We start from the raw sequence: 55,517 nt of genomic DNA, 5'->3' as shown, positions 1-55,517 counted from the left end.
GGTCGACCCGATGCTCGGGGAGAACAGCCGGATGCCGAGCAGGATCACGACGGCGAGCAGCACCAGGCCGGGGCCGGTGAGGCTCCGGGTGCGCTGCGGCGGCCGCGTGGTCGTCGTCACCGGGACAGGATAGGTGACGCGTCCTGCCCGCGGCTGCGCGCCAGGCCTCGCACGGTGCGAGGGGGGGCCGCGCGATCAGCCCGCAGTGACGCCGTCCAGGTGTCGGTCGAGCACGTCGATCGCCCAGTCGCCGGACTCCCCCGGAGCCAGCCGGACGACCTGCATCGCGAGCCCGTCCAGGAGCGCGTGCAGGCGGCAGGCCTCGTACTCCCGGTCGTCCGCCGGCACGCCGAGCAGCCGGAGGATCTCCTCGCACCACGTCCGCATCGCCGCGACGGTCCGGTCGAGCGTCGGCCGGAGCGCGACGTCGGTGAGCGCGGCGTTGCCGAGTGCCAGGTACACCTCGAGCTCGATGACCCGCTCCTCGTCGAGGGGCAGCAGCTCGAGCACGATCCGGCGTGCGCGTCGGGCCGGTGCCAGGTCAGCCGGGATGGCGTCGATGCGCTCCCGCGTCCGGTCGAACACGAGGGCGATGGTGTGCTCGCGGACGCTCGCCTGGGTCGGGAACGTGTAGCGGACCGTGCTCGGCGGCAGTCCGGCCTCGGCGGCGACGTTCCGCACGCTGAGCGCCCCGAGGCCGTCGCGGGCGAGGACCCGGCACGCCGCCTCGGACACGGTGCGGCGCCGTTCGTCGACGTCCATGCTCCTGGCCACGACGCCATACTCGCACAGTCGTACGAACTCGTGCTACCGTCGGTGTCGTTGTCGCACAGTCGTACGACAACGAGAACGAACGACTCCCGCAGGAAAGGACATCGTCATGGCATGGGCAATCCTCGTGCTCAGCGGCGTGCTCGAGGCCGTCTGGGCCACCGCCCTCAGCGCCTCGAACGGCTTCAAGAAGGTTGTCCCCACGATCGTGTTCGTCGCCGGGATGGCCCTGAGCATGGTGGGGCTGGCGTTCGCGATGAAGAGCATCCCGGTCGGCACCGCCTACGCCGTGTGGGTCGGCATCGGGGCGTCCCTGACCGTGGTCGTCGCGATCCTCCGCCGGCAGGAGGCCGCGTCCTTCGCTCGCCTCGCCCTGGTCTTCGGCCTGGTGGCGTGCGTCATCGGCCTCAAGGTGGTGAGCTGACGTGGCGTGGATCGTCCTGTTCGTCAGCGCCGCGCTCGAGACCGTCTGGGCGACCGCCCTCGGCGAGAGCGACGGCTTCACCGAGCCCCGACCGACGATCGTGTTCGCCGTCACGATCGTGATCAGCCTGGTCGCGTTCGGCTACGTCCTCAAGCACATCCCGATCAGCACGGCGTACGCGGTGTGGACCGGCACCGGCGCCGCCCTCACGGTGCTGTGGGGCATGGCCACCGGCGCGGAGCCCGTCACCGTGCTGCGCCTGCTGTTCATCGCCGGCATCGTCGGGTGCGTCGTGGGCCTCAAGCTCGTGCCGGCCCGCCCCGTCGCGGAGCCCGCTGCCGAGCTCACGCGCTGAGCGACAGCTCACGCACCAGCGACCCCGTGAGGTGTCGCTGACCCCGTGACGTCGGCGCAGGCCCGAGAACGCGCGCCGAGACGGACGGGAGGCCCGGTGCCAGCTGGCACCGGGCCTCCCGTCCGCTCGTGGTGACGCTCACGGCACGCGTCAGACGGACGCGCCCGTCCACTCGTCCTCGGCGGCGACGTGGTCGCTGCCGACGGTGCCGGCCGCCATCGCGGCAGCGGCACGTGCCGCGTGCGACGGCGGGTCCGACGGGACGTCGGCGGGGCGACCCTCGTCGTTCAGCTTGCGCAGCTCCGGCACGATGTCCGTCGCGAGGATGTCGATCTGCTCGAGCACCGTCTTGAGCGGCAGGCCGGCGTGGTCGATGAGGAACAGCTGGCGCTGGTAGTAACCGACGTGGTCCTTCATCGCGGCGTACCGGTCGATGACCTGCTGCGGCGAACCGACGGTGAGCGGGGTCTGGGCGGTGAAGTCCTCCATCGAGGGGCCGTGGCCGTAGACCGGAGCGTTGTCGAAGTAGGGCCGGAACTCGTTGATCGCGTCCTGCGAGTTCTTCCGCGCGAAGAACTGCCCACCGAGCCCGACGATCGCCTGGTCGGCGCGGCCGTGCCCGTAGTGCTCGAAGCGCTGGCGGTACAGGCCGACCATCTGCTCGGTGTGCTGGATCGGCCAGAAGATGTTGTTGTGGAAGAAGCCGTCACCGTAGTACGCGGCCTGCTCGGCGATCTCCGGCGTGCGGATCGAGCCGTGCCAGACGAACGGCGGGACACCGTCGAGCGGACGCGGGGTCGAGGTGAAGCCCTGCAGCGGCGTGCGGAACTTGCCCTGCCAGTTGACGACGTCGTTCTCCCACAGCTGGCGGACGAGCGCGTAGTTCTCGATCGCCAGGTTGACGCCCTGGCGGATGTCCTGCCCGAACCACGGGTAGACGGGGCCGGTGTTGCCGCGGCCCATCATCAGGTCCATGCGGCCGTCGGAGACGACCTGGAGCATCGCGTACTCCTCGGCGATCCGCACCGGGTCGTTGGTGGTGATCAGGGTCGTCGACGTGGACAGGGTGATGTCCTTCGTCTTCGCCGCCAGGTAGGCGAGCAGCGTGGTCGGCGACGAGGCCACGAACGGCGGGTTGTGGTGCTCACCGGTCGCGAAGACGTCGAGCCCGGCCTGGTCGGCGTGCTCGGCGATCGTCAGGATGTCGCGGACGCGCTGGGTGTCGTCCGGCGTGGTGCCGGTCGTGGGGTCGGTCGTGACGTCACTGACCGTGAAGATGCCGAACTGCATGATGCGCCGCCTTTCGCGATTTCGATGCGTTTGCATCGACTTGCTGGGTACAACGTAGCGCACGCGTCAGCATTCCCGCCAGGCTCACGCCCGTCGGTCGGGCGGCCTGGAGGCCCGACTCGCCTCCCCGGGTCAGCGGGCGGCCGGCAGCGTGGCCGGGTCGGTGCGCGCGGCGTGGTGCATCCCGTCGAGGAACCACACGATGGTCACGACCGCCAGGACGCTCGCACTGGACGCCAACCGTCCCGCCACCAGGATCGCGGCGTGGTCGTGCGCGCCGTCGCCGGTCAGGCCGACCACGAGCGCCGCGACACCGATCGCCAGCGTGACCCCGGTCGCGACGAGGAGCACGACGCTCACCACCCGCCGCGGCCCCCGCCGGCCGTCTCGGTCGCCCCGGAGCCCGCGGTCGACCCGGGGCCCGACCGCGCGGACGATCCCGAGCCAGAACATCGCGATCGCGCAGGCACCGATGATGTCGCTGACCCGGTGCCACCCGTAGACCACGGTCTGGTTCGCCACGAAGACCGCGTACCCGGCACCGACGATGGTCACCAGCGGGCGGAACCGACGAGGGGTGACCATCAGGACCGCGAACAGCGCCGCCAGCGCGATCGTCGCGTGCCCGGACGGGAACGAGTTCGGCGTCGTCGACTGAGCGATCTCCGGGCGCACGGCGATACGCTTGACGAGCGTCGAGGTGGCCGCCGACGCGAGCACCACGAGCCCCGCGCCGAGCCCCACCGAGAGCCGCCGTCTGGCGAACGCCACGGCGACGATCACGACGACGAGCAACAGGATCACCGGCACCGAGATGACGTTGAGCGCAGTGTCCGAACTGAACAGGTCGGACTCCCGGACCCCGCCGAGCGCGGCGTCCTCCGCTCTCTGACCGACCGGGGTCAGCACCGCGACCCCGTAGACGAGAGGCACGATCACGAACCCCAGAGCCGCCAGCGCAGCCCACCGCACCCGTCGCGAGACCCACGGTCCGCGCGACTCGGATGCACTGCGCTCGGGTGTCAAGGTCACCGGGCTGGTCCTCCTCGGGGTGGTCGTCGTCGGGCTCGTCGCACGACTGGCGGCGGCGCTGCGATTGGGTCGGTCGGGGTCCGACACGATACCGTTGGAGCACCGGCCGGAGGCTGGGAACCGCACCCCCGTCGGCCGTGCACTGCGCGCTGACACGAGGGGATCGGTGATCCCCGCCGGGCCGTCGCACCACGCGGGACCGACGCACGTCGCGTCGGCAGTGTACGAGGAGGAAACCGAAGTGGCCATCAAGGAACCGGGCATCATCGCCTCGCCGAACCGGGGTCTCGCACTCACGGCCGGCAGCGTCCTCGCACTCTGGGGCGTCCTGGGCTTCTTCTTCGCCGCCGACGGCGACCCGGGCTTCTTCAACCGGCAGGGCGGCCTGCTGTGGAACGCGTTCGGCGTGAACCCGGCGCTCTGCCTGGTGTGGGTGCTGCTCGCCGCAGTGCTGCTCATCACCGGCCTCGGCAACACCGTCGGATCGCGCAACGGCAACCTGCTCGTCGGGGCCCTGCTCGTCGTCTTCGCGGTGTACGGCTTCGTCTTCGTCGACACCTCGGCCAACGTCTTCGCCCTGAACACCACGGACAACGTGTTCCACGCGATCGTCGGTGTGCTCCTGCTGCTCACCGCGCTCGGTGCCGACAAGGAGAACCTCCGCGCCCTGCGTGCGGCGCGCGCCTGACACACCCGCTCGACCGCGCTCCCCGACGCCCGTCTGCCGCTCCGGCAGGCGGGCGTCGTCGTGTGTGCGGGGGGTCCGGCGGTGTGTCGTCCGGTCACGACTCCCCGCTCAGGTCCGCCGGCCGGTCACGAACCGTCGGCCGTGGGACCGCGGAGCGACGAAACACGACCGCTCGAGGCGGGGCCGACGGGGAGTCGTGACCGCTCCACCGCGCCGTGGGGGGCGCTCGAACGGCGGCGCGGGCAGCCGCAGGTCGGACGCGTCAGTCGGCGTCGGGCTCGGCGTCGGGCTCGGCGTCGGGCTGCTTCTTCGGGGCCTCGAGCTCGGTGGCGACGATGCGAGGTGCCTCGGACATGAAGCGCCGGACGTCCAGGTCCACGATGATGTCCTGCGGCCGGAGCGGACGGGTGAGGAACAACCCCTCGAGCGAGGTCAGCCGCGACAGCGCCACGTAGGTCTGGCCCGCGCTGAACACCCGGTTGCCGAGGTCGACCACGGCCCGGTCGTAGGTGCTGCCCTGCGACTTGTGGATGGTCACGGCCCAGGCGAGCCGGAGCGGGAACTGCTGGAACTCCCCGACGGTGTCCTTCTTGAGTTCCTTCTTGTCCGCGTCGTACGAGTACTTGAACTTCTCCCACACCGACGGTTGAACCTCGAACGACTCACCGTCGACGTCGACCCACACGGTGTCGCGGATGGCCGTCACGATGCCCAGGGTGCCGTTCACCCAGCGCTGGTCGGCGTCGTTGCGCAGGAACATCACGTGCGCGCCGGGCTTCAGCTCGAGGGCTTCGTCGGCCGGGAAGTTCCGTCCGCCGAAGTCGCCGTTGACGTCGGCCTTGGCGGTCTTCACCTTGCCGGGCAGCCGCTCGAGGGCCGCCTTGTTGATCCGGGCGACCGTGTCGTTGCGGGTCGCCAGGGTGATGGCGTCGTCCGGGGCCGGACGTGCCCCGGCGGTGTTGAGCTGTTCGGCGATGTCCGCGGTGACCCGACCGTGCCGGACGGCGGTGAGCATCGCGGCGAAGGCGTCGTCGCGCTGCCGGTGCACCGTGGCGAGCTCGATGATGTTGAGCTCGGCCTCGAGCCACACCTTGGCGTCGAAGAACCACATCGACCGGTAGTGGTCGGTGAAGTAGGCGCGCTCGTCGGCGTCGCCGGGTACCGGGGGCAGCTGGTACGGGTCGCCGAACATCACGACCTGGACGCCGCCGAACGCCTCGAACTGCCGACCACGGGCCTTGCGGAGCGACCGGTCCATGCCGTCGAGCAGGTCAGCGTTGACCATCGACACCTCGTCGATGACCAGGGTGTCGATCGTGTTGAGGAGCTTGCGGGTGTCCGGGCCCTGCCGCAGCTCGGCGTCGGCGATGAGCCCGATCGGCAGCCGGAACAGGGAGTGGATCGTCTGGCCGCCGACGTTGAGCGCGGCGACCCCCGTCGGGGCGCAGATGACGACCTGCTTCTCGGTGTTCCAGGACAGGTGGTTGAGCAGCGTCGACTTGCCCGTGCCGGCCCGGCCGGTGATGAACACGTGGTCGCGGGTGTGCTCGATGTACTCGAAGACCGCGCGCTGTTCGTCGCTCAGCTCGATGCTCATCGGGCGTCCGCCCCGGGCGAGGGTTCGAGGTCGTCGCTGCCGTCGTCGAAGTCCAGGTCGTCCTGGTCGACACGGGCAGCGGCGCCGGCGGCGACGGTCTCACCGTTGGCAGCCGCGTCAACGGCGTCGACCGGGTCTCCCCCGTCACGCCGCAGCCGCACGAGCGCCACCACGACCACGACCACCAGGAGCAGCACCCCGGTGATGATCAGCACGAGGCCGGCCCGGGCCTGGTCGACGAGCGGATCCGGCCCCCACGTGCGGCCCATCGCGCCGAACCACGAGGCCTGCAGCAGCCCGAGCGGCCCGCGCATGGCGACCCCGAGGGAGACCGTGCCGGCCGCGATCACCACGGCCCCGACGATCCGGACGACCGCGGCAGCCGTGGTCGGACGACGGTGCCCGGCGGGGATCGGTGTGCAGAGCGTCGGGACGGCCAGCAGCCCGACCAGCAGGAACAGGGCGTCGCTGACGGTGCGGCCGGTGGGGTCGCTCACCGACCACCGGACGGCATCGGTGGCGAAGAAGGCCCACCACAGGGCCGCCGCGAGCAGGAACGCGGGGAACGGCTGCGCCAGGTACCGCACGGACGGGTGCTCGACGATGACGTCGGTCCACTCACGCACGCCCGTGCTGTCGTCGCCCCGGGGGTGCACGGCGACGCGGATCAGTGCGACGGGTGCCGCCGCCCACACCAGGGCGGGGACCACCAGGCCGAGCAGCACGTGGGCACCGACGTTCGCCGAGACGAGGAACCGGTCGTACTGGTGCAGCGAGCCCGAGGTCGCGACCACGAGGGACACGACCGCCAGGGCCGCGGCGATCGAGCGACGCGCCGGCCACCGCACGCCGCTCCGCCGCAGTCGCACGACGCCGGCCGCGTAGGTCGCAGCGAGCAGCACGGCGGCCATCAGCCAGAACAGGTCGATGTTCCACTGGGTCAGCCAGCCCCACGCACCGGGCGCGTGCGGCAGCAGGTCGTCGGTCAGGAGCTCCGCCGGGCTCGGGTCGGTGGTCTTGCTCAGGGCGATCTGGCCGACCGGCGTGGCGGTCCGTCCGAGTGCCGCGGCGAACCCCGACGCCACACCCATCACCGCGAGCTCGACGACGATGAGGGTCCAGAAGGGCCGCTGCCGACCGGGCGAGGTGGTCAGCGCACGGATGGCCCGACGGCGCTGCACCGCGCCGAGGACCCCCATGGCGACGATCGCACCGATCTTCACCAGGACGAGCGTGCCGTACGGGGTGAACAGGTTCGACAGCGCCCCGACGCGGATCTGCGCCGACGCGGTGCCCGAGACGGCGACGAGCACGAAGCAGCCGAGGGCGATGCTCGAGTACCGGGCCACCACCGCGGCCAGCCGGTCACCGGGCAGCACACCGCGCAGCAGCACGAGCATGACGAGCCCACCGACCCACAGCGCCGCACCGACCAGGTGCAGCCCCAGTGCCGTCACGGCGGCGTCGTGGCTGGCGGTGCCGGCGGCGTGGCCCTGCTGCGCGAGCGGGACGAGGCCGATCATCGAGACGCCGGCGGTCAGGGCGACCATGCCCCGCGAACGGACGGCGAAGCAGAGCACCGTGACGGCCGCGGCGACGAGGACGGTCACGAGCCAGGCGAGCCCGAGCTCCGTGCCGGTGAGGAAGACCCCCATCGACTGCCCGAACTGCTCGTCGATGCTGATGCGCGAACCGGCGACGCTGAGGAACGTGCAGAACGTGGCGACGGCCGACGCGACCGTCCAGACGCCACTGGCCCCGGCGGCGACGTCGATCGCGCGGTTCCACTCGGGGCCGGAGCGCGACAGGCCGATGGTCGCCAGCACGAGCCCACCGATCGTGGTGGCCGCGGACAGGTCGACGACGAGTCGGGCGATCGGCAGTCCGAAGCGGACGACGGGCCCCGGGTCGGCGATGAGTGCGGGGTTCGCGCCCCCGCCGATGACGAGTGCCGTGAGCAGCGCCACGAACCCGACGAGCAGGAGCACGGCGGGACCGGCGATGCGCGCGATCCGATTCACCCGTCAAGCCTAGGCGGTGCCCACCCGGCCGACGGACGGGGCAGGCCGATCTGTGCAGACCGGCACGGGCCTCCAGGCAGGACGCGCGCACCTGGCGCACGCACGCGGGCTCGCCCGAGCAGACGTCCACGGACGCACCGGGGAACGACGAAAGGGACGGCCGAAGCCGTCCCTCCCGATGCGTGGAACAGTCTTACTTGACCGCAGCCTTGAGCTTCGAGCCGGCGCTGACCTTGACCGAGTCGCTCGCGGCGATCTCGATGGCGTCACCCGTCTGCGGGTTGCGGCCGGTGCGGGCGGCGCGGTGCGTCTTCTCGAAGGCGATCCAACCGGGGATCGTGACCTTCGTGCCGTCCGCGACGGACGACGAGACGACGCTGAAGAGCGCGTCGACGACGCCGTTGACGGTGGCCTGGCTCTGGCCGGACTCAGCGGCGACGGCAGCGACGAGCTCGGTGCGGTTCAGTGACTTGTCAGCCATGGATGTCCTCCTCGGACTTCTTGCAGTATCGGTCGGACGCACGTGTCGTCCGGCGCCCGGAGCGGTTGCCCCGTGCCACGGTGCCAGTGGGCCGAGGGCCCGGCGGAACCGGAGTTGAACCTACCAGCCGCCGGGGGTGAAAACCGCCGACTCGCCCGGATTTCCGGGGTTGTCGGGGCTCCGAGGGGGTGCTGGAGGGGCAGATGTGACGAATGACGGCTCGCATGTACCCCGTACACAGCGAACGCCCCGCCACCAGGAGGTGACGGGGCGTCGTGTACTGCGAGTGCTTACCAGGAGCTCTTCGTGATGCCGGGGAGCTCGCCGCGGTGGGCCATGTCACGGAAGCGGACACGGCTGATGCCGAACTCACCGAGGTGGCCACGGGGGCGGCCGTCGATGGCGTCGCGGTTGCGGTACCGGATGGGCGATGCGTCGCGGGGCAGCTTCTGCAGGCCCACGCGGGCGGCCTCACGCGACTCGTCGGTGCCGTTCGGGTCCACGAGGGCCTTCTTCAGCTCGAGACGACGCTCGGCGTAGCGCGCGATGATGACGGCACGCTGGTTGTTCTTCGCGATCTTGCTCTTCTTCGCCATGCTTAGCGCTCCTCACGGAAGTCGACGTGCTTGCGGATCACCGGGTCGTACTTCTTCAGCACGAGTCGGTCGGGGTTGTTCCGACGGTTCTTCTTGGTCACGTAGGTGAACCCGGTGCCCGCCGTCGAGCGGAGCTTGATGATCGGACGGATGTCCTGACCCTTTTTCGCCATCAGATCTTCTCCCCACGGGCGAGGAGATCCTTGACGACGGACTCGATGCCACGTGCGTCGATCACCTTGATGCCCTTCGCGCTGAGCGTGAGCGTGACGTTACGACGAAGCGAGGGCACGTAGTACGTCTTCTTCTGCACGTTCGGGTCGAAGCGACGCTTCGTCCGGCGGTGCGAGTGCGAGATGTTGTGACCGAAGCCGGGAACGGCGCCGGTCACCTGGCACACTGCTGCCATGGTTTCCTCCTGAGGTACCGTGCGACCGGACGGCCGCACCCAAGTTCACTTGCCTGGTGCACACGCGCACTGCCACCGGGGTGGCCGTGCGAGGGGGTTGTGTGCACCGCCCAGGTCCGCATCACCTGTCGAAGGAGAGCCGGACACCGCGCGACCGCGGCGTTCGCGACGGTCGGAGGGCTTGGAACAACGGGTCCGCCGCGCGGACGCGGAGAACCAGGGGTCCACGTTACGCGAGGACCGGGCGTGTCGCAAGCCGGGCCTCCAGGCCTGGAGGCCCGTGGCGGCCGGACAGGGCCCCTCACGCACCAGCGTGGTCGCCCTCACCGCCCGCACGACGGCGCGGGAGCCCGACCGGTGCCATGAGCAGGTACCGCTCCCGCCGGATCCAGTACAGGCCCGTCTCCCGCCGCTCCGCCCGGGTGGCGAACCGGTAGTGGAACATCCGCGCACGGACCCAGCGCGGCGGTTCCCCGTCGAACGGGTCGTGGGCGAGCAGCCGCAGCGTGGGCCGGTCGGCCTCGAGCAGCCGCACGACGAACACCCGGAACCACCGGTCGTCGGCGCCGAGGGCCAGGAACCACATCAGCCAGTCGAGCCGCAGGTGGTACGGCGCGAACTGGCCGGGCCGACGCCTCGGGTCGCCCGGCTTGCCGCGGAACTCGTACGGTTGCCAGTCCTCGTCGGACGGGTCCTCGGCCAGGGTCCCCTCGACGACGACCTCGTCGCGCTGCTGCGTCACGCTGCCGAAGGCACCGTAGGCGTTCGCCAGGTGCCACCGGTTGAACGAGGCGTTCATCAGCTGCCGCCGAGACACCAGGTTCTTCGCGGCCGGCCAGGACAACCACGCGAGCAGCACCCCGACGGCGACCGTCACCGCGACGAAGGAGACCGGCGTCGCGGTCGGCCCGGCGTCGACGGAGTCGTGCAGCCAGGGCAGCACCGCCGCCACCGACCGGTCGTCGATCGCGGCGAAGGTCAGGACGAGGGTGATCCAGTTCAGCCAGGCGAAGTTGCCGGAGACCACCAGCCAGAGCTGGGTGAGCAGGACGAGGGCGGCGGCGATCGACGCCACGGGCTGCGGCGCGAAGAGGAAGAACGGCACGACCAGCTGCACGAAGTGGCTGCCGAGCGTCTCGAACCGGTGCACGGGGCGGGGCAGCAGGTGGGCCGTCCGCGACATCGGGTTCGGCATCGGCTGCGTCTCGTGGTGGTAGTACAGCGCCGTCAGGTCGCGCCAGGAGCGGTCCCCGCGCATCTTGATCATGCCGGCACCGAACTCGAGCCGGAACACCAGCCAGCGCAGCGCGACGAGCACGACGATCGGCGGCGCGACGTCGTCGGAGCCGAGGAACGCGACGGTGAACAGCGCCTCGACCAGCAGGGACTCCCACCCGAAGGCCCAGAAGGTCTGCCCGACGTCGGAGATCGACAGGTACGCCAGCCAGAGCAGCAGGAAGCACAGCATCGGCACCCACCACGGGGCCCGTTGCGGGACCCCGACGACCAGGGCGAAGGACACCACCGCTCCCCCGCCGGCGAGCAGCCGCAACCGGTTGTCGGTGTAGCGCCACCACCGCCAGACCACCGGCAGTCGGCGGGCGTACGGGCGCTCCATGAACCGGGGCACCGGGAGCAGGCCGTGTTCCCCGACGAGCACCGGGAACTGGGCGAGGGCGGACAGGAAGGCGAGGCAGGCGATCGCCGCGACGCCGCGCTGCACCACGAACCGGGCGACGTCGTAGTCGGACGCGCCCGCCCACTGCGTCCAGGCTGCGAGGTCCACGGGCGGGACGCTACGCCGGGCGGGCTGCGGCTCGTCTCGGCGTCTCGGCGTCTCATCGGACGCGTCGCCTACGGCGCCTGCGTCGGTTTGGGCGCCAGCGCCTGCACCATCAGCTCCCCGAGCTGCTGCGGCGCCGTGAACATCGGCCAGTGGCCGGTCTCGAGCCCGACGATGGAGAGTTCCTCGGTCGCGACGAGCTCGGCCGCCCAGGCCTGGTGGTCCGCCACCATCGCCAGCAGCTCGGCGGCGGGGATCTCGCAGGTGATGATCGTCGCGGGGATCGTGTGCCGTGCCGCGTCGGCGTAGTGGAACCGGTCCGACGGCACCGAGGCCGGCTCGGGGATCGCCCGGTGCTCGACGTCCTGCCGGACCTCGGGCGTCATGCCCCGGACGGTGGCGGGTTCCCAGATGTCCCACGACGGCAGCGGCACGACCCCGTCGACCACGGGCAGCTCGTCGTTGACGCACCCGCCCTCGGGCCCCGGGAACGTGTCGACGTAGAGCAGGTGCGCGACGAGCGACGGGCGCTGGTCGGCGGCCATGTACGCGATCGGCCCCGCACCCGAGTGTCCGGCGAGCACGACGGGTTCGTCCGCGGACGCGACGTCGTCCAGGATCGCGACCAATGCGGCGACCTGCTCGTCGAGCGTGTCGCCGTCGCGCGTCACCGCCTGCACCGAGTGCCCGGCCTCGCGGAGCACCGGGGCGACGTCGTCCCACGCGCTCGCGTCGAGCCAGAACCCGGGGACCAGGATGACGTGCATGCGGGGCAGGTTACTCGTCGGTGGCGGCGGTCGCGCGGGCTGCCGTGCAGACGGCGCACTCGCCGAAGATGTCGACGACGTGGCTGGCGTTGGTGAACCCGTTGGCGGCGGCGACGTCCTGCGCCCACTGCTCCACCGGGTCCGCCTCGATCTCGACGGTCCGGCCGCAGTTCCGGCAGATCAGGTGGTGGTGGTGCGCGTCCGTCGTGCACGCCCGGTACAGCGATTCGCCGTCCTGCTGCAACGAGTCGGCGTCGCCCTCGGTGGCCAGGTCGGCGAGCGCCCGGTAGACCGTGGCCAGACCGATGGTCGAGCCCTCGTCCCGCAGGTGCTGGTGCAGCGCCTGCGCACTGACGAACCCCTCGGTGGAGTCGAGGGCACCGCGCACCGCTTCGCGCTGCCACGTGTTCCGCTTGGTCTTCTGCACGGCGTTCATGCTGACACCTCTTCCTTCCGACCGGCTGTCGACGTCGTCCCTGCCTGGAGGCCCGGCTCGCCCCCGCCACGCTGGTTCCGGCCGGCGACGCGGTTGCGTCCCCGCCTGTCGCGTCGCGACCCGATGATCCGGCAGACCACCCAGATCGCGAACGAGATCGTCGTCACGTACGGGCTGATCGGCAGGCCGCCACCCAGTGCGAGCAGGATGCCACCGACGACCGACGTCACCGCGAACACCGTCGACAGCACCGGCACGACGACCGGGTGCGAGCTGAGGCGCAGGGCGGCCGCCGCCGGGGTGACGAGCAGGGACAGCACGAGCAACGCACCGACGATCTGCACCGACACGGCGGTGGCCAGTCCGAGCACGAGCATGAACACGATCGCGAGGGTGCGCACCGGGATCCCCGCCGCCGCAGCGACGTCGGGGTCGACCGAGGCGAACATCAGCGGGCGCCAGATGACGAGCAGCGTCGCCACGACGATCGCGGCGACCACGATCAGGAAGGTCAGCTGCGGGTTGTCGACCGAGACGATCTGCCCGGTGAGCAACCCGAACTTGTTGGCGGCCCGGCCCTTGTAGAGCGCCAGGCAGAGGATGCCGAGCCCGAGTCCGAACGGCATGAGGACGGCGATGATCGAGTTGCGTTCCCGGGCACGCGACCCGAGGACGCCGATGAGCAGGGCGGCGATCACCGACCCGACGAGTGAGCCGGAGACGACGTTCACCCCGAGCAGCAGCGAGGCACTGGCCCCGGCGAACGAGAGCTCCGAGATGCCGTGCACGGCGAACGGCATGTTCCGGGCGACGACGAACGGGCCGATGAGCCCGCCGACGATGCCGAGCACCGCGCCGGCCCAGATCGAGTTCTGCACCAGCGCGAGGAGCTGGCCGTAGTCCTGGAACGAGAAGACGGTCGACAGCACGTCCATCAGATCCGCCCCTCGTCCGGCTGGTCGGCGTGCGGGTCGACCTCGCCCGGGTGGTGCTCGTGGGCCTCGTTCGCCCCGACGATGACGATGCGCCCCATGGTGCGGACGACGTCGACGGGCGTGCCGTACAGGTCGCTCAGGACGTCGGCTCGCAGGACCTCGTCCGGTGAACCGATCCGGAACCGACCCCCGGCGATGTAGAGCACCCGGTCGACGACGTCGAGGATCGGGTTCACGTCGTGCGTCACGAAGAGCACGGCGGCCTCGCGCTGCCGGCGCTCGCGGTCGATGAGCTCGGTGATCCCGCGCTGGTGCCGCAGGTCGAGCGAGATGAGGGGTTCGTCGCACAGCAGCAGGGCGGGGTCGGCGGCGATGGCCTGCCCGACGCGGGTGCGCTGCTGCTCGCCGCCGGAGAGCTCGGCGACGGGGGCGTCCGCGAAGGCGGTGGCGCCGACCTCGTCGAGGACCCGGTCGATGCGCATCCGGTCCGACTTCGACGCGCGTCGGATGCCCCACCGGTGCCCGGTCACGCCCTGGGCGATCATGTCCCGCGCGCGCAGGGGCGTCCCCGCCTCCATCAGACGCTGCTGCGGGATGTAGCCGATCTTCCGGTGGCCGCGGTGCACCGGCTGCCCGAGGAACGACATCGTGCCGCTCGTCAGCCGCTGCTGCCCGAGGACGGTACGGAGCAGTGAGGTCTTGCCGGCGCCGTTCGGGCCGAGGACCGCGACGAACTCCCCCGGCGCGAGGTCGAGGTCGAGGCCTGCCCAGAGCTTCCGGGCGCCGTAGGACAACCCGGCATCGCGGAGCGCGAGGACGGGACGAGCCGCAGCCCGGTCGTCCACCGTGGTGGTCGCCGGGCCGTGGGTCGCCGCTGCTGCGGTCGAGGTCGTCACTTCTGGAGCGCTGCCTTCACCGCGTCGATGTTCGCCTGCTGCCACGAGACGTAATCCTGCCCCTTGGGGAGCGTCTCCGTGACACCGACGACGGGGACGTCGTTCTGCTCGGCCGCCTTCTGGACCTGTTCGGTCTCGGGGCTCGACGCCTGGTTGTTGTAGGCGAGCAGCTGCACGCGCTTGCCGGTGAACAGCGCGAGGGTGTCGCGGAGGGCCGCCGGCGGGACGTCGTCGCCTTCCTCGATGGCCTCGGAGAAGTCCGGCGGGGTCTCGTTCTCGAGCCCCATCGCGTCGAACAGGTACCCGGGCACCGGCTCGGTGTACGCCACCTTGTCGCCGGAGTCCTGCTTCTTGACGGCGTCGGTCTGGGACTCGAGGTCCTCGAGCTTGGTGGTGAGCGTGGCGGCGTTCTTCTCGAAGGCGTCCTTGCCGCTCTCGTCGAGCGCGCCGAGGTCCTTCGTGACCGCCTCGACCAGCTTCACCATCGTCGGGTAGCTGTAGAAGACGTGCTCGTTGAACTCGGCGTTCCCGCCCTCGTCGAGGCCGGAGAGCTTCACGACGTTGATCGTGTCGGCCTTGGTGTCCGAGGCGTTCGCGAGCGTCGTCATGAAGTCGTCGTACCCGCCACCGTTCTCGATGAGCAGGTCGGCCTTGGAAACGGAGAGCTGCGTGCGGGCGCTCGACTCGAACGAGTGCGGGTCCTGCGACGGGTCGCTCAGGATGCTCGTCACGGTGACGGCGTCGCCACCGATGGTCTTCACGATCGAGCCGTAGACGTTGGTGGAGGCGACGACGTTGATCGTGCCGTCACCGCTGGCCTCCCCCGAGGCGGACGAGGTGGCGCACCCGGTCAGGGCGAGCGCGGCGGCGCCGGCGACGAGCGGGAGGGCGAGGAGGCGGTTGTGCATGGCACGACGCTAACGCCTACTGATAACGATTGTCAAAACCGCTATGAGCGCTCTCAGCGCGACCGGGAGACGGACGGGAGGCCCGGTGCCAGCTGGCACCGGGCCTCCCGTTCGAACGACGCTCGCGTCTACGGCTTGGTGGCCGCGTCGATCGTGTTCTCGGCGATCGTGTCCTCTTCACGCCCGGGGGTGCGGAGGTTCCACTTCTTGATCACGAAACTGAACAGGAAGTAGTAGACGACCGCGTAGCCGAGGCCGATCGGGATGAGCCAGATCGCCCCGTCCGCCTTGCCGAAGTTCAGCACGTAGTCGATCGCACCGGCCGAGAACGAGAATCCGTCGTGGATCCCGAGGGCGTTCACCAGGGCGAGCGAGGTGCCCGTGAGCACCGCGTGGATGACGTACAGCGGGAACGCCACGAACATGAACGAGTACTCGAGCGGCTCGGTGATGCCGGTCACGAATGAGGTGAGGGCGGCGGAGAGCATGATGCCGCCGACGAGCTTGCGGTTCTGCGGCTTCGCGTTGCGCCAGATCGCCAGGGCACCGGCGGGCAGCGCGAACATCATGATCGGGAAGAAGCCGGTCATGAACGTGCCGGCCGTCGGGTCGCCAGCGAGGAACCGGTTCACGTCGCCGTGCACGGCGAGGCCGTCCGCGCCGGTGAAGCTGCCGAGCTGGAACCACGGGAAGAAGTTGAGCAGCTGGTGCAGGCCGACGGGGATGAGCATGCGGTTCGCGAACCCGAAGATGCCACCACCGATGACGGCGTTGTCCGCGACGGCCTGACCGGCTGCGGTGAGCGCGATGTCGAAGTAGCGGTACACGAAGGACATCAGGACCGCGATCACGAGACCGGCGGCTGCGGTCATGATCGGCACCAGACGGCGACCCGAGAAGAACCCGAGGAAGTCGGGCATCTTCGTGCGGTGGAACTTCTCCCACAGCACGGCGGAGACGAGACCCATCACGATGCCGCCGAGGACACCGAAGTTGATGGTGGCAGGGTTGCCGGCGGCGTCCTTCACCCCGTCGAGCACGATCGGCGACATGGCGGCGAACACCTGGTACATGACCATGTAGCCGACGACGGCCGCGAGCGCGGTCGTGCCGTCGGACTTCTTGGCCCAGCCGATCGCGATGCCGACCGCGAAGAGCAGCGGAAGCCATGTGAACACGGCCTGTCCGGCGGCCGCGATGATGGTCGCGCCCTGCTCGAAGCCGGGGATCGCACCGAGCATGTCGGACTGGCCGAGGCGGAGCAGGATGCCCGCGGCAGGCATGACCGCGATCGGCAGGAGCAGGCTCCGTCCGAGTCGCTGGGCGTTCGCGAAGAACCTGGACTGCTTCTTCTTCGGCTTCTTCTCCGGCACATCCGTGGCAGTGGTGGCGCTCATCGGAGGTCCTCTCGTCATTGGGTGGAGCTGTCGGGGTGAGTTGAGTCGTGCAGCCAGCGCAGGTAACCTCGGCGGTGTCGCCAGGTCCGGTCCTGTCCGGTCATGACCAGTTCCGTAGTCTGATCCGCGAGCGGTCCGGTGTCAACCTGCGACGCAAACCCTTAACGAGGAGGAAACGATGGCCGACATCAAGGCAGCCGACATCATCGCCGCACTCGGCGGTGCCGAGAACATCGAAGAGGTCGAGGGCTGCATCACGCGCCTCCGCGTCGAGGTCGAGGACGGGGACCTGGTCGACAAGGCTGCCCTGCAGGCCGCCGGGGCCCAGGCCGTCGTCGGTGGTGGCACCGGCTGGCAGGTCATCGTCGGCACGGTCGCCGACAACCTCGCGCAGGACATCCAGGACGAACTGTGACCGTCGTCCGCACCCCGTTCGGCGGCCCGGTCGTCGCCCTCGCCGACGTGCCCGACCCGGTGTTCGCCGGGCAGCTCGTCGGTGCCGGCGTCGCGGTCGACCCGACGGGCGTCGAGGGCGCGGTCACCGCGGTGGCCCCGGTCGACGGCACCATCGTGAAGCTGCACCCGCACGCGTTCGCGCTGCAGGGCACCGCGGGCACGGACATCTTGGTGCACGTCGGCATCGACACCGTGAAGCTCTCCGGCGAGGGCTTCGAGCTCCTCGCGACCGAGGGCGACACCGTCACCGCCGGTGACCCCGTCGTCCGGTTCACCCCCTCGGTGATCTCGGCAGCCGGGTACTCGCCGATCTGCCCGGTCGTCGTGCTCGGTTCGACGCCGGACAGCGTCGACCAGGGGACGGTGGGCACCACGGTGCTCGACGGCGACACCCTCTTCGAGGTCTGAGGGGTCTTCCTCGCCAGAGCGACTGTGTGCTGCGGAACACCCGCAGCACACAGTCGCTTTCGCGTTGCTGGGCGGACTACGCGACCGCGGGGGTCGCGGTGACCTCCATCTGCACCCGGTAGCGGTCCGAGCGGTACCAGCTCCGGGTGTGCTCCACGGGGCGCTCCCCCGCGTACGACACCCGGTCGAACTCGAGCACCGGCGCTCCGGTCTTCGTCCCGAGCAACGTCGCGACGTCGTCGGCCGCCGGGTTCGCCGCGACGGTCTGCTGCGCGCGGTCGATCGGGGTGCCGTACTCCGTGGCGATGATCGAGTACACCGACCCGGAAAGGTCGTGGTCGAGCAGGCCCGGGAACGCGTCGGCCACGAGCCAGGCGTCGTCGATCGAGACCGGGGCGCCGTCGGCCATCCGCAGGCGCTTCACGTGGAAGGCCGGCACGTCCGGATCGATCCGCAGGGCCGCGGCGGTGTCGGCCGGCGGCACGCGTTCCTCGCGCACGAGCACCACGGTCGTCGGCTCGTGCCCCATCGCCCGCATCTCCTCGGTGAACGAGGCGAGGTGCAGCGTCGACTGCACCGGCCGGTGCGCGACGAAGGTGCCCTTGCCGCGGACGCGCTCGAGGTACCCCTCGTTGACGAGCTGCCCGAGCGCTTCACGCACGGTGATCCGGGAGACGCCGTACTCGGCGATGAGCTGGCGTTCGGACGGGATCGCGGCGCCGGGAGCCAGCCGTGTGGTGACGAGGTCGAGCAGGATGCGCCGCAACTGCTGGTGCTTCGGTTCGGCACCCTCGGTGATGCGGCTCGTCATGCGTCCCTCGTGCTCCGTTGCTGGTCCTGGGCGGTGGTCATGCGCGGACATGACCAGTTCCCATCACAGTAGCGAGTCAGGCCGGGAAGACCAACGTCGGTCGTCGCGGTCGCCATGGCGCATGCATTTCACATTCTTGACATCAGTGGTGCGCCGCTGCCACGATCGGTCGAGCCTCGGGCGGTCTCGAGCGACCGCCCGCTCCCGCTCGCCGCAAGGGGGACCATGAACATCCGATCGGTGACGCTCGCCTACTTCGTGCCGCCCCTCCTGGCCTCCGTTCTGGGCTTCATCGGCCTGGCGCAGGTCAGCGAAGCCGGCATCGTGGGCGCCTCGTCCGTGGTGACCGCTGCCGCCGGCGCTGAGACCAGATCGAACCAGCGGGTCGCGATCGCACTCGAGCAGGTCGCCGAGGCCGAGCACGCGACGATCGCCCGGGTGGTGGCGGACCGTGAAGCTCCGACGACGCGCCGCGTGGCGCTCGTCACCGACGCTCCCTCGAGCCGCGGAGCCGGCTGGCTCCTCGACGGGTACGAGGACTTCACGAGATCGATGGTCACCACCGTCCGTCCGATGTCGGAACTCGACCAGTTCGACCCGACCGGCTCGTACTCGGTCTTCGGGGACGACGATGCGCGGCGAGCCGTCGTGAGCGCACTGGCAGACGCCGGGTACGAGGTCAGCGAGGAGCGCGTGCCGCTCCTGCAACGCATCGGCGTCACCGACGGCTTGGATCAGACCCTGGCCCTGGTCGGAGCACTGGTCTCGGGATGCGTGGCGCTCTGCCTGATGACGACCGTCGGGGCCCCTCGCCGCAGCGCAGTCCGCCGACTGCACGGAGACTCCACAGCCGCCATCGTGATCCAGGAGCTGGCTGAGCTCCGGACCGCCATGCTCGTCACCGTCATCGGGGTACCCGTCGCAGCCACCGGGCTCTGGTTCTACAACGGGCTCACTTCGGCGGCGACCCTCGCCGCCGCGATCTCCGTGTTCTGCGTGGGGCTGCTCGCACCGGTCGTCGTCGCGCACACGATCGGCACGGTGGTCGCGTGTCGACAGCCGTTGGCCGCCGCACTGCGGGGCGCTCGACCAGCGGGCGCGCTCCTGCTCGTCGCACAGATCGCACGGGTGCCCGCGCTCCTGTTGCTCGTCGCGGCCGTCTTCGAACTGACCGGGGCAGTGACCACCGCACGACAGGGAACGGCAGAACGGGATCTTCGGGCGGCCGGTGACACCGTCCAGCTGTGGGTCACCCCGGATCCCCGCCCGGTCGAGGAGCAGGCCTACTGGGACCGCATCGGCGATTTCGCCGGTGGGGCGCTCGCGCGGCGTGATGCGTTCCTCGCCGCCGCGGTCGAGGTGTCGAGCGGCCGAGGGAAGTCGACGGTTCCTGCGCTCGTCGTCGACCAGGGCTACCTCGATCTGCAGGACGTCCGTTCCGCGGACGGGGCCCGCATCACCACCGACGGCGCGGAAATCGCCGTGTGGATGCCTGCCGACAGTGAGCTCTCCCGCGATCGGCTCGTCGAGGGTCTGACCGACTGGCAGTTGCGGGATGCACCCGACGCCCTCCTCGAGCACGTCACCGGTGGCACGCTGGCCCGCCAGCAGGTCTACTCGTACCCGGACGACGCGTCGTCGCGCGCGTGGCTCGACGACGCCGTGATCGTGGTCGTCCCCACGCCGGTCGACGTCTTCTCGGCCGATGAACTCGGATCGTGGTTGTCGACCGGAGACGTCGTCTTCACGTCCCGTGCTGCCGCCGGGCGGTCGATCGGCGCGTCGGGCATCCGCACCGAGTTCAGCGCGGTCGTCGCGGTGGGTCAGTCTGCGGCGGAACAGGCACGGCACGCAGCGACGACCGTGGCGGTCGGGACGGGCACCCTGGTCAGCACCCTCGCAGTCAGCGTCATGCTCGGGATGGTCGCCACGCTCGCGCACCGACGCCGTCACGGCCGTGCGCTGTTCGCGAAGTTCACCAGTGGCGTCTCGCCCGTCCGCACCGATGCTGGCCTGCTGACGATCGAAGCCGGTCTGGTCTCGATCTCCGCCATCGCCGTCGTCAACACCTGGTGGTCGCAACGCCCGGACGGGAGCGGGCTCAGATCGGCGCTCGACCCGGTGGCGCAGTCAGCCGGAGTCGCCGGGGCGATCGCACTCGTGGCGCTCGCGGCGGTGAGCGCCACGAGCCTCGTCGTCATGGCCGTCACGGCGCGGAGCACTGCACGCAACCGAGGGAGCGGATCACGATGATCGAGGTACGGAACGCATCGAAGCGTCGCGGAGGCCGCGCGCTGTGGCACGACCTGTCGTTCGAGGTGGCGGGGGGAGAGATCGTCGGCTTGGTCGGGCCGAGCGGCTGCGGGAAGTCGACGCTGCTCGACTGCATCGGGCACATCGATGCGCTCGACCTCGGCACGATCCGGATCAACGGAGAGTCAGCGGGTTCGAACGGGCGACGGGCTCGACTGATCCGGCGGCGCCACCTCGGGTACCTGTTCCAGGACTTCGGATTGGTGCCGGACATGACGGTCCAGTCGAACCTCGACGTGGTTCGCCTGCCAGACGGACGGCGGAGACACCGAGGCCTCCGGACGGGCGAGGCCCTGGACCGTGTCGGTCTGGCCGGACGCGGAACCGACCGGGTCCACGAACTCAGCGGCGGCGAGCAGCAACGGGTCGCGATGGCGCGACTCCTGGTGAAGCGTCCGTCGGTCATCCTCGCCGATGAACCGACGAGTGCCCTCGACGAGGACAACGCGGCGATGGTGCTCGACCTGCTGGGCGAGCTGGCGGCTGACGGAGCGGCCGTCCTGATCGCGACACATTCGTCGTCGGTCGAAGCGCGCGCCGCACGGAGCATCAGGCTCAGCGGACCCGCTGGCTGACGGGTCAGGCGTTGGCGACGAGCCAGGCGAACTGCTCGTCGGAGAGCAGCCGATCGGTCCAGACCTGCCCCTCGACCCCGGCGGCCGCTCGGTTCTGCGGGGCGGGAGCCCCCTGCCACACCAGCGACAGCCCGGCACGACGCAGCACGGCTGCAGAAGCGGGGTTGTTCGTGAGCACGCGGCCGGTCACCGGGACGTCCGGAGCGGTGTCGGCGGCGGCACGGGCGGCAGCGAGGGCGATCTCGGACGCGAAGCCCTGCCCCCAGACGGTCGGCGACAGGCGGTACCCGAGGTTCCAGACCCCACCGGCGGTCATGTCGACCCCGCCCACACCGACGAAGGCGTGGTCGGAGGCGCTGCGGACCGCCCAGGACCCGAGGCCGTGGCGTGCACGACCGCCGATCTTGCGCTGCACCATGTCCACGCTCGAGCTCCGCGCCACGTGCCGGCCGGTGGGCAGGTGCTGCCACGTGCGGGCGTCCGAGAAGAGCGCGTGCACGTCGTCGATGTCGGCAGGGGTCAGCGGGGTGAGCAGGAGGCGATCCGTTCGGATCTCCTGCGAGGGGGTCAGGAGCTGGTGGACCATGCACCGATCATGCCGCCGACCCCCGACATCCGTGTGAACACCACGCGACGTTTGCGGAAGCCCGCAGGAGACCGGCAGCAGGCCGGACGGCGCTAGTCGAGCAGGAGCGCGGGCTCCTCGAGCACTGAGGCGACGTCGTGCACGAAGCGGGACGCCACGTCACCGTCGACGACCCGGTGGTCGAACGACGCACCGATGGTCGTCACCATGCGTGAGCGGACCTCGCCGTCGACGACCCACGGCTTCGGCTTGATCGTGCCCATCGCGACGATCGCGACCTCGCCCGGGTTGAGGATCGGGGTCCCGGTGTCCATGCCGAACACACCGATGTTCGTGATCGACACCGTCCCGTTCGCCATCTGCTTCGGCGTGGTCTTGCCGTCGCGGGCGGTCAGGGTGAGCTCCTCGAGCGCCTGTGCCAGCTCGAGCAGCGACATGTCCTGCGCGTCCTTGATGTTCGGCACGATGAGCCCACGCGGGGTCGCCGCGGCGATGCCGAGGTTCACGAAGTGGTGGACGATGATCTCGCGGTCGGTCCAGGTCGAGTTCACCGAACGGTTCCGGCGGACGGCCCAGATGACGGCCTTCGCGACGATGAGCAGCGGCGAGACCTTGACGCCGGCGAACGTCGGCGAGGCCTTGAGCCGCTTGACGAACTCCATCGTGTGGGTCGCGTCGACGTCGACGAACAGCGACACGTGGGGTGCCGTGAACGCGGATGTCGTCATCGCGGTGGCGATGGCCTTGCGGACGCCCTTGACCGGGATCGTCTCGCTGCGGACCTCGCCCCACTCGGGCGTCTCGATGTTCCGGAAGACGCTGGCTTGCTTCGCGTGCCGGATGACGTCGTCACGGGTGACCTCGCCGGCCAGACCGGTCGCGACGATCTCGGTCAGTTCGACGCCGAGGTCCTTCGCGAGCTTCCGGATCGGCGGCTTCGCCAGCACGTTGGTCGCGGTGCTCTGTTTGTGCGCGGAGCCCGTGCCGAGGGCGCTGATCGCCTCGGCGGTGCTCTCCTCGCCCGGGTCGACGGAGGCTTCAGCAGCCGCGGCGGTGTCCAGACTGGAGGCGCGGCTCGCCTCGGCCGCGAGCGCTGCGGCCCGGCGGGCGCCCGGCTTGCGACGGGAGGGCGACGAGGTCGCCGAGCCGTAGCCGACGAGGACGGCGCCGGAGGACTCGTCCGTGCCCTGGACGGAGGCGTCGACCGCGACCGGCTGGACCGGCGCCGCCGGCGCGGCGGCAGCAGCCGGAGCAGGCGCAACCGGTGCGGGGGCAGCGGCACGTGCAGGCACCGCCGCGGGAGCGGGAGGGGTCTGCGCGACCGGGGCCGACGGTGCTGCGGGTGCCGGCGGGGTGGACGCGACCACGGGCGAGACCGGGGCGGTCTCGGCGACGGGCACCGCGCCTCCCGACTGTTCCGCAGGGGGCGTGAGGGCCGCTCCGGACGCGACCGTGGCGTCCGAGTCGACGCGGATGATCGGCTTGCCGACCTCGACCGTGTCACCCTCGGACACGAGCAGGCCGGTGACGGTGCCGGCGAACGGCGACGGCAGCTCGACGAGCGACTTCGCGGTCTCGATCTCGACGAGCACCTGGTCGACGGCGATCTCGTCCCCGATCGCGACGCGCCACTGCACGATCTCGGCCTCGGTGAGACCTTCACCCACGTCGGGCAGGGGGAATTCGGCGGCGGCCACTACGGCTCCTTCGCGGATCTGGTCGAGCTCGGTCGGACGGGTCAGTAGGCGAGGGCGCGGTCGACGGCCTCGAGGATGCGGTCGGCATCCGGCAGGTGCAGGTGCTCGAGCTTCGAGACCGGGAACGGCACGTCGAAGCCGGACACCCGCAGCGGCGGTGCCTGCATCGTGTAGAACGCCCGCTCGGCGACGGTCGCGGCGATCTCGCTGCCGACACTGACGAAGCCGGATGCCTCTTGTGCGATGACCAGGCGACCGGTCTTGCGGACGGAGGCGAGCAGCGGCTCCCAGTCGATCGGCGAGATCGAGCGGAGGTCGATGACCTCGCAGCTGGTGCCCTCGGCCTCGGCGATGTCCGCCGCCTGCATCAGGGTGGCGACCATGGCACCGTGCCCGACGAGCGTGACCTCGGTGCCGGTGCGGGCGACGCGGGTGGTGTGCATCGGGACGTGGCCGTCGACGAGGTCCACCTGGCCCTTGGGCCAGTAGCGGGACTTCGGCTCGAGGAAGATCACCGGGTCCTTCGACGCGATGGCTTCCTGGATCATCCAGTAGGCGTCGTTCGGCGTGCTCGGGCTGACGACCCGCAGGCCCGGGGTGTGCGCGAAGTACGTCTCCGGGGACTCCTGGTGGTGCTCCACGGCGCCGATGTGGCCGCCGTAGGGGATGCGGATGACGACGGGCAGCGACATGTGTGCCGGCAGGCGGTTCGCCATCTTCGCGAGCTGCGAGGTGATCTGGTCGAAGCCGGGCCACACGAAGCCGTCGAACTGGATCTCGACGACCGGGCGGTAGCCGCGCAGGGCGAGGCCGATCGCGGTGCCGATGATGCCGGCCTCGGCGAGCGGGGTGTCCCGCACGCGCTCGGCGCCGAAGCGGTCCTGCAGGCCCTCGGTGATGCGGAAGACGCCGCCCAGCTGGCCGATGTCCTCGCCCATCAGCAGGACCTTGTCGTCCGCTTCCATGGCCGCGGCGAGCCCGGCGTTGAGGGCCTTGGCCATCGGCAGGGTCGGGGTGGGGTCGCTCGGGACCTCGCCGGCGCCCGGGTGGGAGCGCAGCGTGTAGTCGAAGAGCTGCTCGGTGGTGCTCATGCGTGGGCGCCCCCTTCGAAGCCGGCCTCGTACTGGGCGAGCCAGGCCTTCTGCTCGGCGATCCGCGGGTGCGGTTCGCGGTACACGTTGTCGAACATGACGTCGACGGACGGTGCGGTCAGGGCGACGGTGCGGCGTCGGACGTCGGCGGCGATGTCCTCGCCCTCTTCGTCGAACGCGGCGAACTGCTCGTCCGTCGCACCCTTCGAGCGCAGGTACGCCTCGGACCGGACGATCGGGTCGCGGAGGACCCATTCCTCGAGCTCGCCGTCGGCGCGGTACCGGCTCGGGTCGTCCGAGCTGGTGTGTGCACCGATGCGGTAGGTGTCGGCCTCGATGAAGGCCGGGCCCTGTCCGCTGCGGGCGTGCTCGGTCGCGACGACCGACGCCGTGTAGGACGCGAGGATGTCGTTGCCGTCGATCAGGACACTCGGGATCCCGAAGCCGCGCGGGCGGTCGACGAGCGGCGTCGGGGACTGCACCGACACCGGCACCGAGATGGCCCAGTGGTTGTTCTGCAGGAAGAAGACGACCGGGGCCTTGGTCGACGCGGAGAACACGAAGGCCTCGTTCACGTCGCCCTGGCTGGTGGCGCCGTCGCCGAAGTAGACGATCGAGCAGGCGTCGCGGTCCGGGTCGCCCGTGCCGATGTCGCCGTCGAGCTTCTGTCCGAGCGCGTACCCGGTGGCGTGCAGGGTCTGCGAGCCGATCACCAGGGTGGAGATGTGGGTGTTGCCGCGCTGGTCCGGGTCCCACCCGCCGTGGGTCTGCCCGCGGTACATCGCGATGATCTCCATCGGCTCGACGCCGCGGTGCATGGTGACGGCGTGCTCGCGGTAGGACGGGAACACGTGGTCCTGGGCGCGGAGGGCGAAGGCCGAGCCGGTCTGCGCGGCCTCTTGCCCGTGGCTGGGCACCCACAGGCCGAGCTGGCCGGTGCGCTGGAGGTTGTGGCCGGCGTGGTCGAACCGACGGGTCAGCACCATGCGGCGGTGCATCGCCAGCAGGGTCTCGTCGGGGATCGCCCGCGCGGCGGCGGCGAACTCGGCGTTCTCGTCGGTCTCCACGAACCGACCCTCGGGGTCGAGGAGCCGGACGGTGGTCGTCGCGGGAGCCGCGGCGCGGAATGACATGCGGGCCAGCGTAGCGCCAGGCACTAGTCGGCCACCTGGAGGTCCCCCACAAGTGAGCGGGCTGTTTGGAGGAGCGTTTCCACAGCTTCGTGCTCGCCGATCGAGATGCGGATGCCCTCTGGCGGGAAGGCCCGGACGATGATGCCGGCGTCCTCGAACGCGGCCGCCGCGGTGGCCGTCCGCTCGCCCGTCGGCAGCCAGAGGAAGTTGCCCTGGGCGTCGGGGACGTCCCAGCCCTGTGCCCGGAGCTCGACGACGATCCGGTCGCGCAGGGTCGCGATCTCGGTCACACGTTCGAGCAGCTCGGCCTCGCGTTCCAGGCTGGCGAGCGCAGCCGCCTGGCCCTGAGCGGTCACGGACAGTGGGATGGCGCAGGCCCGGACGGCGTCGAGCACGTAGTCCGGACCGAGCGCGTAGCCCACCCGGAGCCCGGCGAGCCCGTACGCCTTCGAGAAGGTGCGGAGGACCACGAGGTTGGGGTGCGCGGCGAGCAACGGGTGGCCGTGCACGGCGGCCTCGTCGGTCACGAACTCGGCGTATGCCTCGTCGAGCACGACCAGCACCGACTGCGGCACCGCGGCCATGAACGCGTCGAACTCCGCGGCGGTCACGATCGGCCCCGTCGGGTTGTTCGGCGAGCAGACGAGCACCATGCGGGTGCGCTCGGTGACGGCCGCGGCCATCGCGTCGAGGTCGTGCCCGCCGTCGGGTCGGTTCGGCACCTGCACGCTGGTGGCACCGGCGACCGTGACGACCCCGGGGTACGCCTCGAACGAGCGCCACGCGTAGACGATCTCGTCGCCGGGGCCGGAGGTCGCGCGGGCGAGCTCGTGCAGGATCGCGACACTGCCCGGGGCGACGTGCACCTGCTCGGCGGTCAGCCCGAAGCGGTTGGCCAGCACGGCGCGCAGGGCGAGGGCGGTGGCGTCGGGGTAGCGGTTGTACGAGGTCTGGGCCTGCACGGCCTCGACGACCCCGGGGAGCGGCGGGAACGGGTTCTCGTTGCTCGACAGCTTGAAGGCGGAGTCGGACGCCTGTCGCCCCTGCTTGTACGCGGGGAGGACGGCCACCTCGGGCCGGATGTGCACACGCTGCTCGCTCACGGGTTCAGGCTACCGGCAGGCCCACGGCACCCACGAGGGGAAGCGAGGGCATCATGGGCGCATGCGATTCCTCGTCCGCCTCGTCGTCAACGCCCTCGCGCTCTGGCTCACCACGCTCATCGTCAGCGGCGTCTCCGTCACGCCGTTCGGTGACGGCGGTACCACGGCGACCGTCCTCACCTTCCTGCTCGTGGCGTTCGTCTTCGGTCTCGTGAACGCGGTGATCGGCACGGTCATCCGGATCGTGGCGTTCCCGATCTACATCCTCACGCTCGGGCTCATCTCGTTCGTCGTGAACGCGATCCTGCTGCTCATCGTCGCGGGCATCTCGGAGGCGTTCGGCTTCGGGCTCGAGGTCGACTCCTTCGGCTGGGGCATCGTCGGCGCCTTCGTGCTCGCGGTCTTCGCGTGGCTCATCGGGCTCTTCGCCCGCCCGGTGCTCAACCGCCAGCGGGCGTGACCCCGGCGGACCTCGCGGAGGACCCCGCCCTGCGTCATGATGTGGTCATGACCCAGGACGTCGACGCCCCGTTCCGCGTCTCGTTCGTCTGCAGCGGCAACATCTGCCGCTCCCCCATGGCCGGTGTCGTGTTCGCGCAGATCGCCGCGGACGCCGGTCTGGCCGACCGGTTCCAGGTGGAGTCGGCCGGCACCGGTGACTGGCACGTCGGCGAACCCGCCGACGAGCGCACGATCGCAGCGCTGGCGGCGCGCGGATACGATGGCAGCAGGCATCGCGCCCGTCAGTTCGACCCGGACCGGTTCCCGGACCTCGACCTGGTGGTCGCACTCGACCGCTCCCACGAGCGCATCCTGCGTTCGTGGGCCCCGACCATGGACGACTCCGCCAAGGTGACGCTCCTGTTGCGGTACGACGCCGCCTGGCCCCAGCAGGCCGACGTGCCGGACCCGTACTACGCGGACCGGCACGAGTTCGACCGAGTGCTCTCGACCGTCGAACGGGCCTGCCGGGCGCTCTTCCACCAGCTCGAGCCGGCAGTCCGTCAGGGAGCCCCATGACCCCCCTTCCCCCGCAGCCGATCAGCCCGCTCGACGGGCGCTACTACCCGATCGTGCACACGGTGGGCGAGCACCTCTCCGAGGCCGGCCTCAACCGCGCGCGCATCGTGGTCGAGGTCGAGTGGCTCATCTTCCTGACCGACCACGCGATGTTCACCACCTCGCCGCTCAGCGTCGACGACAAGGCCGCACTGCGCGCGATCGCCTCGACCTTCGGCCAAGACCAGATCGCGGAGCTCGCCGAGATCGAGGCGACGACCCGTCACGACGTCAAGGCCGTCGAGTACTTCGTGCGCCGACGGCTGTCCGAGCTCGGGCTCGACGCGATCGCCGAGCTCACCCACTTCGCCGCCACGAGCGAGGACGTCAACAACCTGTCCTACGCACTCACCGTGCGGGACACCGTCGACCAGGTCTGGCTGCCCGGCTTCCGCGCCGTGCTCGAGAAGCTCCGGACGCTCGCCGTCGAGCTGAAGAGCGTGCCGATGCTCTCGCACACCCACGGTCAGCCGGCCACCCCGACGACGCTCGGCAAGGAGCTCGCGGTCGTCGTCTACCGGCTCGAGCGCGTGCTCGCCCAGATCGAGGGCGGCGAGTACCTCGGCAAGTTCTCCGGCGCGACCGGCACCTTCTCGGCACACCTCGCCGCGGACCCCGAGGCCGACTGGCCCGCGCTGTCCCGCGAGTTCGTCGAGGGCCTCGGCCTGACGTGGAACCCGCTCACCACGCAGATCGAGTCGCACGACTGGCAGGCCGAGCTCTACGACCGGGTGCGTCACGCCAACCGGATCCTGCACAACCTGGCGACCGACGTGTGGACCTACATCTCGATGGGGTACTTCACGCAGATCCCCGTCGCCGGTGCCACCGGGTCGTCGACGATGCCGCACAAGATCAACCCGATCAAGTTCGAGAACGCCGAGGCGAACCTCGAGATCTCGTCGGCGCTCTTCTCGACGCTGTCCGAGACCCTCGTGACGAGCCGCCTGCAGCGCGACCTGACCGACTCCACCACGCAGCGGAACATCGGCGTCGCGTTCGGGCACTCGTTGCTCGCGCTCGACAACCTGCGCCGCGGTCTCGGCGAGATCGCCGTGAACGAGGCCAAGCTCGCCGACGACCTCGACCACAACTGGGAGGTCCTCGCCGAGGCCATCCAGACGGTCATCCGTGCCGAGGTCACCGCCGGGCAGTCGAACATCGAGGACCCCTACGCGATGCTCAAGGAGCTCACGCGGGGCAAGCGGGTGAGCCAGCAGGACCTCATCGTGTTCGTGAACCGTCTGGACATCTCCGACGGTGCTAAGGCACGGCTGACGAACCTGACGCCGGCGACCTACACGGGTCTGGCGGACGAGCTGGTCGACCACCTCGACGTCTGAGCGCGGAGCGCGCGCTCCGGGTCCGGCAGCAGCGCCCAGGCGGCCGGGAGGCTCGGTGCGGCCCCGCCGCCGACCGCACCCCCGTCAGGTGGTGACGTCCAGGGCGACGGCGACCAGCGCCTCCAGGACGGTGCGCACCACGGGCCGGACGGCACGGTCGGGGCGGACCAGTGCCTCGATGCGGCGCCCTGCGCGCACGTCGGCCAGCTCGGCCAGTTGGAAACGCCCGGCGGCCCGCGTGCCCGACGTGTACCGCGGGACGAGTGCGATGCCGTGCCCTGCCGCCACCAGGTTCTCGATGACCGGCAGGTGGATCGTGCGGAACGCGACGCTCGGCGGGATGTCCGTCGCCGCGGCCATCGCGTGCAGCACACGGTCGATCGGGTAGCCCTCGGGCACACCGATCCAGCGTTCCCCGACGACCTCGTCGATGCCCACGCGTGCGCGGCCGACCAGGGCGTGCCCGGGCGGCAGGGCCACGTCGAGCGGTTCGCGCAGGAGCGGCACGGTGTCGACCGATCCCTGGTCGGCCGGGCGCACGCCGTCCGACCGGTGCCCGACGACCACGTCGTGGTCGGCGGCGAGCGGTGCGAACTCCCCCTCGCTGACGTCCACGTCGACCAGGGTCAGCGCGATGCCGGGGTGCGCCTGCATCCGCGTGAGCACGCCGGGCAGCAGCAGTTCGGCGGCGGACGGGAAGATCGCCAGCGACACCGGTCCGGTCGTGCCACCGAGGTGTTCCTGCCAGGCGGCGTCCACCCGCGCGATGGCGGTCGCGACCCCGGACGCCAGGCCGGCGAGGACCTGGCCGTGCGGGGTCAGCCGGACGCCACGCCCGACGCGTTCGACCAGCGGGACCCCGACCTGCCGCTGCAGCGTCTGCAGCTGCTGGGAGACGGCGCTCGGTGTGCGGTGGGTGGCCTCGGCGACGGCCGTGACACTGCCACGCTCGGCGAGCTCGCGGAGCACCGCCAGCAGCTGCACGTCGAAGTCGACCATGCAGGGACCCTACATCGTGCTTCGTGAAGGTTTCGATGGACCTACAACGTGGGGGCCGGGACGATGAGGAGCATGACCGCTCGTGACCGTCTCCTCGCCGTCGTCGTGGCCGTGGTCTGGGGACTGAACTTCCCTGCGACGGCACTCGCGCTCGAGCACTTCCCGCCGTTCCTGCTCGCAGCGCTGCGGTTCACGATCCTGGCGGTCCCGACGCTGCTGTTCGTGCCGCGGCCGCGGATCCCGTTCGGGCGACTGCTGCTCGTCGGTCTGGGGCTCGGCGTGCTGCAGTTCTCGTTCCTGTACCTGAGCATGGCGTCCGGCATGCCGTCGGGGCTGGCCTCGCTCGTGCTGCAGGCCTCCGCGCCCTTCACCGTGGTGCTGGCCGGGGTGTTCCTGCGCGAGCGGCTGACCGGCCGGCAGGTCGTCGGGGTGACCGTCGCCGTCGCCGCCCTGGCCGCGATCGCCCTGCACCGCTCCCAGACCGCCGCGCTGCTGCCCGTCGTGCTCGCGCTGTGCGGTGCCCTCGGGTGGGCGATCGGCAACGTCGCGACCCGGCGGGCGGGGGCCGCGAACCCGCTGCACCTGACCCTCTGGTGGGCGGTCGTGCCGCCCGTGCCGATGGCCGTGCTGTCGCTCGTGGTCGAGGGACCGGACCGCATCGGTACCGCCCTCGGCACCGCGTTCACGCCGGCGGCGCTGCCCGCCGACCTGGGCCTGCTCTACATCGTGGTCGTCGCGACCCTGGTGGGCTACGGCATCTGGTCACGGCTGCTGGCGACCTACCCCTCGAGCACGGTCGCGCCGTTCTCGATGCTCGTGCCGGTGGTCGGGGTGCTCGCGTCGTGGGCGGCCTTCGGCGAGGTGCCCGACCTGGTCGAGGTGCTCGCCGGCGCGGTCGTCGTGGCCGCCGTGCTGTGGTCGTCGCGTCCGGCGCGGGACCGCGGCCCGGGCCCAGACCCGGCGCCGGACCCGGCCCCGGTCGACGGCGTCCCGGTACCGGCGCTCAGCCCCGGTGCTGGCGGCGCTCCGCGATGATCCCGGCGAGCGCCCCACGCAGGTGCGGGTACCGGAACTCGAAGCCTGCCTCGGTCAACCGGGTCGGCACCACCCACCGGCTCTTCAGCACGAGTTCGGTCTCGGTGCGGATCGCGAACGAACCGAGTTCGAGCATCCACCGCCAGGTCGGCACCCCGAACCGGCGTCCGACGGCGTCGCGGATGGTCGCCATCACGGTGCGGTTGTCGGACGGGTTCGGGCTCGAGAGGTTGACCGGCCCCTCGATCTCCGGGTGGTCGCGGAGGAACCGGATCGACCCGAGGACGTCGGCGATGTGCACCCAGCTGAACCGCTGCCGACCGTGCGTGGGCCGGTGGTGGTGGTACGTGCCGGCGCGGAGCCGGGAGCGCGTCGGCACCCACGGCCCGTCGTACTGCGGCCCGCCGAGGCCGGCCTGCGCGAGCCGGAGGAGCGGCAGCAGGGCGCTGCCGTCGCCGAACACGATCGCCATCCGGAGTGCCACACGACGGGTACCGGGCAGGTCGGCGCCGAAGAAGGCGTCCTCCCACGCGCGGGCCACGGAGACCGAGAACCCCTCGCCGATCTCGCCGGTGGCTTCGTCCTGCGGGCGGTCGTCGGCGTGCCGGTAGATCGTCGCGGTCGAGGCGTTCATCCACAGCGGCGTCGGGTGCTCCGACGTCCGGATGGCCTCGGCGAGCTCGAGCGTGGTGTCCACCCGTGAGCGCATGATCTCCGCACGGTTGCGTCGGCCGTAGCGGCAGTTGACGCTCTTGCCCGCCATGTTCACGACCATGGCTGCACCGTCGACGAGTTCCCGGATGCGCAGGGTGTTGCCCCACACCGCGTCGCCGGTCCGGCCGATGGTGACGACCCGGTAGCCCTCTTCCGCGAAGGCGTCCCGCAGGTACCGCCCCACGAAGCCGCTCGCTCCCGCGATCACGACCTTCTGCTGCTCGACCATCAACGTCCCCCTTCAGGACCGGCATCGGGCACGACGGCGTACCGGAACGCCCCCTCGTACCGGTACAGCGTGCCGAGCACCGGCGCGGTGAGCACCAGGGACACGCGCTGCAGGTCGGCTTCGTCATCGAATCGTTCTGTGAGCGTCACGCGCGGGCTCAGGGCGGCCGGGAGGCGCAGATCGCGTCCCAGCGCACGGAACGTCACGCGCGTGGAGACCAGGCGCAGGGCGCCCGCGTCCGGGCCGTCCGCGTCGACCTGCGCCCGGAGTCGGGCGCTGACGCGCCCACGGCGACCGAGGTGGTCGACCAGGCCGTCGTGTTCGGCGGTGATGGCGTCCACCATCGTGCGGGATCCGGAGCGGAAGTGGAAGGTGCGGTGCGCGCGGACGGCGGGGCGGGCCTCCAGGCCGGTGCCGGATCCGCGACGGACGCGAGCCGGCAGGTTCTCGACCGTGAAGGGGACGTCCCGCTCCCAGACCGGGAACAGCACGGCGTCGCGTGCGAACACGGCGAGCAGGGGCCACAGCCATCGGCGCGGGGTGCCGACGACGCTGAACACGCCCTCGCCGGAGCCGACGTGCCCGGGCGGGACGGCACCGAAGTACGTCCGAAGTCGGGGGTGCAGCCGGGCCAGCACCTCGGGTGGTGTGGACAGCTCGTAGGGCGACCGGCTCACGCTGACGATCCTGGCATGTCGTCAGTGCGGATCCCTACGATGTCGCACATGGGACACGACCACGGGCACGGCGTCGGGCACGCCTCGGAGCGCGCCCTGCTCGTCGCGTTCTGCATCTCGGCGGGCATCCTGCTCGCCGAGGTCGTGGGCGCCGTGGTCACGGGTTCGCTCGCGCTGCTCGTCGACGCCGGGCACATGGTCGTCGACACCGGCGGACTCGGCATCGGACTCGTCGCGACGCGGCTCGCCCGCCGGTCGCCGACCGCCCAGCGCACCTGGGGCTTCCAGCGGGCCGAGGTCCTCGGCGCCACGGCGCAGGCCGCGATCCTGCTCGCCGTCGGCGTCTACGTGATCATCTCAGCGGTCCAGCGACTCGTCGTGCCGGAGGAGATCCACTCCGGGCCGCTGCTCGTCTTCGGCATCGTCGGACTCGTCGGCAACCTGGTGGCCTACGCGGTGCTGCTCCGGGCCTCGGGCGAGGGGTTCACCTCGCGCGCCGCCCGGCTCGAGGTCCTCAACGACACCCTCGGGTCGGTCGCCGTCATCATCGCCGCGATCGTGCTCATGCTGACGGGGTGGGAGCGGGCGGACTCCGTCGCCGCGATCCTGATCGGCCTGCTCATCCTGCCGCGGGCGATCCGGCTGCTGCGCGAGACCGCGAACGTGCTGCTCGAGTCGACGCCGCCGGGGCTCGACCTCGACGACGTGCGTGGCCACATCCTCGAGCTCGACCACGTCATCGCGGTGCACGACCTGCACGCGACGCTCGTGGCGACCGGCGTGCCGAACCTGACCGCGCACGTCGTCGTCGACGACCACTGCTTCTCGACGGCGCACGCCCCGGCGATCCTCGACGAACTGCAGCGGTGCGTGGCGGAGCACTTCGACGTGCCGGTGGAGCACTCGACGTTCCAGTTGGAGCCGTCGTCACACCGGCGGCACGAGTACGAGGTGCACGCGTAGGTCGGCGCTCGGCCGTCAAGCCCCGGTTTCGCGACGATCCACCAGGTGATCGACGCGTGGTCTGTCGCAGAACGGGTGGACAGCGCCGGGGTCAGCAGTCGTCGGTGCGCGTGGGGTACGCCGTGATCACCCGGTCGGTGGTGGCCGAGACGATCACCTTGACGAAGGGCTCGTCGTCGGGGCGTGAACCGTCGTCGAACCGGACGGGTGCGGCGTAGCAGACCTTGCCGTCGCCGGCGTCGAGCGGGAACCCGGGGCGCGGGTCCTCGAGCGCCGTCTGCACCGCCGTGAGCATGGCGTCGTCCCAGTCGCGCGAGCCGTGCCCGGTGACGACGTCCTGCCAGTCCGCGGTGTGCCGCACCCGGATGTGCTCGTAGCCCTGGGCAGCGGTGCCGCACTGCAGCGTGACACGACCCAGCGCCTGGGTGTCGTACTGCGCAACGGCAGCCTGGGTCGTGCTGTCGCACCGTGCGAGGGCGGCGGACCCGGGCATGTCCGGCCCCGTGCGGGTGATCGTGACGGTGCTGTCACCCGAGGGCGATGCAGCACCGGTCGTCTCACCGACGGTCGAGCCGCCGATGGTCGGGTCGTCAGCGCCCTGCCGTGCCGTCAGGAACAGCCCGCCGGCGAGGAGACCGGCGGCCACCACAGCCGCGATCCCCGTGATCACGGGACGGTTGCGGTTCCGGGGCACGCACCCAGTATGCCGGGAGTGCGACCGTACGACGGAACCAGGTTCCGGACACGGCACCGCGCGATCGCGTGGTTCGGTGTCCGGAACCTGGTTCCGGGATGCGACGCGCGGGCGCCAGGCCCGCCACCCGTCAGGCGCGCGCGGCCAGCCGGGTGCCGGCGACGACGGCCAGGACGGCGACGAGGACGACGTACCCGATCAGGACGGGGAGCGTCGGGATCACCAGCAGCGCCGCGCCGACGGCCACGACCGGCACGGTGAGCCCGGCGTAGGCGATGAGGAACGTGGCGGCGAGCACGCCCCCACGGCGCTCCGGACCGACCAGTGCTGCGGCGCTGCCGATCGCGGCGCGGAACAGCAGGCCGACGCCGGCGCCCGCGACGACCCCGCCGCCGATGAACCCGGCGACCTGCAGCAGGACCGCGGCGACGGCGAGGACGACCAGCCCGACGACCAGCAGCACCATGCCCAGCCGGATCTGCACACGCTGCGACAGTCGGGCGAAGACGATCTGCGACAGCGCGCTCGCGGCGAAGACCCCGAAGGTCGTGGCCCCGGCGGCCAGGCGGTCGGTGACGTGGAAGGTGGTGCCGAGGAAGCTCGGCGCGACCGAGGTGAAGAGCCCCTGCACGGCGAGTGCGGCGAACGCGGCTGCACCGGCCGCCCAGAACGCGGCGCCCTGACCCTCGGGAGCCTGCATGCGCTGCGGGCGGTAGGCCACGGGCTGCTCGGGGCGGTCGACCGTCTCCGGTGCGGCGAGCACCAGCACGAACGCGACGGCCAGCGCGATCACGAACACCACGTAGGGGACCATGAGGGGCTGCCCGACGAACTCGGCGAGCGCTCCGCCGACCAGGGCGCCGAGCGACAGCCCACCGAGGTTCACCGCCCCGGCGGCGACGCTCGCCCCCTTCGCGGAGTCGCTCGACCCGGTCGCACGGACCCGGAGCTCGCCGAGGTGCGCCGTCGCGGTCGCCGTCAGCGTTCCGACACCGAGGCCGGTCACGAGCCGGGCGACGATGAGGCCGGTGACGTCGTTCCAGAGCAGGAACAGCACGGCGGCGACGAGCTCGAGGGCGATCGACACCAGGATGAGCGGGCGCCGCCCGTGCACGTCGCTGAGGTGTCCCGCCAGGTACAGCGACCCGACGACCCCGACGCCGTACGCCGCGAAGATCACCGTCGTGGTGAAGGTCGGGAACCCGTCGCGGGCCTGGTAGATGACGTAGAGGGGCGCGGGGACGGTCGCGAAGGCCATCACCGCGAGGAACGCGAAGGCGACGACCCAGAAGCCGAAACCGTGGCGCCGACGGGTGTGGACACGGCGTCCGCGCGGGGCGACGACACGGTCGCTCGCGGATGCAGCAGCGGCGGCGGTGGTGGTGGCGGGGACGGTGCCCGTCGGGGTGTCGGTGACGGTTGACATGCTCCGATGATCGCGCTCGGGGTGCATCGAGTCCAACGGATGCGCTTGATGTGCACGATCGATCTGCTCGATACTCGGACGATGGAGACCCGACTGCTCGAACAGTTCGTCACCGTCGCCGCCGAGGGCAGCGTCACCCGCGCCGCGGAACGACTCTGGGCGGCGCAGTCCACGGTGTCCGCGGGCGTCGCCTCACTCGAGCGCAGCTTCGGGGTGCGGCTCTTCGACCGCACCGGCCGACAGCTCGTCCTGACCCCCGCCGGCGAGGACCTGCTCCCCCACGCCCGCGCGGTGCTCGAGTCCCTCGACCGGATGCGCGACCTGGCCACCGCCGACGACGCCGAGCTGCGGGGACGGGTGCGGCTCGGCATCTTCACGAGCATGGACATCGTCGACCTGACGGGCGTGCTGCAGCGGTTCCGACGGCAGCACCCGCTCGTCGCCGTGGAGCTGATGACCTCGCCGTCGGGGACGACCGGGCTCGTGCAGGACCTGGTCGCCGGGCGGCTCGACATCGCCTACACGGGCCTGCCCACCGTGCCCGCCGGCGTCGTCGTGGAGCCGTTGCGGGAGATGCCGTTCCGGGTGTTCACCGCGTCGGACCACCCGCTCGCCGGCCGGTCGTCGGTGTCGCTCGCCGAACTCGCCGATGAACCCTTCGTCGACACGGCGCACGGGTTCGGCAACCGGATCATCCTCGACGGGGCACTCGAGCGGCTCGGCATCCGGCGGCGCATCGTCGCGGAGATGAACGACATGCCCGCCGTGATCCGGTTCGCCTCGGCCGGGCTCGGCGTCGGGGTCGTGCCGGACTCGGGGGTGCGGTACGACGGTGCGGTGCTCGACCTGGAGGACGAGGTCGACCCGCTCCGCATCGGTCTCGCGGTCCGGACGTCCCCGGAGCCGAGCCGTGCGGTCCGGACGCTGGCACGCGACATCGTGGCGGCGCGGGTGGGGTGACGCGGGGCGTGGTCGGTGTGCTCCGTGAGCAGGAACGGTCGCGTCACGGTGCGCGAGGCGACCGTTCCTGCTCGCGATCCGGCCACCGACGGACTGGAGGCACGGGTCGGGTCCGTCACGTGCCTCCAGGCCGTCAGTCCCCCCAGATCTCCCCGACGACGGCGTCCAGCAGACCGTTCGTCGGGAAGTTCGCCTGCCGGATCACGATGAAGGTGTCGTCGCGCAGGAAGAAGGTGGAGACCTGGTCGACCGGGCCGGTCTGGGCCCGGACGGACGACTGGCACACCCGGCCGCCGTCACGGTCCTCGCACTGGAGCGGACTGGTCGCGAGCACGTCCGCGGCACCGGGTCCGGCCGTCCCGATGGTCATGGTCAGCCCGCTGACGTCCGCTCGAGGGTCGGCCCACCGGCAGATGATCTCCGACTCCCCGTCCGCCCAGGTGACGTCTTCACCATCGCCGCCGGCCGTCCCGTCCTTCGCTTTCGAGATCTCGGTCAGCGGATTCTCCCCGAAGAGCCGCGTGTAGTCCTCCGCCGGCACCATGTCGCGACAGGTCGCCGGGATCGTCGCCACGGTGGGGGTCCGGGTGGGCTTCGGGATCGGGGCGCCCGTGATCGGGGCGGAGCTCGGCGTGGTCGCGGAGGGCGAGGGCTCGGGCTGCTGGGTCCGGGTGGGAGCGGCGACCGGGTCGGCGTTCTGCTGCGACAGGGTCAGGGCCACGGCGCCGGTCGCGGTGCCGAGTGCCAGCAGGGCGACGACGCCGATCACGACCCCCGAGCGACCACGACGTCGCTTCGGGCGGGGCGTGGCGCGTTCGAGGACGTTCTGCTTCATCGAGACGAGCATGCGCTGCAGCTCGTCTCCCTGGGGAGGTTCAGTGTTCATCGTGCATCACCGCCTTCTTGAGTCGACGTCGGTTGCGGGAGACCCGCTGGGTGACCGCCCCGACCGTGAGCCCGAGGAGCTCCGCGGCCTCGGCGTAGGAGTACCCCTCGAGGAGGCAGAGCTCGCAGATGCGGCGGTCGAGGTCGGGGAGCGCGGCGATCTCGGCACGGACCCAGCGCAGGGTCTCGCGGGCCTCGTCGTGGTCGGCGGGCGAGGCGAGGTGCTCGGGGAGTTCGTCCGCGCGACGACGGGCCTGCTTGCGTCCGGTGTTGAAGGCGTGGTTGCGGCAGACGACGAGCAGTCACGGCAGCACGGTGTCCGCCGGCAGCTCGAGGGTCGCCGCCCGCTGCCAGAGCGTGAGGAACGCGTCCTGCACGATCTCCTCGACGTCGGACCGGTTGTCCACGAGTGCCCAGGCGTACCGGGTGAGCGTGGCGGCGTACCGATCGAACGCCCGTGCGAGCGCTCCGGTGTCCCCCTGTGCCATCGCACGGACGAGTCCTTCGTCCGTGTCGGTGCCGGTCGTCACGTCCACATCCCACCTCCTTCACCCAGAGGTGTCGGCAGGACGCGGGATCCTGACAGGACCGTTCCTGATCCGTGACCTCGGGCGTGTCAGGCGTCAGGACGCGATCGCCGCTGCGTCAGCCGTCAGTGGAAGTCGTCGCCGTCGCCCTCGCCCGGCGTCTTGTGCCCGCCGAGCATGTCGTTGTCGTCCTGCTCGCTCGACGAGGCGAGCTGCAGCATCGCGAGCACGACGACGACCACGATGAACGCGACGCCGAGGAAGATCACGGCCAGCTGCAGTTCCCGCGTCGAGAACAGCACGACGAGCCCGGTGAACACCGCGACGATCGCGGAGATCCCGAGGAGCTCGACCGGGCGCAGACGGTCACGACGGCTGGGGGTGGTCATGCGTGTGGTGCTCCGTCCGGGGCGACGGCCGGCGTGGCCGTGCCCCACTTGTGCGAGAGGCCGGCGATCACGTGGAAGACGGCCGTGATGGCGAGGTACGCGCCGAGCAGGCCGACGAGCACGATCGAGGCGTCGAGGGTGCCGGTGACCTGCTCCACGCCACCGAGCTGCTGGGAGTAGTCCGGCGGCGTGACGAGGAAGGCGACCGCGAGCAGCAGCGTCAGGCCGCCGATCGTGGTCCAGTCGCGAGCGAAGGGCGAGCGACGTCGGGCACGGAGCCCCTGGGACAGCTCGAGGGCCCCGGTCAGCACCGCGAACGCGACGATGACCGTGATGAAGGCCGGAAGCCCGAACCCGTTGCACGCGAACGCGGCGACCGCGGCGACCAGGGTGATGACGGACTGCAGCAGGGTCGTGCGGCGCGAACGGCCGTCGAGGGACAGTCGGGAGATCCCGGCGAACAGGAGCACGAGGCCCTCGACCAGGGCGAAGCCGCCGAACAGCACGAGACCGTAGCCCGCGGCGTGGTTGGTCGAGAAGGTGATGACCATCGCGACGACCGCTGCGGGGACCGCCCGGAGGATCGGGATCGGCCAGTACCGCGCGCGCTGGGTCGCGTCTTCCACGGTGGTGGCGTCGTCCACGGTGTCGGACACGAGACCTCTTTCGGGCATGCGGATCGTGGATCCGATCCTACCGCCGGTGGGGTGAACGCCCGACCGGCGGCGGCTCCACCCCCTGTGGACGTGCACACCCGTGCGCTGGGACGGCACCGCTGTCCGGTGCCGTCCCGGCGGTGTCAGGGCTGCTGCGGGTCGTCGGTCGGCGCGTCCCGGCGGGCACGACGTCGGGCGAGCCACCAGCACACGGATCCGACGGCGGCGGCCAGGGCTGCGAGCGCGGCGGCGAGGCCGACCCCTTCGGAGCCGGTGTAGGCGAGGGCTCCGACGGGCGCGGTGGCCCCGTGGTCAGCTGCCGGAGCACCCGCACGCCCGTCGTCAGCACCCGCCGCGGGGCCGTTGCCGTCGCCGGAACCGCCATCACCGGAGCCGTCCCCGTCGTCCGGTGCCGGACCGGTCGTCGGCGCAGGGCTCGGCGCCGGTCCCTCGTCGCCCGGGTCGACGACGATCGCCACACCGGTGGACGGGTCGCCCCCGTCCGGGTCGGTTGGCGAGGTCGCGGTCGCCACGTTCACCACGTCGGATCCGTCCCCCCGGTACCCGGGGTCGAGCACGGCGCGGATCCGGAAGGCGCGGGTCTCCCCCACGTCGAGTGAGGTGTCGGATCGGCACGTCACGCGCTGCCCCTCGGCGGTGCACCCGTCGTCCGAACCGGCGAAGCCCATGGCCTCGGGCAGGTCGTCGACGGCCCCGACGTGCTCCGCGACCGCTGGGCCCCGGTTCCGTGCGGTCACCAGGTACTCGACCTCGTCACCGGGTGCGACGGTCGACGGCGACACGGACTTGTCCGTCTCGACGTGCGCGACGGCCACCGGTGCCGTCGCGGTCGTGCTCGCCCGCGAGACGTTGTCCGTTTCGTTCGTGTCGGACAACGACGCAGGCGTGGCGATCGTCGCGACGCTCTCCAGGCTCCCCTCGGTGCCCGCGGCGACCCGCCCGTCGATCGTCACCACGGCCGAACCGTCGCGGGGCAGGGACAGGTCGGTCGCCACGTCACCGCTCCCCGTCGCGGTCGCGCAGGCGGAGCCCGCCGCCGCGGTGCACGTCCAGGTGACGTCCTCGATGCCGTCCGGCACGTCGACGCGCAACGGGCTCGGATCGGAGGCGTTCGGGCCGGGGTTCCGGGCCGTGACGTCGTAGCGGACGGGGTCGCCTGCCGCGACGGTCGCGGGCAGGTCGTGCTCGACCGACAGGTCCGCCGGCTTCCGGACCTGCAGCGCATCGACCTCGTGCTTGTCGACGTGGCTGCCGGTGGCCGCGGCGAACCCGAGGCGGAGCGTGCTCGGCAGCGGGGCCTGTCCGTCGCCGTGCAGCGGCACGGAGTCCAGCACCGTCCGCAGGGCTCCGCCGGCCTGGATCCGGACCGTCACGGCGAGGCCGCCGTCGGCCTCGGGCAGCAGGGTGACGCGGACCTTCCGCGGTGCGGCGCCGTCGGTCACCGTGCCGCCGGGGGCCGCGACGCCGGCGACGTACCGGTAGCCCTCGGTCCCGTCGCCCGAGCCGCGGACGACGACGTGGTCGGCCTGGGCACCGGGACCGGAGTCGTTGATGCGCGACGAGAAGTTGCCGTAGTGGTCGATCGCGACGGCGGCGAAGCCGCCGGGGACCCCCGGAAGGTCGCACGGGCGTCCACCGCCCTCGGTCACGGTGCTGCGGCAGGCGTACCCGAGGCCGGCGCCGTACGACCCGACACCCTGTGGTGCGGCCCCGTCGGCCAGGTACAGCAGCAGGCCGTCGGCCCCGGGGTCGTCCTTCGCGGTGTACATGGCGTAGGTGAACTCGATCTCGAGCCCGGTGTCGGAGGGGAACGTGTCGTTCGTCGACCAGGCCCCGGCCTGGTTCCGGACGTCGTCGGTGAGTCGCAGGCGGCCGTCGGACACCGCGGCGTCACCGTGCAGGGTGCCGCCTGACGCACTGGAGAACTCGTTGACGTAGGGGAAGTCGAGCGCAGCGGCGCTCGACCCGGACGGGAGCACGGCGGGCGCCGCGAGCACGCCGAGCGCGGTCAGCGCGGCGCCGACCGCAGCGAGGCGACGGACGACCCGCGACCGGAGTGGCCGTGGACCGGATGCTGGAGCAGTGGGATCTGTCATGCCCCGATGCTCGCGATCGGGAGGTCACCCCCGGGCGGCGGCGAAACGATCTGTGGAACGTCACCACGGGCCTCCGGGCTGTGGAGGAAGAACCTGTCCGCTCAGGCCAACCACACCGTCGTCTCGCCGGGCAACACACCGGACGAGACCTCGTCGAGCGGGCACGACGCGACGACGACGGTGCCGGCGGGTAACGGCAGCGGCTCCGTGCCGAAGTTCGTGAACGATCGCCAGCCGTCGTGCCGGGCGAACGCCACGACCTCGGAGCCGGACTCCAGCCACGTCAGCGCCTCCCCCTGCTGCAGCCGGCGTCGTGCGGCCAGCGCCCGGCGGTACAGCGACAGGGTCGACTCGGGATCGCCGTCCTCGGCCTCGACCGAGGACTCCCCGAAGTCCTGCGGCTGCGGCAGGTGCGGTGCGACGTCCCCGAAGCCGAACGACGGCCCGGAACGCGTCCACGGGATCGGCACCCGGCAACCGTCCCGGCCCTTCGCGGTGTGCCCGGTGCGGAGCCACTTCGGGTCCTGCAGCAGGTCGCGCGGGATCGCGGCGGCCTCGTGCAGGCCGAGTTCCTCGCCCTGGTAGACGTACGACGACCCCGGCAACGCCAGCATCAGCAGCGTCGCGGCACGTGCCCGGCGGAGCCCCCGTGCGCGGTCGAGCTCCGGCGTCGTGCCGTCCGTCATGAGCCAGGCATCGGTGTCGGTGCCGTCCGGCAGGCCGTACCGGGTGGGGTGCCGCACGACGTCGTGGTTCGACAGCACCCAGGTGCTCGAGGCGCCCGACTGCTCGGAGGCTGCCAGGTTCCGCTCGATGATCCGACGGAAGGCGTCCGGCTCGAAGGGGGACTCGAGCAGGTCGAAGTTGAAGGCCTGCCCGAGCTCCGTCGGCCGGGCGTACAGGACGCGGCGGGGCGCGGGGGCCCAGGCCTCGGCGACCGCGGCACGGGGCGGCTCGTACTCGTCGAGCACCCGGCGCCAGGTGGCGAAGATCTCGTGCACCTCGTCGCGGTCGTACAGCGGGTCGGAGCCGTCGAGCGGCAGGTCCTGCTCGTTCGAGGGCCAGTATGGGGTCGACAGGTCCTTCGCCAGACCGTGCGCGACGTCCACGCGGAACCCGTCGACACCGCGATCGGACCAGAAGCGCAGGGTGTCCTCGAAGTCGGCGCGGACCTCGGGGTTCGACCAGTCCAGGTCCGGCTGCTCGGGGGCGAACAGGTGCAGGTACCACTGCCCGTCCGGTACCCGGGTCCACGCGCTGCCGCCGAAGTTCGACACCCAGTCGCTCGGCGGCAGTTCCCCGGAGTCGCCGGCCCCCTCGCGGAACACGTACCGCGCACGCTCGGCCGACCCGGGCGGGGACGCCAGTGCGGCCCGGAACCACTCGTGCTGGTCCGAGGTGTGGTTCGGCACGATGTCGACGATGACCTTCAGGTCGTGCTCGTGGGCGGCCCGGACCAGGGCGTCGAGGTCGTCGAGGGACCCGAGCTTCGGGTCGACGGCCCGGTAGTCGGCGACGTCGTAGCCCCCGTCGGCGAGCGGCGACGGGAAGAACGGGGAGAGCCACAGCGCGTCGACACCGAGCGACGCCAGGTACGGCACCCGGCTCGTGATGCCCGCGACGTCACCGAGCCCGTCGCCGTCCGTGTCGGCGAAGCTGCGCGGGTACACCTGGTAGACGACGGCGTCGCGCCACCAGGTCGGATCGGTGGTTCGAGGCGTGCTGGCCGGGGTCCGAAGCGAGGTCACGACGCCACCGTACCCAGCGTTGGGAATAGCGCGCCCGACGATCGCATTGGTTGTCGCTGACACCTTTCCGTCCAGCAACAGCATCCCGCAACAGAAGGAGCTCCATGACGAACGTCCTCGTCCTCGTCGGCAGCCTGCGCGCCGACTCCATCAACCGCAAGCTCGCCGAGGCCGCCGCGCACCACGCGCCGGAGGGCATCGAGCTGCACACCTTCGACGGCATCGTCGACCTGCCGTTCTACAACGAGGACATCGACGGCGACACCCCGCCCGCCGCTGCCGTCGCCTTCCGCGACGCCGTCGCCACCGCGGACGCCGTCCTGCTGATCACCCCCGAGTACAACGGCACCGTCCCCGCCGTCCTGAAGAACGCGCTCGACTGGGGTTCGCGTCCGTTCGGCGCCTCGCCACTGTCCGGCAAGCCGCTCGCCGTGATCGGCTCGGCGTTCGGCCAGTACGGCGGCGTCTGGGCGCACGACGACGCCCGCAAGGCCGCCGGCATCGCCGGCGCGAAGGTCCTGGAGGACGTCAAGGTCGCCATCCCGCAGTCGGTCGTCCGCTTCGCGGAGACCCACCCGCGTGAGGACGCCGAGGTCACGACGCTCGTGCAGGGCGCGCTCACCGCGCTCGCCGAGGCCGCAGCCGGCACGGACGAGCAGGCAGCCGCGTAACGCGACCGACCGTCGGACAGGAGGCCCGTGGCGACCCCGCACGGGCCTCCTGTCCGTCCGGTGCGGACGCATCGGACGTTGCGGACGCACCGTCGTGGCGGAACCCGGGAGTCCGCTAGACGACCGAGATACGAGACGGGTTACCCTGAACGCCATGTCGACGCAGGAGATCACCGAGGCGTCCGGGTACTGGTTCCCGGACGACGACGCGACCCAACGCGGGGTCGCGGTGCTCAACGCCCTGCGCCGGTACCGATCCGCCGAGACGGCCATGCGCCGCCGGACCCGTGACTCGATGGGCATGGGCGAGACCGACCTGCTCGCCGTGCGCTTCCTGCTGCAGGCGCAGCGCTCCGGCACCGCCGTGAGCCCGAAGGACCTCGCCGCGTACCTCAAGATCTCGTCGGCCTCGACGACGATCCTGATCGACCGCCTGGTCAAGTCGAACCACGTCCGCCGCGACCCGCACCCCACCGACCGCCGGGCCCTCGTCATCACTCCGACGACCGAGACAGACGACGAGGTCCGCGCCACGCTCGGCGTGATGCACCGCCGGATGATGTCGATCGCCGAGGGACTCCCCGCGTCCGAGGCGCGGATCGTCGCCGGCTTCCTGGAGCAGATGCGCGAAGCCGTCGACCAGGTCGACCCCGCGCCGTCGCACTGAGCGGCATCGCGCCGGACGACCTCGGGGGACGCCGCCTCCGAGCGCACTGAGAGCGTGCACTGCGCGACCGCGTAGACCGGAACGGTCACACCGACGCGAAAGGAGCCACAACCATGCACGCTTCGGACAAGATGGCCAAGAACCTCCAGGCGGTCCTCGTGGACCTCATCGACCTGCACCTGCAGGGCAAGCAGGCCCACTGGAACATCCTCGGCACCAACTTCCGCGACCTCCACCTGCAGCTCGACGAGATCGTCGACGCGGCTCGTGAGTTCGCCGACGACACCGCCGAGCGCATGCGCGCGCTGTACCTCGTGCCGGACGGCCGCTCGGCGACCGTCTCCGCGGGCAGCCACCTCGACGCGTTCCCCTCGGGCGAGATCACCACGCACGACGCCATCGACCAGGTCACGCTCCGGCTGTACCAGGCGACCGGCACCATGCGCGACGTCCACGACGAGGTCGACGAGGAAGACCCGACGACCGCGGACCTGCTCCACGGCTTCATCGAGCGCCTCGAGCAGCTCGCGTGGATGGTCTCCGCCGAGAACCGCGCGCCCAGCACCCCGCTGGCCTCCGCCACCACGCCCGCCGTCGCCGACGCGTCGGCGCACGCGTAGGGGCCCGGGTGGACCTCGGTATCCAGGGCAAGACCGCGCTCGTCTTCGGCGGCGACTCCGGCATCGGCTGGAACACGGCGCGCATCCTCCTGGCAGAGGGTGCGACCGTGGTCGTCACCGACATCGACCAGAGCCGTCTGGACACCAGTGCGGACCAGCTCGAGGCACCGCTCGGCAAGCTGCACGCCTTCGCCGCCGACGTCCGGAGCGCCGAGAGCCTCGCCGCCCTGCACGACCAGGTGCGCGAGGCCGTCGGCGAGATCGACATCCTGGTGCAGTCCTCGGGCGTCACCGGCGCCCAGGGCATGTTCCACGAGATCGACGAGGCCGGCTGGGCGGAGACGATCGACATCGACCTGATGGGGCCGGTGCGGATCACCCGCGAGTTCATCGGCGACCTGCGCCAGGGCGGCTGGGGCCGCATCGTCTACCTGGTGTCCGAGGACGCCTCGCAGCCGTACGACGACGAACTCCCCTACTGCGCCGCCAAGGCCGGGGTGCTCTCGTTCGCGAAGGGCCTGTCGCGCTCCTACGCCTCCGAGGGCCTGCTGGTGAACACGGTCTCCCCCGCGTTCATCCACACGCCGATGACCGACGCGATGATGGACAAGCGGGCCAAGCAGCGCGGGACCTCGTTCGACGAGGCCATCGGCAGCTTCCTCGAAGAAGAGCGGCCGTACATGGAGCTCAAGCGCCGCGGCGAGCCGGAAGAGGTCGCGAACGTCGTGGCCTTCCTGTGCTCCGACCTGGCCAGCTTCGTGAACGGCGCCAACTACCGGGTCGACTCCGGCTCGGTCGCCACGATCTGATCGTGGCGCCACAGCACCGCCAGGAGGCGTCATGACCGACTTCCGCTACCTCATCGTCGGCGGCGGGATGGTCGCCGACGCCGCTGCCCGTGGCATCCGCGAGCTCGACACCGACGGGTCGATCGGGATCCTCAGCGAGGACGTCGACCGGCCCTACGCGCGGCCCGCGCTGTCGAAGAAGCTCTGGACCGACCCGGACTTCAGCTGGGACGAGAAGGTCGACCTGCACACCGAGGAGACCGGGGCGCAGTTCGTCCTGGGCACCACGGTGACCGCGATCGACCGTGCCGCGAAGACCGTCACGACGGCCGACGGCGCGACCCACGGCTACGAGCGGCTCCTGCTCGCGACCGGCGGGAAGCCCCGCGGGCTGCCGGGGCTGTCCCCGTCGGCACGCGTGCTCGACTACCGCAGCGCGTCGGACTACCGCCGGCTGCGTGAACTCGCGGACGCCGGGGCACACGTCGCCGTCGTCGGCGGCGGGTACATCGGCCAGGAGATCACGGCGGGCATCGTGCAGAACGGTGCGAGCGTCACACTGATCGACCCGGACGAGGTCGTCGGCGGCCGGATGTTCCCCGAGGATCTGGCACGGGCGTTCCAGCAGCGCTTCGTCGACCACGGTGTGGAGCTCCGCACCGGCCGTCGGGTGTCCGAGGGCACCGAGACGGCGGACGGCGTTCGGCTGACGCTCGACGACGGCTCCGTGGTCGAGGCCGACGCCGTCGTCGCCGGACTCGGCATCGAACCCGCGACGCAGCTCGCCTCCGACGCCGGACTCACCGTCCGCGACGGCATCGTGGTGACCTCGACGCTGCTCACCGACGACGACTCCGTGTTCGCCGCCGGTGACGTCGCCGAGTACCCGGACCGCATCCTCGGCACCCGCCGGGTGGAGCACGTCGACAACGCGCAGCAGCAGGGTCGGCAGGCCGGCCGCAACCTGGCCGACGCCGACGAGACCTACGACCACACGCCGATGTTCTACTCCGACGTCTTCGACATGGGGTACGAGGCGGTGGGGCAGGTCAGCGCGGAGCTCCGCACGGTCGAGGACTGGCAGGACCCCACGGTGACCGGCGTCGTCTACTACCTGGACGACGACGACACGGTCCGGGGCGTGCTGCTCTGGAACGTCTGGGACAAGACCGACGAGGCCCGCAAGGTCCTCGCCGAGGCGAACGCGCTCACGCCCGACATGCTGCCGGGCCGCATCACGCCCTGACCGCTCGCCCGTCGCGGTGGTCGCGACGGCCTGGAGGCCCGGTGCCGGTCCGTCGGACCGGCACCGGGCCTCCAGGCGGTCGCCCGCACGTCGCGACGCCCGCTGCTTCGACCGTGCTCGCTACTTCGACTCGGGCGCGACTTCGTCGACGACCGCACGGCGGTCCGCCGGGTCGACCGGCAGGTCGTCGCCGTCCGCCATCGCGACGGCGTGCGCGGACTTGGCCGCCTCGAGCGTCTCGTCGTCGTTTCGAGCCATCCCGAACAGCTCGATGAACCGCGACTTGACCAGCAACCAGGCGTCGCCCGGGCTGAGCCGGGCCAGGTCCGACGACGTCGAGTCGTCGTGCACCCGCTGCAGGGACGACACGCCCCGGTCGGGGATCCGGTGGTCGACGTGCGCCACCGCGAGCCGCGCGACCGCGTCGGCCTGTGCGTGCATGACCGAGTGTGCGCCGTCGACGACCTCGCGGAGGACCGCGTACGGGAACACCCGCGCCAGCCGACGGACCCAGTCCCGCGGCACCATCGCGTCGTGCTCACCGCGGACGATCAGGGTGCGCGCCTGCACGTGGGCGGCGCGCTCCTCGATCGGGAAGGCGATCATCCGTGGCAGGACCTTCCGGAACCAGTGCCACCCGCACAGCGCGTACGCCGTGATGCCGTGCCAGCGGACCGCGGCGGGCTCGTGCAGCGTCGACCGCAGGAACCGGAAGGCCGACTGCCGCACCGTGCGTGCCGACGAGTCGACCACCGGGCTGATGAGCACGAGGTCGGAGATGCCCGGACGGCGGGCGGCGACCTCGGTGACGACCTGCGTGCCCATCGAGTGCCCGACCAGGACCGGGTCCTGGAGCCCGAGGTCGTCGATGACCCGTTCGACCGCGTCGGCGTAGCGCTCGATCGTGACCGTGCCCCGGAACCGCGGGACACCGGCGAAGCCCGGCAGGTCGAGCGCGTGCACCGGACCGTTCTCGTTGAGGTGCGGGGCGAGCCGCTCGTAGTAGGTCGACGCGATGCCCAGGCCCGCGACGAGCACGAAGGCCCGCGCGCCCGGCTCGCCGATCGAGCTCACCCGGACGTAGGTGCCGTCGACCGCGACCCGGTCCACCTGCACCGTGACGCCGGCGTCCTCGGCCTGGGCGAGCTCGCCGGCAGGGTCCGGCCGGGGTGCCTGGCGTTCGTCGTCCACGTGGGTCTCCTCCGGTCGGGCGGTCGCCCAGGATACCCGGCCGCCGTCCGCGCGGGCGGCGACGGCGTGCTCAGCCGCTGAAGGTGTTCGCGGGGAACCCGTGCACCGCCGTCGGCACCGCGAAGACCGCGCCGGAGGGCGGCGCCTGCTCCAGGTCCTGCTCGGTGAGGTTCTCGCGGGCCGTCCCGACGAAGAGCGTCGACATGTCCGGGCCGCCGAACGCCACCGACGTCGGGTTGGCGACGGGGAGCTCCACCGTCTCCAGGTGCGAGCCGTCGGACCCGTAGCGCTCGACGCGGGATCCGCCGTAGATCGCGCTCCAGAAGCAGCCCTCGTCGTCGCGGACCAGGCCGTCGTGCGCGTGACCGACGATGAACGGCTCGAGTTCGCCGAGCTCGCCGTCCGGGCCGTACGACCCGCGGAAGACCGTCGAGGCGCTGGTGTCGGTGACGTACATCGTGCGGCCGTCCTCCGACCACTCCATGCCGTTCGTCACGCCGAAGCCACCGCGGAGCACCCGGGTCGTGCCGTCCGCCTCGATCGAGTAGAGCGCCGCGTCGGGTTCGCCGGTCGTCACGTTCATGCTGCCGACCAGGAACCGGCCGAACGGGTCGCACTTGCCCTCGTTGAACCGGTTGCCCGAGGTGCTGTGGGTGACGCGGGCGATCTCGCGCTCGACGGCACCCTGCTCGTCCGTCACCACGACGGTGTCGCCGAGGGCCGCGACGAACCCGCCGGAGGCCCGGGGCTGGAAGCTCGCGAGCGGGGGCGGCAGCGGCACGCTCGACCGCACGGTGCCGTCGGCCTCGGCGGTGTTGAGGGTGCCGAGGGTGATGTCGGCCCACCGGAGCAACTGTGCGGACGGGTCCCAGACGATGCTCTCGGCGAGGACCGCTCGGGCGTCGGCGAAGACGGTCGCGGGGCCGGTCGTGACGTTGGTGCTCATCGACCCCGTCTACCGCGGGGGCGGTCCGTGCCCGCTCAGGCGTGGGGACGGCGGTGAGGCGGCGGCGGCGGCGGCGGCGGCGAGTTCACGGGCTCAGCGACACCTCACGCCCGCTTCGGCCCGTGAGGTGTCGCGGAGCGCGAAGGTCCGCGCCGGTCCGGTCGTCCGTACGTCCGCGGGTCAGAGGCGGGCGAACCGCGCGCGGAAGAAGCTGTAGACGCCGAAGGCCAGGAAACCGATGCCGATCGCGACGAGGACGAACACCCCGCCGGGCATGCTCCGCACGGCGTCGAACGCGGCGTCGAGCCCGGTGGCCTGGTCGGGGTCGCTCCGCAGCCCCGCGACGGCGATGAGTACGCCCACGATGGCCACGGCCATCCCCTTGCCGACGTAGCCGACGACGCCGAGCACGGTGACCACGCGGTCGAGCTGGCCCGACGGTCGTGTGATCTGCTTGCGGAACGACCGGCGGCAGCCGATCACCACGAGGCCGATGCCGACCGCGACCGCGATCGCCCCGGCGAGGAGCAGCACGAACACCCCGCCCGGCGTCGCCAGGGTCTTCGCCGCGGCACTCTGCGACGAGCTGCTCGAGCTCGACCCGGCACCGAGCGCGTACGAGGCGGCCGAGTAGGCGATCACGCCGTAGACCACGGCCTTCGCGACGTCCTTCAGCCGGGCGAGCCAGCCCCGGGTGGTGTCGGAACGGCCACCGACGATCGCCTCGACGATCAGGCGCACCGTGAGCGCGGCGGTGCCGACGGCGATCAGCCAGAGCAGGAACACGCCCCCGGGGACCGCGGCGATCTGCTGCAGCGCACCGGACTGGTCCGTCTCGCCGCCGGAGGACGCGTTGCCGATGCCGAGCAGGATCGCCAGGTACCCGATCAGCAGGTGGACGATGCCGCTGCCGACGAACCCGGCGCGTGCCGTGACCTCGAACCAGCGGCTGTCGGCCGCTCGCCGGACCTGTCGTCCGGTTTCCTTCGCTGCGTGCTCCGCCGTGTCGCTCATCACGCCCCAGCGTGCCCGACGCGTCCCGTCCTGTCCGGGGCGCGCCAGGCCCTGCGCTCCGCCACGTGGCGGACCGGAGGCCCGTGGCGGCGCCGCCACGGGCCTCCGGTCCGTCGGTGGGCGCGTCTCAGTCGCCCTTCACGTTGACGACCTGCCGCAGGGTGTGCCGGATCGACACGAGGTCCTCGGCGTCCGCCATGACCTGGTCGATCGGCTTGTACGCCGCCGGGATCTCGTCGAGGAACGCGTCGGTGTCGCGGTACTCGATGCCGGCCATCGCCTCGCGCAGCTGCTCGTGGGTGAAGGTCCGCCGGGCCGCGCTCCGCGAGAACAGCCGGCCGGCACCGTGCGGGGACGACTCGAGCGAGGGCTTGTTGCCGCGTCCCTCGACCACGTACGACGCGGTGCCCATCGACCCGGGGATCAGGCCGGGCTGACCGGCCTTCGCCTGGATCGCACCCTTGCGCGAGACCCACACCGACTTGCCCCAGTGCGTCTCACGCTGCGTGAAGTTGTGGTGGCAGTTGATCCGCTCGCGCTCGTCGACGGGCGTGCCGACGGCCTCGGACAGCTGCCGGACGACGCGGTCCATCATCTCCTCGCGGTTGAGCAGCGCGAAGTGCTGTGCCCACCGGAGCTCGGCGATGTACCGGTCGAACTCCGGCGTGCCCTCCACCAGGTACGCCAGGTCGGGGTCCGCCAACTGGATCCACCACCGCTCCATGGCCTGCTTGGCGACCTTGATGTGCCGCTGCGCGATCCTGTTGCCGACGCCCCGCGACCCGGAGTGCAGGAAGAGCCAGACCCGGTCCTGCTCGTCGAGGGAGACCTCGATGAAGTGGTTGCCGGACCCGAGCGTGCCGAGCTGGTTCCGCCACCCGCCGTGCACGCCGTCGGGGCCGAACCCGGCGATCGCGGCCATCGCCTCGAGCTCGGCGATCCGGGGTGCGGCGGTCGCCACGATCTTCCGGTTCGACGCACCGGCCGACAACGGGATCGCGCGCTCGATCTGCTCGCGCAGCCCCTGCAGGTTGGCGGGCAGGTCGGTGGCGGTGAACTGCGTTCGGACCGCGATCATGCCGCAGCCGATGTCCACGCCGACGGCCGCCGGCATGATCGCGCCGAGGGTCGGGATGACGGACCCGACGGTGGCCCCGAGGCCGAGGTGTGCGTCGGGCATGAGGGCCAGGTGCGGGAACACGAACGGCATGCGCGCGGTCGTGCGGGCCTGCTGCTCGGTGTTGTCCTCGAGCATCGAGGCCCAGCTGAGCAATCGGTCGTTGATCTTCTTCATGGAGTCGTCTCGCTTTCGTGAGCGTCGAGGTGACGGTCCGAGACGGTCGTACGCCTGGCCTCCTGGTCGTCGCCCGACGTGGCGGACGGAAGGAAGCGGTGCTGACGAACGCCCCGGGCCGGGTGGGCACGCAGGCGTCGTGTGACGTCGCGTGCCTACGCGGGATAGCGGAGGGACCACTGCTGCTCGGGCAGCACGGCGGCCGCGGCGAGCTGGAGCTCGACGCGTTCCTCGTTGTGCTGCACGGCGCGCATGCGCGGTCCTTCCGGTGTGCCCGGGGCGGGCGGTCTGCCGATCGGCAGGAGCACGACGCTAGTGCGACACGCCCGGGATGCGCAAGTCGCGTGGGCGTGTCGGTCGTGCTCCGGGGGTGCTCCGGCGGTTCTCCGGCGGTTCTCCGGCGGTTCTCCACAGGCTGGAGGCTCGGCGTGCGTTCTCCACGAGGGGTACGTCCGCCTGATGGTCGCCGCCGGGGCCGGGGCAGGCTGGACGCATGACCGAGCGCACGCGAGACACCCCCGACGCGACGGAGAACGAGGAACGGACGAACGGGTACGTCCCGCTCCGTTCGTACGGCGCGATCGGCGACGGGCGGACGGTCGCCCTCATCGCGCTCGACGGGCGGATCGACTGGCTGCCGATCCCGTCGATGGACTCACCGCCGGTGTTCGCGAGCATCGTCGACGCGGAGCACGGCGGACACGTCGCCCTGCGGCCCGTGGACGACCAGGCGCAGGTGTCCCGCGCCTACCTGCCGGGGACGAACGTGCTCGTGACGACCTGGACGACCCCGTCCGGCACCGCAACCGTGACCGACGCCATGGTCACCGGGGTGGCCGGACGTCTGCCGTGGGCCGAGATCGCCCGCTGCGTGCAGGGGGTCGACGGTTCGGTCGAGATGGAGTGGGCGGTCGTGCCCGGCACGATCCTGAACACCGCGGAGCCGCGCCGACTCGACACCGTGAACGGCACGGTGATCGGCGTCGACGGCGTGACCATCGCGATCGTCGAGCAGGGCTTCGAACCGGTGCACGACGACGGCCCCCGGTTCTCGGGGCGGTTCTCGACGACCGAGGGCTCGAAGTCGATCCTGACCATCGTCGGCACGTACGACGAGCCGATCTTCCTGCCGGAGCCGGAGCGCACGCTCGAAGGGGTCGACCGCACGATCGAGAACTGGTCGACCTGGTCGAAGGAGTTCAGCTACGACGGACCGTGGTCCGACGCGGTCCAGCGCAGCGCCCTCGCCCTGAAGCTCCTGATCTTCGCCCCCACCGGCGCCATCGCTGCGGCCCCGACGACGAGCCTGCCGGAGGACCGCACCGGCGGGAAGAACTGGGACTACCGGTTCGCCTGGGTGCGCGACCTGGCGTACACGGTGCACGCGCTCACCCGCTTCGGCCTGCGCGAGGAGACGCACGCCGCCGTCTCGTGGGTGATGCGCACGATCGCCGAGCACGACGAGACGATGCCGATCTTCTACGGACTCGACGGGTCGAAGAGCGACACCGTCGAGGAGCGCGACGTTCCGGGCTGGAACGGCATCGGTCCGGTCACGATCGGCAACCGGGCCGGCGACCAGCTGCAGCTCGGCGTCTGGGGCGACGTGTTCGAGATCATGCGACAGTACGTCCGAGCCGGCAACGTGCTCGACCGCAAGACGGCTTCGGTGCTGCAGGACCTCGCCGACGACGCGTGCCACCGCTGGGTGGAGCCCGACTCGGGCATGTGGGAGCTGCAGGAGGCGCAGCACTACACGACGAGCAAGATCGGCTGCTGGCAAGCGCTCGACGCGGCCGTCGAGCTGCACGACGCGGGGATGATCGACGGCCCGCGCGAGAAGTGGATCGAGAACCGCGAGCTCATCGAGGACTGGGTCGCCGAGAACGGGTGGAACGAGGAGCTCGGCCACTACGTCATGTACCCGGGCACCGACGCGCTCGACTGCTCGATCCTGCTGCACGCGATGTCGGCGTTCGACCGTGGACCGCGCATGGACTCCACGATCCGGGCCATCGAGGAGCAGCTGCAGCACGGGCCGCTGGTGTACCGGTACTCCGGCATCCAGGACGAGGAGTCCCCCTTCGTGGCGTGCTCGTTCTGGCTCGCCGCCGCGCTCGCGTGCGTCGGACGCATCGACGACGCGAAGCAGCTGATGGACGACATGGTCGCGCAGGCGAACGACGTCGGCCTGTTCAGCGAGATGCTCAGCGCCGTCGACGGGGACTTCATGGGCAACATCCCGCAGGGGCTGTCGCACCTGGCGCTCATCCAGGCCGCGATGACCATCGAAGAGCTCTCGGAGAAGTCCTGACCGGCCTGGACGGCCCGTCGGGAGCGCGGGGCATCATGGTCTGACGATGAACGACGTCGATGCACGGATGGACCGGCTCCGCAGGGCCGCCCGCTACCGCTACCAGCAGCTCGTCGACCAGGAGATCGAGCGGGGGTCGCTCGACCCCGACGAGGTGCGCTCGGAACGTGAGGAACGTCGGCTGCTGAAGGCCGCCGACGTCGCCGCGCACGCCCGGGCCCAAATCGAGGAGGCCGAGCGCCGCGGGGTCTTCGAGGGCAACCCGTACCACGGCAAGCCGCTGCCGGGCCTCGACGGGCAGCACGACCCGGACTGGTGGATCAAGTCGAAGATCGAGCGTGAGGACATCCGGGGCATCGCGCCGCCGGCCCTGGCGCTGCGGACCGAGGACGCCGAACTCGACGACGCCCTCGACGCCCTGTCGCTCGAGACCGACGTGCGCGACGTCCTCGTCGACTTCAACGCGCGGGTGAAGGAGGCGCGGCGGCAGCTGCTCGGCGGGCCGCCGGTGGTGACGCCGATGCGCGACATCGAGGCCGAGGTGCTCGCCTGGCGGGAACGCCGCGAGGTGCGCATGGCTTCGGCCGCGCGGGCTGCGGAGCAGGCGCGGCTCGAGGCGAAACCGCGGCGGTGGTGGCGGCGCGGCTGAGCGGTGCCGAGCTGTGCCGAGGTGCGGTCCGGGGCGAGATTTCGCGCTGAGCGACAGTTCTCGCAAACGTGAGCGCGTGAGGTGTCGTCCAGCCCGTGAGGACGGCGGCTGCCGACCCGGTGTACGCGCACGACGGACGGGAGGCCCGGTGCCAGGACTCGGCCCCGCGGACAGGTTGCGGGTCCCGGTACGCGCAACCTGTCCGCGGGGCCGAGTCCCGGCAGGGGCCGCCGGCCCGGCGCGCGGACACGACGGACGGGAGGCCCGGTGTCAGCTGGCACCGGGCCTCCCGTCCGTCTGTGCGCCCGTTCTTTCCCATCGCACGCGCGTTGGTTCGCAAGAACGGGCGTACCTGGTCGAAACAACCCACCAGGTACGCCCGGTTCCACCCGGTATGCCCGGTTCCACCAGGTACGCCCGGTTCCACCAGGCACGCCCGGTTCCGCCAGGAACGCCCGGTTCCACCAGGTACGCCCGGTTCCGCTCGGCGCACGACGCACGACGCACGACGCAAGTCGGCCCGGACCGCGCTGCTGCGTGGTCCGGGCCGACTGTGGTGGTGCGGCAGGTGTTACTTGATCTGGGCGGTGATGGTGGCGGTGCCGACGAGGAGGCCGCGCTTGACGGCGTCGGTGCCGAAGGTCTTGTTCAGCAGGCCGGCGGCGTCCTCCGAGACGTGGACGGTGGTGCCGGTCAGGATGGCGTTGTCGCCCTCGAGCTGGAGGGGCTTGAGCGAG

General features: G+C 71.3%; 59 protein-coding genes (1 of these 59 running past the window's edge). 20 read left to right on the top strand and 39 right to left on the bottom strand.

What is annotated here, in order from left to right; genetic code table 11:
* Together DEJ35_RS03015 and DEJ35_RS03010 are read right to left on the bottom strand one after the other, a co-directional pair.
* On the bottom strand, positions 1-120 hold the start of the coding sequence (locus DEJ35_RS03015; protein ID WP_111192025.1) for a permease. It extends 894 nt beyond the left edge of the window; 120 of the gene's 1,014 nt are visible here — the first part of the coding sequence; the start codon lies at positions 118-120; its stop codon lies beyond the left edge, outside the window.
* 75 nt (positions 121-195) lie between these two features.
* The gene (locus tag DEJ35_RS03010; RefSeq protein ID WP_258369761.1) at positions 196-774 is read right to left on the bottom strand and encodes a TetR/AcrR family transcriptional regulator; all 579 of its coding nucleotides are present in this window, start codon (positions 772-774) and stop codon (positions 196-198) included.
* Positions 775-880: 106 nt separating this feature from the next.
* On the opposite strand from DEJ35_RS03010, the gene DEJ35_RS03005 reads away from it, so the two are divergent.
* Together DEJ35_RS03005 and DEJ35_RS03000 are read left to right on the top strand one after the other, a co-directional pair.
* Entirely contained in the window at positions 881-1,195 is a 315-nt protein-coding gene (locus DEJ35_RS03005; protein ID WP_027464946.1) for a multidrug efflux SMR transporter, read from the top strand.
* Between the two features lies 1 nt (position 1,196).
* Entirely contained in the window at positions 1,197-1,550 is a 354-nt protein-coding gene (locus DEJ35_RS03000; RefSeq protein ID WP_111090148.1) for a multidrug efflux SMR transporter, read from the top strand.
* Positions 1,551-1,700: 150 nt separating this feature from the next.
* Here DEJ35_RS03000 and DEJ35_RS02995 read toward each other — a convergent pair whose 3' ends face one another.
* Both DEJ35_RS02995 and DEJ35_RS02990 read right to left on the bottom strand, forming a co-directional pair.
* On the bottom strand, positions 1,701-2,840 hold the full coding sequence (locus tag DEJ35_RS02995) for a CE1758 family FMN-dependent luciferase-like monooxygenase (protein ID WP_111123540.1): 1,140 nt from the start codon (positions 2,838-2,840) through the stop codon (positions 1,701-1,703).
* A 132-nt stretch (positions 2,841-2,972) separates the two neighbouring features.
* Positions 2,973-3,872, bottom strand: coding sequence for a phosphatase PAP2 family protein (locus DEJ35_RS02990; protein WP_220036865.1), 900 nt, complete (start codon positions 3,870-3,872; stop codon positions 2,973-2,975).
* 241 nt (positions 3,873-4,113) lie between these two features.
* On the opposite strand from DEJ35_RS02990, the gene DEJ35_RS17160 reads away from it, so the two are divergent.
* A complete protein-coding gene (locus DEJ35_RS17160; protein ID WP_181435486.1) occupies positions 4,114-4,560 on the top strand; it encodes a DUF4383 domain-containing protein in 447 nt (148 codons plus the stop codon).
* Positions 4,561-4,822: 262 nt separating this feature from the next.
* Here the strand turns inward: DEJ35_RS17160 and DEJ35_RS02980 are convergent, their stop codons facing one another.
* From DEJ35_RS02980 to DEJ35_RS02920, 13 genes are all read right to left on the bottom strand, one after another.
* On the bottom strand, positions 4,823-6,157 hold the full coding sequence (locus tag DEJ35_RS02980; protein WP_110858677.1) for an ATP-dependent RecD-like DNA helicase: 1,335 nt from the start codon (positions 6,155-6,157) through the stop codon (positions 4,823-4,825).
* Entirely contained in the window at positions 6,154-8,178 is a 2,025-nt protein-coding gene (locus DEJ35_RS02975; RefSeq protein WP_111123542.1) for a cytochrome c oxidase assembly protein, read from the bottom strand. The genes DEJ35_RS02980 and DEJ35_RS02975 overlap by 4 nt, the downstream gene beginning before the upstream one ends.
* 193 nt (positions 8,179-8,371) lie before the next feature.
* Positions 8,372-8,659: an HU family DNA-binding protein gene (locus DEJ35_RS02970; RefSeq protein ID WP_017886454.1), complete on the bottom strand. Its 288-nt coding sequence runs from the start codon at positions 8,657-8,659 to the stop codon at positions 8,372-8,374.
* Positions 8,660-8,949: 290 nt separating this feature from the next.
* Positions 8,950-9,255, bottom strand: a complete 306-nt coding sequence (gene rpsN, locus DEJ35_RS02965) for a 30S ribosomal protein S14 (protein ID WP_017886455.1) — start codon at positions 9,253-9,255, stop codon at positions 8,950-8,952.
* Between the two features lie 2 nt (positions 9,256-9,257).
* A complete protein-coding gene (gene rpmG / locus DEJ35_RS02960) occupies positions 9,258-9,428 on the bottom strand; it encodes a 50S ribosomal protein L33 (RefSeq protein WP_017886456.1) in 171 nt (56 codons plus the stop codon).
* Complete coding sequence (gene rpmB / locus DEJ35_RS02955; protein WP_027464952.1) at positions 9,428-9,664, bottom strand: 50S ribosomal protein L28; 237 nt, start codon at positions 9,662-9,664, stop codon at positions 9,428-9,430. The genes rpmG and rpmB overlap by 1 nt, the downstream gene beginning before the upstream one ends.
* Positions 9,665-9,965: 301 nt before the next feature.
* Positions 9,966-11,450 carry a lipase maturation factor family protein gene (locus DEJ35_RS02950; RefSeq protein WP_110858675.1) on the bottom strand — a complete coding sequence of 495 codons (1,485 nt, stop codon included), beginning with the start codon at positions 11,448-11,450 and terminating at the stop codon, positions 9,966-9,968.
* A 68-nt stretch (positions 11,451-11,518) separates the two neighbouring features.
* Positions 11,519-12,214 (bottom strand): alpha/beta fold hydrolase, encoded by a 696-nt coding sequence (locus tag DEJ35_RS02945; protein WP_111123543.1) that lies wholly within the window; start codon positions 12,212-12,214, stop codon positions 11,519-11,521.
* A gap of 10 nt (positions 12,215-12,224) precedes the next feature.
* The gene (locus tag DEJ35_RS02940; protein WP_027464954.1) at positions 12,225-12,650 is read right to left on the bottom strand and encodes a Fur family transcriptional regulator; all 426 of its coding nucleotides are present in this window, start codon (positions 12,648-12,650) and stop codon (positions 12,225-12,227) included.
* Positions 12,647-13,585, bottom strand: coding sequence for a metal ABC transporter permease (locus tag DEJ35_RS02935; RefSeq protein WP_111123544.1), 939 nt, complete (start codon positions 13,583-13,585; stop codon positions 12,647-12,649). Before DEJ35_RS02935 ends, DEJ35_RS02940 begins: the two co-directional genes overlap by 4 nt.
* Positions 13,585-14,430: a metal ABC transporter ATP-binding protein gene (locus DEJ35_RS02930; RefSeq protein ID WP_110858928.1), complete on the bottom strand. Its 846-nt coding sequence runs from the start codon at positions 14,428-14,430 to the stop codon at positions 13,585-13,587. The genes DEJ35_RS02935 and DEJ35_RS02930 overlap by 1 nt, the downstream gene beginning before the upstream one ends.
* Before the next feature lie 47 nt (positions 14,431-14,477).
* Positions 14,478-15,389, bottom strand: a complete 912-nt coding sequence (locus tag DEJ35_RS02925) for a metal ABC transporter solute-binding protein, Zn/Mn family (RefSeq protein ID WP_111123545.1) — start codon at positions 15,387-15,389, stop codon at positions 14,478-14,480.
* Between the two features lie 128 nt (positions 15,390-15,517).
* Entirely contained in the window at positions 15,518-16,786 is a 1,269-nt protein-coding gene (locus tag DEJ35_RS02920) for a PTS transporter subunit EIIC (RefSeq protein ID WP_110858671.1), read from the bottom strand.
* 178 nt (positions 16,787-16,964) lie between these two features.
* Here DEJ35_RS02920 and DEJ35_RS02915 point away from each other — a divergent pair, with 178 nt between their 5' ends.
* On the top strand, positions 16,965-17,201 hold the full coding sequence (locus DEJ35_RS02915) for a PTS transporter subunit EIIB (protein ID WP_017886464.1): 237 nt from the start codon (positions 16,965-16,967) through the stop codon (positions 17,199-17,201).
* Positions 17,198-17,650: a glucose PTS transporter subunit IIA gene (locus tag DEJ35_RS02910; protein ID WP_110858670.1), complete on the top strand. Its 453-nt coding sequence runs from the start codon at positions 17,198-17,200 to the stop codon at positions 17,648-17,650. Before DEJ35_RS02915 ends, DEJ35_RS02910 begins: the two co-directional genes overlap by 4 nt.
* A 76-nt stretch (positions 17,651-17,726) precedes the next feature.
* Here DEJ35_RS02910 and DEJ35_RS02905 read toward each other — a convergent pair whose 3' ends face one another.
* Positions 17,727-18,461 (bottom strand): GntR family transcriptional regulator, encoded by a 735-nt coding sequence (locus DEJ35_RS02905; RefSeq protein WP_017886466.1) that lies wholly within the window; start codon positions 18,459-18,461, stop codon positions 17,727-17,729.
* Positions 18,462-18,686: 225 nt separating this feature from the next.
* Between DEJ35_RS02905 and DEJ35_RS02900 the strand changes: the two genes are divergently transcribed.
* Positions 18,687-20,714, top strand: coding sequence for a hypothetical protein (locus DEJ35_RS02900; RefSeq protein WP_111192022.1), 2,028 nt, complete (start codon positions 18,687-18,689; stop codon positions 20,712-20,714).
* Complete coding sequence (locus DEJ35_RS02895) at positions 20,711-21,349, top strand: ABC transporter ATP-binding protein (protein ID WP_111123547.1); 639 nt, start codon at positions 20,711-20,713, stop codon at positions 21,347-21,349. The genes DEJ35_RS02900 and DEJ35_RS02895 overlap by 4 nt, the downstream gene beginning before the upstream one ends.
* Positions 21,350-21,353: 4 nt before the next feature.
* On the opposite strand, the gene DEJ35_RS02890 is transcribed toward DEJ35_RS02895, so the two are convergent.
* From DEJ35_RS02890 to DEJ35_RS02870, 5 genes are all read right to left on the bottom strand, one after another.
* Positions 21,354-21,935 carry a GNAT family N-acetyltransferase gene (locus DEJ35_RS02890; RefSeq protein ID WP_111123548.1) on the bottom strand — a complete coding sequence of 194 codons (582 nt, stop codon included), beginning with the start codon at positions 21,933-21,935 and terminating at the stop codon, positions 21,354-21,356.
* A gap of 92 nt (positions 21,936-22,027) precedes the next feature.
* Positions 22,028-23,632 carry a dihydrolipoamide acetyltransferase family protein gene (locus tag DEJ35_RS02885; protein ID WP_111123549.1) on the bottom strand — a complete coding sequence of 535 codons (1,605 nt, stop codon included), beginning with the start codon at positions 23,630-23,632 and terminating at the stop codon, positions 22,028-22,030.
* Between the two features lie 41 nt (positions 23,633-23,673).
* Positions 23,674-24,633, bottom strand: a complete 960-nt coding sequence (locus tag DEJ35_RS02880) for an alpha-ketoacid dehydrogenase subunit beta (protein WP_111123571.1) — start codon at positions 24,631-24,633, stop codon at positions 23,674-23,676.
* A gap of 86 nt (positions 24,634-24,719) precedes the next feature.
* Positions 24,720-25,856, bottom strand: a complete 1,137-nt coding sequence (locus DEJ35_RS02875) for a thiamine pyrophosphate-dependent dehydrogenase E1 component subunit alpha (protein WP_111123550.1) — start codon at positions 25,854-25,856, stop codon at positions 24,720-24,722.
* A 23-nt stretch (positions 25,857-25,879) separates the two neighbouring features.
* On the bottom strand, positions 25,880-26,959 hold the full coding sequence (locus tag DEJ35_RS02870; RefSeq protein WP_111123551.1) for a histidinol-phosphate transaminase: 1,080 nt from the start codon (positions 26,957-26,959) through the stop codon (positions 25,880-25,882).
* Between the two features lie 61 nt (positions 26,960-27,020).
* On the opposite strand from DEJ35_RS02870, the gene DEJ35_RS02865 reads away from it, so the two are divergent.
* From DEJ35_RS02865 to purB, 3 genes are read left to right on the top strand one after another with little or no spacing between them, the layout of a single operon-like run.
* Positions 27,021-27,419: a phage holin family protein gene (locus DEJ35_RS02865; protein WP_110858664.1), complete on the top strand. Its 399-nt coding sequence runs from the start codon at positions 27,021-27,023 to the stop codon at positions 27,417-27,419.
* 47 nt (positions 27,420-27,466) lie between these two features.
* Positions 27,467-27,979 (top strand): low molecular weight protein-tyrosine-phosphatase, encoded by a 513-nt coding sequence (locus DEJ35_RS02860; protein WP_017886476.1) that lies wholly within the window; start codon positions 27,467-27,469, stop codon positions 27,977-27,979.
* A complete protein-coding gene (purB, locus tag DEJ35_RS02855) occupies positions 27,976-29,361 on the top strand; it encodes an adenylosuccinate lyase (protein ID WP_111123552.1) in 1,386 nt (461 codons plus the stop codon). The genes DEJ35_RS02860 and purB overlap by 4 nt, the downstream gene beginning before the upstream one ends.
* An 84-nt stretch (positions 29,362-29,445) precedes the next feature.
* On the opposite strand, the gene DEJ35_RS02850 is transcribed toward purB, so the two are convergent.
* Positions 29,446-30,360 (bottom strand): LysR family transcriptional regulator, encoded by a 915-nt coding sequence (locus DEJ35_RS02850; RefSeq protein WP_111123553.1) that lies wholly within the window; start codon positions 30,358-30,360, stop codon positions 29,446-29,448.
* Positions 30,361-30,432: 72 nt separating this feature from the next.
* Here DEJ35_RS02850 and DEJ35_RS02845 point away from each other — a divergent pair, with 72 nt between their 5' ends.
* Entirely contained in the window at positions 30,433-31,395 is a 963-nt protein-coding gene (locus DEJ35_RS02845) for an EamA family transporter (protein ID WP_110858661.1), read from the top strand.
* Here DEJ35_RS02845 and DEJ35_RS02840 read toward each other — a convergent pair.
* Together DEJ35_RS02840 and DEJ35_RS02835 are read right to left on the bottom strand one after the other, a co-directional pair.
* Positions 31,364-32,338: an epimerase gene (locus DEJ35_RS02840; RefSeq protein WP_110858660.1), complete on the bottom strand. Its 975-nt coding sequence runs from the start codon at positions 32,336-32,338 to the stop codon at positions 31,364-31,366. The genes DEJ35_RS02845 and DEJ35_RS02840 overlap by 32 nt on opposite strands.
* Positions 32,338-33,015: a DUF4166 domain-containing protein gene (locus DEJ35_RS02835; protein ID WP_110858659.1), complete on the bottom strand. Its 678-nt coding sequence runs from the start codon at positions 33,013-33,015 to the stop codon at positions 32,338-32,340. Before DEJ35_RS02835 ends, DEJ35_RS02840 begins: the two co-directional genes overlap by 1 nt.
* Before the next feature lie 48 nt (positions 33,016-33,063).
* On the opposite strand from DEJ35_RS02835, the gene DEJ35_RS02830 reads away from it, so the two are divergent.
* Positions 33,064-33,978, top strand: coding sequence for a cation diffusion facilitator family transporter (locus DEJ35_RS02830; protein WP_110858658.1), 915 nt, complete (start codon positions 33,064-33,066; stop codon positions 33,976-33,978).
* Between the two features lie 91 nt (positions 33,979-34,069).
* Here the strand turns inward: DEJ35_RS02830 and DEJ35_RS02825 are convergent, their stop codons facing one another.
* Entirely contained in the window at positions 34,070-34,672 is a 603-nt protein-coding gene (locus tag DEJ35_RS02825; RefSeq protein WP_111123554.1) for a hypothetical protein, read from the bottom strand.
* A 130-nt stretch (positions 34,673-34,802) separates the two neighbouring features.
* The gene (locus DEJ35_RS02820; protein ID WP_111192021.1) at positions 34,803-36,098 is read right to left on the bottom strand and encodes an MFS transporter; all 1,296 of its coding nucleotides are present in this window, start codon (positions 36,096-36,098) and stop codon (positions 34,803-34,805) included.
* A 48-nt stretch (positions 36,099-36,146) separates the two neighbouring features.
* Between DEJ35_RS02820 and DEJ35_RS02815 the strand changes: the two genes are divergently transcribed.
* Entirely contained in the window at positions 36,147-37,058 is a 912-nt protein-coding gene (locus DEJ35_RS02815; RefSeq protein ID WP_181430048.1) for a LysR family transcriptional regulator, read from the top strand.
* Positions 37,059-37,191: 133 nt separating this feature from the next.
* On the opposite strand, the gene DEJ35_RS02810 is transcribed toward DEJ35_RS02815, so the two are convergent.
* The 7 genes from DEJ35_RS02810 to DEJ35_RS02785 form a co-directional block, all read right to left on the bottom strand.
* Entirely contained in the window at positions 37,192-37,944 is a 753-nt protein-coding gene (locus DEJ35_RS02810; protein ID WP_146244735.1) for a hypothetical protein, read from the bottom strand.
* Positions 37,934-38,245: an RNA polymerase sigma factor gene (locus tag DEJ35_RS17520; RefSeq protein ID WP_258378428.1), complete on the bottom strand. Its 312-nt coding sequence runs from the start codon at positions 38,243-38,245 to the stop codon at positions 37,934-37,936. The genes DEJ35_RS02810 and DEJ35_RS17520 overlap by 11 nt, the downstream gene beginning before the upstream one ends.
* Positions 38,246-38,473, bottom strand: a complete 228-nt coding sequence (locus tag DEJ35_RS17515) for an RNA polymerase sigma factor (RefSeq protein ID WP_258378418.1) — start codon at positions 38,471-38,473, stop codon at positions 38,246-38,248.
* A gap of 122 nt (positions 38,474-38,595) precedes the next feature.
* Entirely contained in the window at positions 38,596-38,859 is a 264-nt protein-coding gene (locus DEJ35_RS02800; RefSeq protein ID WP_027464979.1) for a hypothetical protein, read from the bottom strand.
* Positions 38,856-39,515, bottom strand: a complete 660-nt coding sequence (locus tag DEJ35_RS02795; RefSeq protein ID WP_258369760.1) for a DUF308 domain-containing protein — start codon at positions 39,513-39,515, stop codon at positions 38,856-38,858. Before DEJ35_RS02795 ends, DEJ35_RS02800 begins: the two co-directional genes overlap by 4 nt.
* Before the next feature lie 143 nt (positions 39,516-39,658).
* Positions 39,659-41,632: a DUF11 domain-containing protein gene (locus DEJ35_RS02790; RefSeq protein WP_146238461.1), complete on the bottom strand. Its 1,974-nt coding sequence runs from the start codon at positions 41,630-41,632 to the stop codon at positions 39,659-39,661.
* A 101-nt stretch (positions 41,633-41,733) separates the two neighbouring features.
* Entirely contained in the window at positions 41,734-43,380 is a 1,647-nt protein-coding gene (locus tag DEJ35_RS02785; RefSeq protein WP_111192020.1) for a glycoside hydrolase family 13 protein, read from the bottom strand.
* Positions 43,381-43,484: 104 nt separating this feature from the next.
* On the opposite strand from DEJ35_RS02785, the gene DEJ35_RS02780 reads away from it, so the two are divergent.
* The 5 genes from DEJ35_RS02780 (at position 43,485) to DEJ35_RS02760 (ending at position 47,372) form a co-directional block, all read left to right on the top strand.
* Complete coding sequence (locus DEJ35_RS02780) at positions 43,485-44,051, top strand: NADPH-dependent FMN reductase (RefSeq protein ID WP_111192019.1); 567 nt, start codon at positions 43,485-43,487, stop codon at positions 44,049-44,051.
* 154 nt (positions 44,052-44,205) lie between these two features.
* Positions 44,206-44,718: a MarR family winged helix-turn-helix transcriptional regulator gene (locus DEJ35_RS02775; RefSeq protein ID WP_027464983.1), complete on the top strand. Its 513-nt coding sequence runs from the start codon at positions 44,206-44,208 to the stop codon at positions 44,716-44,718.
* A 113-nt stretch (positions 44,719-44,831) separates the two neighbouring features.
* The gene (locus DEJ35_RS02770; protein ID WP_017886495.1) at positions 44,832-45,338 is read left to right on the top strand and encodes a Dps family protein; all 507 of its coding nucleotides are present in this window, start codon (positions 44,832-44,834) and stop codon (positions 45,336-45,338) included.
* A gap of 8 nt (positions 45,339-45,346) precedes the next feature.
* Positions 45,347-46,147, top strand: a complete 801-nt coding sequence (locus tag DEJ35_RS02765) for an SDR family NAD(P)-dependent oxidoreductase (RefSeq protein WP_110858650.1) — start codon at positions 45,347-45,349, stop codon at positions 46,145-46,147.
* Between the two features lie 31 nt (positions 46,148-46,178).
* Positions 46,179-47,372, top strand: a complete 1,194-nt coding sequence (locus tag DEJ35_RS02760) for an NAD(P)/FAD-dependent oxidoreductase (RefSeq protein ID WP_111192018.1) — start codon at positions 46,179-46,181, stop codon at positions 47,370-47,372.
* A gap of 120 nt (positions 47,373-47,492) precedes the next feature.
* Here DEJ35_RS02760 and DEJ35_RS02755 read toward each other — a convergent pair whose 3' ends face one another.
* From DEJ35_RS02755 to DEJ35_RS02740, 4 genes are all read right to left on the bottom strand, one after another.
* Complete coding sequence (locus DEJ35_RS02755; RefSeq protein WP_111192017.1) at positions 47,493-48,563, bottom strand: alpha/beta fold hydrolase; 1,071 nt, start codon at positions 48,561-48,563, stop codon at positions 47,493-47,495.
* A gap of 70 nt (positions 48,564-48,633) precedes the next feature.
* Positions 48,634-49,509, bottom strand: a complete 876-nt coding sequence (locus DEJ35_RS02750) for an SMP-30/gluconolactonase/LRE family protein (RefSeq protein ID WP_111192016.1) — start codon at positions 49,507-49,509, stop codon at positions 48,634-48,636.
* A 180-nt stretch (positions 49,510-49,689) separates the two neighbouring features.
* A complete protein-coding gene (locus DEJ35_RS02745; protein ID WP_111192015.1) occupies positions 49,690-50,523 on the bottom strand; it encodes a DUF1206 domain-containing protein in 834 nt (277 codons plus the stop codon).
* A 127-nt stretch (positions 50,524-50,650) separates the two neighbouring features.
* Positions 50,651-51,817, bottom strand: coding sequence for an RtcB family protein (locus DEJ35_RS02740; protein WP_111192014.1), 1,167 nt, complete (start codon positions 51,815-51,817; stop codon positions 50,651-50,653).
* 493 nt (positions 51,818-52,310) lie between these two features.
* Between DEJ35_RS02740 and DEJ35_RS02735 the strand changes: the two genes are divergently transcribed.
* Both DEJ35_RS02735 and DEJ35_RS02730 read left to right on the top strand, forming a co-directional pair.
* Positions 52,311-54,131 carry a glycoside hydrolase family 15 protein gene (locus DEJ35_RS02735; protein ID WP_111090140.1) on the top strand — a complete coding sequence of 607 codons (1,821 nt, stop codon included), beginning with the start codon at positions 52,311-52,313 and terminating at the stop codon, positions 54,129-54,131.
* 46 nt (positions 54,132-54,177) lie between these two features.
* Positions 54,178-54,780, top strand: a complete 603-nt coding sequence (locus tag DEJ35_RS02730) for a DUF1992 domain-containing protein (protein WP_111192013.1) — start codon at positions 54,178-54,180, stop codon at positions 54,778-54,780.
* Positions 54,781-55,517: the final 737 nt, after the last annotated feature.

Source organism: Curtobacterium sp. MCPF17_051 (genome assembly GCF_003234595.1).
GTDB classification, from domain to species: domain Bacteria; phylum Actinomycetota; class Actinomycetes; order Actinomycetales; family Microbacteriaceae; genus Curtobacterium; species Curtobacterium flaccumfaciens.
This window is presented reverse-complemented; position numbering and strand designations above follow the sequence as displayed.

Coding starts and splice junctions, on each gene's coding strand:
- DEJ35_RS02880 (WP_111123571.1), bottom strand. CDS start 24,633: ATGGCCAAGGCCCTCAACGCCGGGCTCGCCGCGGCCATGGAAGCGGAC.
- rpmG (WP_017886456.1), bottom strand. CDS start 9,428: ATGGCGAAAAAGGGTCAGGACATCCGTCCGATCATCAAGCTCCGCTCG.
- DEJ35_RS02820 (WP_111192021.1), bottom strand. CDS start 36,098: ATGTCAACCGTCACCGACACCCCGACGGGCACCGTCCCCGCCACCACC.
- DEJ35_RS02780 (WP_111192019.1), top strand. CDS start 43,485: ATGACGAACGTCCTCGTCCTCGTCGGCAGCCTGCGCGCCGACTCCATC.
- DEJ35_RS02905 (WP_017886466.1), bottom strand. CDS start 18,461: ATGACGAGCCGCATCACCGAGGGTGCCGAACCGAAGCACCAGCAGTTG.
- DEJ35_RS02775 (WP_027464983.1), top strand. CDS start 44,206: ATGTCGACGCAGGAGATCACCGAGGCGTCCGGGTACTGGTTCCCGGAC.
- DEJ35_RS02815 (WP_181430048.1), top strand. CDS start 36,147: ATGTGCACGATCGATCTGCTCGATACTCGGACGATGGAGACCCGACTG.
- DEJ35_RS02920 (WP_110858671.1), bottom strand. CDS start 16,786: ATGAGCGCCACCACTGCCACGGATGTGCCGGAGAAGAAGCCGAAGAAG.
- DEJ35_RS02915 (WP_017886464.1), top strand. CDS start 16,965: ATGGCCGACATCAAGGCAGCCGACATCATCGCCGCACTCGGCGGTGCC.
- DEJ35_RS02830 (WP_110858658.1), top strand. CDS start 33,064: ATGGGACACGACCACGGGCACGGCGTCGGGCACGCCTCGGAGCGCGCC.
- DEJ35_RS02995 (WP_111123540.1), bottom strand. CDS start 2,840: ATGCAGTTCGGCATCTTCACGGTCAGTGACGTCACGACCGACCCCACG.
- DEJ35_RS02740 (WP_111192014.1), bottom strand. CDS start 51,817: ATGAAGAAGATCAACGACCGATTGCTCAGCTGGGCCTCGATGCTCGAG.
- rpmB (WP_027464952.1), bottom strand. CDS start 9,664: ATGGCAGCAGTGTGCCAGGTGACCGGCGCCGTTCCCGGCTTCGGTCAC.
- DEJ35_RS02745 (WP_111192015.1), bottom strand. CDS start 50,523: ATGAGCGACACGGCGGAGCACGCAGCGAAGGAAACCGGACGACAGGTC.
- DEJ35_RS02935 (WP_111123544.1), bottom strand. CDS start 13,585: ATGGACGTGCTGTCGACCGTCTTCTCGTTCCAGGACTACGGCCAGCTC.
- purB (WP_111123552.1), top strand. CDS start 27,976: ATGACCCCCCTTCCCCCGCAGCCGATCAGCCCGCTCGACGGGCGCTAC.
- DEJ35_RS02900 (WP_111192022.1), top strand. CDS start 18,687: ATGAACATCCGATCGGTGACGCTCGCCTACTTCGTGCCGCCCCTCCTG.
- rpsN (WP_017886455.1), bottom strand. CDS start 9,255: ATGGCGAAGAAGAGCAAGATCGCGAAGAACAACCAGCGTGCCGTCATC.
- DEJ35_RS02895 (WP_111123547.1), top strand. CDS start 20,711: ATGATCGAGGTACGGAACGCATCGAAGCGTCGCGGAGGCCGCGCGCTG.
- DEJ35_RS02730 (WP_111192013.1), top strand. CDS start 54,178: ATGAACGACGTCGATGCACGGATGGACCGGCTCCGCAGGGCCGCCCGC.
- DEJ35_RS02865 (WP_110858664.1), top strand. CDS start 27,021: ATGCGATTCCTCGTCCGCCTCGTCGTCAACGCCCTCGCGCTCTGGCTC.
- DEJ35_RS02875 (WP_111123550.1), bottom strand. CDS start 25,856: ATGTCATTCCGCGCCGCGGCTCCCGCGACGACCACCGTCCGGCTCCTC.
- DEJ35_RS02760 (WP_111192018.1), top strand. CDS start 46,179: ATGACCGACTTCCGCTACCTCATCGTCGGCGGCGGGATGGTCGCCGAC.
- DEJ35_RS02750 (WP_111192016.1), bottom strand. CDS start 49,509: ATGAGCACCAACGTCACGACCGGCCCCGCGACCGTCTTCGCCGACGCC.
- DEJ35_RS02845 (WP_110858661.1), top strand. CDS start 30,433: ATGACCGCTCGTGACCGTCTCCTCGCCGTCGTCGTGGCCGTGGTCTGG.
- DEJ35_RS02945 (WP_111123543.1), bottom strand. CDS start 12,214: ATGCACGTCATCCTGGTCCCCGGGTTCTGGCTCGACGCGAGCGCGTGG.
- DEJ35_RS02980 (WP_110858677.1), bottom strand. CDS start 6,157: ATGAGCATCGAGCTGAGCGACGAACAGCGCGCGGTCTTCGAGTACATC.
- DEJ35_RS02770 (WP_017886495.1), top strand. CDS start 44,832: ATGCACGCTTCGGACAAGATGGCCAAGAACCTCCAGGCGGTCCTCGTG.
- DEJ35_RS02970 (WP_017886454.1), bottom strand. CDS start 8,659: ATGGCTGACAAGTCACTGAACCGCACCGAGCTCGTCGCTGCCGTCGCC.
- DEJ35_RS02890 (WP_111123548.1), bottom strand. CDS start 21,935: ATGGTCCACCAGCTCCTGACCCCCTCGCAGGAGATCCGAACGGATCGC.
- DEJ35_RS02925 (WP_111123545.1), bottom strand. CDS start 15,389: ATGCACAACCGCCTCCTCGCCCTCCCGCTCGTCGCCGGCGCCGCCGCG.
- DEJ35_RS02790 (WP_146238461.1), bottom strand. CDS start 41,632: ATGACAGATCCCACTGCTCCAGCATCCGGTCCACGGCCACTCCGGTCG.
- DEJ35_RS02840 (WP_110858660.1), bottom strand. CDS start 32,338: ATGGTCGAGCAGCAGAAGGTCGTGATCGCGGGAGCGAGCGGCTTCGTG.
- DEJ35_RS02810 (WP_146244735.1), bottom strand. CDS start 37,944: ATGAACACTGAACCTCCCCAGGGAGACGAGCTGCAGCGCATGCTCGTC.
- DEJ35_RS02850 (WP_111123553.1), bottom strand. CDS start 30,360: ATGGTCGACTTCGACGTGCAGCTGCTGGCGGTGCTCCGCGAGCTCGCC.
- DEJ35_RS03005 (WP_027464946.1), top strand. CDS start 881: ATGGCATGGGCAATCCTCGTGCTCAGCGGCGTGCTCGAGGCCGTCTGG.
- DEJ35_RS02735 (WP_111090140.1), top strand. CDS start 52,311: ATGACCGAGCGCACGCGAGACACCCCCGACGCGACGGAGAACGAGGAA.
- DEJ35_RS02860 (WP_017886476.1), top strand. CDS start 27,467: ATGACCCAGGACGTCGACGCCCCGTTCCGCGTCTCGTTCGTCTGCAGC.
- DEJ35_RS02800 (WP_027464979.1), bottom strand. CDS start 38,859: ATGACCACCCCCAGCCGTCGTGACCGTCTGCGCCCGGTCGAGCTCCTC.
- DEJ35_RS02940 (WP_027464954.1), bottom strand. CDS start 12,650: ATGAACGCCGTGCAGAAGACCAAGCGGAACACGTGGCAGCGCGAAGCG.